65 protein-coding genes and 1 riboswitch (2 of these 66 running past the window's edge) are annotated in these 53,533 nt (G+C 64.2%); of the genes, 24 read left to right on the forward strand and 41 right to left on the reverse strand.

Annotated features, from left to right (window positions below; translation table 11 throughout):
* Positions 1-615, forward strand: partial view of an SDR family NAD(P)-dependent oxidoreductase gene (locus tag EO245_RS12845; protein WP_199798656.1) — the 3' portion only. It extends 153 nt beyond the left edge of the window; 615 of the gene's 768 nt are visible here — the last part of the coding sequence; its start codon lies off the left edge, out of view; the stop codon is at positions 613-615.
* Positions 616-634: 19 nt separating this feature from the next.
* On the opposite strand, the gene EO245_RS12850 is transcribed toward EO245_RS12845, so the two are convergent.
* Positions 635-1,168 carry a J domain-containing protein gene (locus EO245_RS12850; RefSeq protein WP_128893301.1) on the reverse strand — a complete coding sequence of 178 codons (534 nt, stop codon included), beginning with the start codon at positions 1,166-1,168 and terminating at the stop codon, positions 635-637.
* A 164-nt stretch (positions 1,169-1,332) separates the two neighbouring features.
* Between EO245_RS12850 and EO245_RS13435 the strand changes: the two genes are divergently transcribed.
* The gene (locus EO245_RS13435) at positions 1,333-1,482 is read left to right on the forward strand and encodes a hypothetical protein (protein WP_164931331.1); all 150 of its coding nucleotides are present in this window, start codon (positions 1,333-1,335) and stop codon (positions 1,480-1,482) included.
* Positions 1,483-1,521: 39 nt separating this feature from the next.
* On the opposite strand, the gene pal is transcribed toward EO245_RS13435, so the two are convergent.
* The 13 genes from pal to hisB all read right to left on the reverse strand — a co-directional run bounded on the left by pal (position 1,522) and on the right by hisB (position 9,713).
* Positions 1,522-2,040, reverse strand: coding sequence for a peptidoglycan-associated lipoprotein Pal (gene pal, locus EO245_RS12855; protein ID WP_128893302.1), 519 nt, complete (start codon positions 2,038-2,040; stop codon positions 1,522-1,524).
* Between the two features lie 61 nt (positions 2,041-2,101).
* Positions 2,102-3,475 carry a Tol-Pal system beta propeller repeat protein TolB gene (tolB, locus tag EO245_RS12860; RefSeq protein ID WP_128893582.1) on the reverse strand — a complete coding sequence of 458 codons (1,374 nt, stop codon included), beginning with the start codon at positions 3,473-3,475 and terminating at the stop codon, positions 2,102-2,104.
* A 2-nt stretch (positions 3,476-3,477) separates the two neighbouring features.
* Positions 3,478-4,278: an energy transducer TonB gene (locus tag EO245_RS12865; protein ID WP_128893303.1), complete on the reverse strand. Its 801-nt coding sequence runs from the start codon at positions 4,276-4,278 to the stop codon at positions 3,478-3,480.
* Between the two features lie 14 nt (positions 4,279-4,292).
* The gene (locus tag EO245_RS12870; protein WP_128893304.1) at positions 4,293-4,769 is read right to left on the reverse strand and encodes an ExbD/TolR family protein; all 477 of its coding nucleotides are present in this window, start codon (positions 4,767-4,769) and stop codon (positions 4,293-4,295) included.
* Positions 4,770-5,471 (reverse strand): protein TolQ, encoded by a 702-nt coding sequence (gene tolQ / locus EO245_RS12875; protein WP_128893305.1) that lies wholly within the window; start codon positions 5,469-5,471, stop codon positions 4,770-4,772.
* A complete protein-coding gene (locus tag EO245_RS12880) occupies positions 5,472-5,927 on the reverse strand; it encodes a YbgC/FadM family acyl-CoA thioesterase (protein ID WP_128893306.1) in 456 nt (151 codons plus the stop codon).
* A 92-nt stretch (positions 5,928-6,019) separates the two neighbouring features.
* Positions 6,020-6,400: a histidine triad nucleotide-binding protein gene (locus tag EO245_RS12885; RefSeq protein WP_128893307.1), complete on the reverse strand. Its 381-nt coding sequence runs from the start codon at positions 6,398-6,400 to the stop codon at positions 6,020-6,022.
* A gap of 1 nt (position 6,401) precedes the next feature.
* Positions 6,402-6,722, reverse strand: a complete 321-nt coding sequence (locus tag EO245_RS12890; protein WP_128893308.1) for a phosphoribosyl-ATP diphosphatase — start codon at positions 6,720-6,722, stop codon at positions 6,402-6,404.
* Between the two features lie 31 nt (positions 6,723-6,753).
* The gene (locus tag EO245_RS12895) at positions 6,754-6,927 is read right to left on the reverse strand and encodes a PEP-CTERM sorting domain-containing protein (protein ID WP_128893309.1); all 174 of its coding nucleotides are present in this window, start codon (positions 6,925-6,927) and stop codon (positions 6,754-6,756) included.
* An 87-nt stretch (positions 6,928-7,014) separates the two neighbouring features.
* A complete protein-coding gene (hisF, locus tag EO245_RS12900; RefSeq protein WP_128893310.1) occupies positions 7,015-7,779 on the reverse strand; it encodes an imidazole glycerol phosphate synthase subunit HisF in 765 nt (254 codons plus the stop codon).
* Positions 7,776-8,504, reverse strand: a complete 729-nt coding sequence (gene hisA, locus EO245_RS12905) for a 1-(5-phosphoribosyl)-5-[(5-phosphoribosylamino)methylideneamino]imidazole-4-carboxamide isomerase (RefSeq protein WP_128893311.1) — start codon at positions 8,502-8,504, stop codon at positions 7,776-7,778. Before hisA ends, hisF begins: the two co-directional genes overlap by 4 nt.
* Positions 8,501-9,127, reverse strand: a complete 627-nt coding sequence (hisH, locus tag EO245_RS12910) for an imidazole glycerol phosphate synthase subunit HisH (protein WP_128893312.1) — start codon at positions 9,125-9,127, stop codon at positions 8,501-8,503. The genes hisA and hisH overlap by 4 nt, the downstream gene beginning before the upstream one ends.
* Positions 9,120-9,713, reverse strand: coding sequence for an imidazoleglycerol-phosphate dehydratase HisB (gene hisB, locus EO245_RS12915; RefSeq protein WP_128893583.1), 594 nt, complete (start codon positions 9,711-9,713; stop codon positions 9,120-9,122). Before hisB ends, hisH begins: the two co-directional genes overlap by 8 nt.
* An 83-nt stretch (positions 9,714-9,796) precedes the next feature.
* On the opposite strand from hisB, the gene EO245_RS12920 reads away from it, so the two are divergent.
* From EO245_RS12920 to gmk, 3 genes are read left to right on the forward strand one after another with little or no spacing between them, the layout of a single operon-like run.
* Entirely contained in the window at positions 9,797-10,312 is a 516-nt protein-coding gene (locus EO245_RS12920) for an SspB family protein (protein ID WP_128893313.1), read from the forward strand.
* A 31-nt stretch (positions 10,313-10,343) separates the two neighbouring features.
* Positions 10,344-10,724, forward strand: coding sequence for a hypothetical protein (locus EO245_RS12925; RefSeq protein ID WP_128893314.1), 381 nt, complete (start codon positions 10,344-10,346; stop codon positions 10,722-10,724).
* Between the two features lie 48 nt (positions 10,725-10,772).
* Positions 10,773-11,414 (forward strand): guanylate kinase, encoded by a 642-nt coding sequence (gene gmk / locus EO245_RS12930; RefSeq protein ID WP_128893315.1) that lies wholly within the window; start codon positions 10,773-10,775, stop codon positions 11,412-11,414.
* 59 nt (positions 11,415-11,473) lie between these two features.
* Here gmk and EO245_RS12935 read toward each other — a convergent pair whose 3' ends face one another.
* From EO245_RS12935 to EO245_RS12945, 3 genes are all read right to left on the reverse strand, one after another.
* Positions 11,474-12,280 (reverse strand): SDR family NAD(P)-dependent oxidoreductase, encoded by an 807-nt coding sequence (locus EO245_RS12935; protein WP_128893584.1) that lies wholly within the window; start codon positions 12,278-12,280, stop codon positions 11,474-11,476.
* Positions 12,281-12,395: 115 nt separating this feature from the next.
* Complete coding sequence (locus EO245_RS12940) at positions 12,396-13,535, reverse strand: acyl-CoA dehydrogenase family protein (RefSeq protein WP_128893316.1); 1,140 nt, start codon at positions 13,533-13,535, stop codon at positions 12,396-12,398.
* A 117-nt stretch (positions 13,536-13,652) separates the two neighbouring features.
* Positions 13,653-14,831, reverse strand: coding sequence for an acyl-CoA dehydrogenase family protein (locus EO245_RS12945; protein WP_128893317.1), 1,179 nt, complete (start codon positions 14,829-14,831; stop codon positions 13,653-13,655).
* A 184-nt stretch (positions 14,832-15,015) separates the two neighbouring features.
* On the opposite strand from EO245_RS12945, the gene EO245_RS12950 reads away from it, so the two are divergent.
* Genes EO245_RS12950 through EO245_RS12970 form a run of 5 tightly spaced genes read left to right on the forward strand, consistent with a single transcriptional unit; the run spans position 15,016 to position 20,841 of the window.
* A complete protein-coding gene (locus tag EO245_RS12950) occupies positions 15,016-15,876 on the forward strand; it encodes an SDR family NAD(P)-dependent oxidoreductase (RefSeq protein ID WP_128893318.1) in 861 nt (286 codons plus the stop codon).
* Positions 15,873-17,309 carry an MFS transporter gene (locus EO245_RS12955; protein ID WP_128893319.1) on the forward strand — a complete coding sequence of 479 codons (1,437 nt, stop codon included), beginning with the start codon at positions 15,873-15,875 and terminating at the stop codon, positions 17,307-17,309. Before EO245_RS12950 ends, EO245_RS12955 begins: the two co-directional genes overlap by 4 nt.
* A gap of 30 nt (positions 17,310-17,339) precedes the next feature.
* On the forward strand, positions 17,340-18,671 hold the full coding sequence (locus tag EO245_RS12960) for an acyl-CoA dehydrogenase family protein (protein ID WP_128893320.1): 1,332 nt from the start codon (positions 17,340-17,342) through the stop codon (positions 18,669-18,671).
* On the forward strand, positions 18,671-19,759 hold the full coding sequence (locus EO245_RS12965) for a Zn-dependent alcohol dehydrogenase (protein ID WP_128893321.1): 1,089 nt from the start codon (positions 18,671-18,673) through the stop codon (positions 19,757-19,759). Before EO245_RS12960 ends, EO245_RS12965 begins: the two co-directional genes overlap by 1 nt.
* On the forward strand, positions 19,759-20,841 hold the full coding sequence (locus EO245_RS12970; RefSeq protein WP_128893322.1) for a phosphotransferase family protein: 1,083 nt from the start codon (positions 19,759-19,761) through the stop codon (positions 20,839-20,841). The genes EO245_RS12965 and EO245_RS12970 overlap by 1 nt, the downstream gene beginning before the upstream one ends.
* 10 nt (positions 20,842-20,851) lie before the next feature.
* On the opposite strand, the gene EO245_RS12975 is transcribed toward EO245_RS12970, so the two are convergent.
* On the reverse strand, positions 20,852-23,224 hold the full coding sequence (locus EO245_RS12975; RefSeq protein ID WP_128893323.1) for a S8 family peptidase: 2,373 nt from the start codon (positions 23,222-23,224) through the stop codon (positions 20,852-20,854).
* Positions 23,225-23,358: 134 nt separating this feature from the next.
* Here EO245_RS12975 and dapD point away from each other — a divergent pair, with 134 nt between their 5' ends.
* The 4 genes from dapD (at position 23,359) to EO245_RS12995 (ending at position 25,035) form a co-directional block, all read left to right on the forward strand.
* Complete coding sequence (gene dapD, locus EO245_RS12980; RefSeq protein ID WP_128893324.1) at positions 23,359-24,198, forward strand: 2,3,4,5-tetrahydropyridine-2,6-dicarboxylate N-succinyltransferase; 840 nt, start codon at positions 23,359-23,361, stop codon at positions 24,196-24,198.
* 88 nt (positions 24,199-24,286) lie between these two features.
* A complete protein-coding gene (locus EO245_RS12985) occupies positions 24,287-24,592 on the forward strand; it encodes a hypothetical protein (RefSeq protein ID WP_199798657.1) in 306 nt (101 codons plus the stop codon).
* Positions 24,593-24,619: 27 nt separating this feature from the next.
* Positions 24,620-24,847, forward strand: coding sequence for a DUF2945 domain-containing protein (locus EO245_RS12990; RefSeq protein WP_128893325.1), 228 nt, complete (start codon positions 24,620-24,622; stop codon positions 24,845-24,847).
* Complete coding sequence (locus EO245_RS12995; RefSeq protein ID WP_128893326.1) at positions 24,847-25,035, forward strand: DUF3008 family protein; 189 nt, start codon at positions 24,847-24,849, stop codon at positions 25,033-25,035. The genes EO245_RS12990 and EO245_RS12995 overlap by 1 nt, the downstream gene beginning before the upstream one ends.
* Before the next feature lie 13 nt (positions 25,036-25,048).
* On the opposite strand, the gene EO245_RS13000 is transcribed toward EO245_RS12995, so the two are convergent.
* Complete coding sequence (locus tag EO245_RS13000) at positions 25,049-26,317, reverse strand: dipeptidase (protein ID WP_128893327.1); 1,269 nt, start codon at positions 26,315-26,317, stop codon at positions 25,049-25,051.
* A gap of 52 nt (positions 26,318-26,369) precedes the next feature.
* On the opposite strand from EO245_RS13000, the gene EO245_RS13005 reads away from it, so the two are divergent.
* Positions 26,370-26,834: a cupin domain-containing protein gene (locus EO245_RS13005; protein ID WP_128893328.1), complete on the forward strand. Its 465-nt coding sequence runs from the start codon at positions 26,370-26,372 to the stop codon at positions 26,832-26,834.
* Positions 26,831-27,232 carry a DoxX family protein gene (locus EO245_RS13010; protein WP_128893329.1) on the forward strand — a complete coding sequence of 134 codons (402 nt, stop codon included), beginning with the start codon at positions 26,831-26,833 and terminating at the stop codon, positions 27,230-27,232. The genes EO245_RS13005 and EO245_RS13010 overlap by 4 nt, the downstream gene beginning before the upstream one ends.
* Positions 27,233-27,239: 7 nt before the next feature.
* Here the strand turns inward: EO245_RS13010 and EO245_RS13015 are convergent, their stop codons facing one another.
* Both EO245_RS13015 and EO245_RS13020 read right to left on the reverse strand, forming a co-directional pair.
* Positions 27,240-27,488, reverse strand: coding sequence for an SWIB/MDM2 domain-containing protein (locus EO245_RS13015; protein WP_128893330.1), 249 nt, complete (start codon positions 27,486-27,488; stop codon positions 27,240-27,242).
* A gap of 29 nt (positions 27,489-27,517) precedes the next feature.
* Positions 27,518-28,114 carry a YbhB/YbcL family Raf kinase inhibitor-like protein gene (locus EO245_RS13020; RefSeq protein ID WP_128893331.1) on the reverse strand — a complete coding sequence of 199 codons (597 nt, stop codon included), beginning with the start codon at positions 28,112-28,114 and terminating at the stop codon, positions 27,518-27,520.
* A gap of 247 nt (positions 28,115-28,361) precedes the next feature.
* On the opposite strand from EO245_RS13020, the gene EO245_RS13025 reads away from it, so the two are divergent.
* The gene (locus EO245_RS13025) at positions 28,362-29,813 is read left to right on the forward strand and encodes a S41 family peptidase (protein ID WP_128893332.1); all 1,452 of its coding nucleotides are present in this window, start codon (positions 28,362-28,364) and stop codon (positions 29,811-29,813) included.
* Between the two features lie 3 nt (positions 29,814-29,816).
* Here EO245_RS13025 and EO245_RS13030 read toward each other — a convergent pair whose 3' ends face one another.
* From EO245_RS13030 to EO245_RS13040, 3 genes are all read right to left on the reverse strand, one after another.
* A complete protein-coding gene (locus tag EO245_RS13030) occupies positions 29,817-30,218 on the reverse strand; it encodes a GFA family protein (protein WP_128893333.1) in 402 nt (133 codons plus the stop codon).
* Positions 30,219-30,348: 130 nt separating this feature from the next.
* Positions 30,349-30,921: a fasciclin domain-containing protein gene (locus EO245_RS13035; protein ID WP_234026902.1), complete on the reverse strand. Its 573-nt coding sequence runs from the start codon at positions 30,919-30,921 to the stop codon at positions 30,349-30,351.
* Positions 30,922-31,023: 102 nt separating this feature from the next.
* The gene (locus EO245_RS13040) at positions 31,024-31,437 is read right to left on the reverse strand and encodes a COG3650 family protein (protein WP_128893334.1); all 414 of its coding nucleotides are present in this window, start codon (positions 31,435-31,437) and stop codon (positions 31,024-31,026) included.
* A gap of 94 nt (positions 31,438-31,531) precedes the next feature.
* On the opposite strand from EO245_RS13040, the gene EO245_RS13045 reads away from it, so the two are divergent.
* Complete coding sequence (locus tag EO245_RS13045) at positions 31,532-32,119, forward strand: hypothetical protein (protein ID WP_128893335.1); 588 nt, start codon at positions 31,532-31,534, stop codon at positions 32,117-32,119.
* Here EO245_RS13045 and EO245_RS13050 read toward each other — a convergent pair.
* Positions 32,098-32,445, reverse strand: a complete 348-nt coding sequence (locus tag EO245_RS13050; protein WP_128893336.1) for a hypothetical protein — start codon at positions 32,443-32,445, stop codon at positions 32,098-32,100. The two genes, EO245_RS13045 and EO245_RS13050, sit on opposite strands and share 22 nt — an antisense overlap.
* A 113-nt stretch (positions 32,446-32,558) precedes the next feature.
* Between EO245_RS13050 and EO245_RS13055 the strand changes: the two genes are divergently transcribed.
* Positions 32,559-33,248, forward strand: coding sequence for a hypothetical protein (locus tag EO245_RS13055; protein WP_128893337.1), 690 nt, complete (start codon positions 32,559-32,561; stop codon positions 33,246-33,248).
* Between the two features lie 12 nt (positions 33,249-33,260).
* Here EO245_RS13055 and EO245_RS13060 read toward each other — a convergent pair whose 3' ends face one another.
* The 6 genes from EO245_RS13060 to EO245_RS13085 form a co-directional block, all read right to left on the reverse strand.
* Positions 33,261-33,704, reverse strand: coding sequence for a PaaI family thioesterase (locus EO245_RS13060; protein WP_164931332.1), 444 nt, complete (start codon positions 33,702-33,704; stop codon positions 33,261-33,263).
* Positions 33,705-33,717: 13 nt separating this feature from the next.
* Positions 33,718-34,092, reverse strand: a complete 375-nt coding sequence (locus EO245_RS13065) for an EthD domain-containing protein (protein ID WP_128893339.1) — start codon at positions 34,090-34,092, stop codon at positions 33,718-33,720.
* Positions 34,093-34,144: 52 nt separating this feature from the next.
* The gene (locus tag EO245_RS13070) at positions 34,145-34,531 is read right to left on the reverse strand and encodes a DUF6632 domain-containing protein (RefSeq protein WP_128893340.1); all 387 of its coding nucleotides are present in this window, start codon (positions 34,529-34,531) and stop codon (positions 34,145-34,147) included.
* Between the two features lie 91 nt (positions 34,532-34,622).
* Entirely contained in the window at positions 34,623-34,967 is a 345-nt protein-coding gene (locus tag EO245_RS13075; protein ID WP_128893341.1) for an HPF/RaiA family ribosome-associated protein, read from the reverse strand.
* Between the two features lie 91 nt (positions 34,968-35,058).
* Complete coding sequence (locus tag EO245_RS13080; protein ID WP_128893342.1) at positions 35,059-35,637, reverse strand: VTT domain-containing protein; 579 nt, start codon at positions 35,635-35,637, stop codon at positions 35,059-35,061.
* A gap of 22 nt (positions 35,638-35,659) precedes the next feature.
* Positions 35,660-36,064, reverse strand: coding sequence for a nuclear transport factor 2 family protein (locus EO245_RS13085; protein WP_128893343.1), 405 nt, complete (start codon positions 36,062-36,064; stop codon positions 35,660-35,662).
* Between the two features lie 104 nt (positions 36,065-36,168).
* On the opposite strand from EO245_RS13085, the gene EO245_RS13090 reads away from it, so the two are divergent.
* Positions 36,169-36,627, forward strand: coding sequence for a YaiI/YqxD family protein (locus EO245_RS13090; protein ID WP_128893344.1), 459 nt, complete (start codon positions 36,169-36,171; stop codon positions 36,625-36,627).
* A gap of 86 nt (positions 36,628-36,713) precedes the next feature.
* Here EO245_RS13090 and EO245_RS13095 read toward each other — a convergent pair whose 3' ends face one another.
* The 3 genes from EO245_RS13095 to EO245_RS13105 are packed head-to-tail and all read right to left on the reverse strand — an operon-like array spanning position 36,714 to position 40,705.
* Entirely contained in the window at positions 36,714-38,336 is a 1,623-nt protein-coding gene (locus EO245_RS13095; protein ID WP_128893345.1) for a hypothetical protein, read from the reverse strand.
* A 34-nt stretch (positions 38,337-38,370) separates the two neighbouring features.
* Positions 38,371-40,263 carry a phosphomethylpyrimidine synthase ThiC gene (thiC, locus tag EO245_RS13100; RefSeq protein ID WP_128893346.1) on the reverse strand — a complete coding sequence of 631 codons (1,893 nt, stop codon included), beginning with the start codon at positions 40,261-40,263 and terminating at the stop codon, positions 38,371-38,373.
* 34 nt (positions 40,264-40,297) lie between these two features.
* Positions 40,298-40,705, reverse strand: coding sequence for a hypothetical protein (locus EO245_RS13105; RefSeq protein ID WP_128893347.1), 408 nt, complete (start codon positions 40,703-40,705; stop codon positions 40,298-40,300).
* A gap of 41 nt (positions 40,706-40,746) precedes the next feature.
* A riboswitch (TPP riboswitch) is annotated at positions 40,747-40,857 on the reverse strand.
* Between the two features lie 42 nt (positions 40,858-40,899).
* On the opposite strand from EO245_RS13105, the gene EO245_RS13110 reads away from it, so the two are divergent.
* Positions 40,900-41,535 carry an SOS response-associated peptidase family protein gene (locus EO245_RS13110; protein WP_128893348.1) on the forward strand — a complete coding sequence of 212 codons (636 nt, stop codon included), beginning with the start codon at positions 40,900-40,902 and terminating at the stop codon, positions 41,533-41,535.
* On the opposite strand, the gene EO245_RS13115 is transcribed toward EO245_RS13110, so the two are convergent.
* Positions 41,532-43,331: an NAD(P)/FAD-dependent oxidoreductase gene (locus EO245_RS13115; protein ID WP_234026903.1), complete on the reverse strand. Its 1,800-nt coding sequence runs from the start codon at positions 43,329-43,331 to the stop codon at positions 41,532-41,534. The genes EO245_RS13110 and EO245_RS13115 overlap by 4 nt on opposite strands.
* Positions 43,332-43,416: 85 nt before the next feature.
* Here EO245_RS13115 and EO245_RS13120 point away from each other — a divergent pair, with 85 nt between their 5' ends.
* Positions 43,417-44,655 carry a cytochrome P450 gene (locus EO245_RS13120; RefSeq protein WP_128893349.1) on the forward strand — a complete coding sequence of 413 codons (1,239 nt, stop codon included), beginning with the start codon at positions 43,417-43,419 and terminating at the stop codon, positions 44,653-44,655.
* A gap of 1 nt (position 44,656) precedes the next feature.
* On the opposite strand, the gene EO245_RS13125 is transcribed toward EO245_RS13120, so the two are convergent.
* Both EO245_RS13125 and EO245_RS13130 read right to left on the reverse strand, forming a co-directional pair.
* Positions 44,657-45,058, reverse strand: a complete 402-nt coding sequence (locus EO245_RS13125) for a hypothetical protein (RefSeq protein WP_128893350.1) — start codon at positions 45,056-45,058, stop codon at positions 44,657-44,659.
* Positions 45,059-45,076: 18 nt separating this feature from the next.
* Positions 45,077-46,627, reverse strand: a complete 1,551-nt coding sequence (locus EO245_RS13130; RefSeq protein WP_164931333.1) for an NAD(P)/FAD-dependent oxidoreductase — start codon at positions 46,625-46,627, stop codon at positions 45,077-45,079.
* Positions 46,628-46,760: 133 nt separating this feature from the next.
* On the opposite strand from EO245_RS13130, the gene EO245_RS13135 reads away from it, so the two are divergent.
* Both EO245_RS13135 and EO245_RS13140 read left to right on the forward strand, forming a co-directional pair.
* Complete coding sequence (locus EO245_RS13135) at positions 46,761-47,879, forward strand: nitronate monooxygenase family protein (RefSeq protein WP_128893351.1); 1,119 nt, start codon at positions 46,761-46,763, stop codon at positions 47,877-47,879.
* Positions 47,876-49,228: an NAD(P)/FAD-dependent oxidoreductase gene (locus EO245_RS13140; protein WP_128893352.1), complete on the forward strand. Its 1,353-nt coding sequence runs from the start codon at positions 47,876-47,878 to the stop codon at positions 49,226-49,228. The genes EO245_RS13135 and EO245_RS13140 overlap by 4 nt, the downstream gene beginning before the upstream one ends.
* On the opposite strand, the gene EO245_RS13145 is transcribed toward EO245_RS13140, so the two are convergent.
* The 4 genes from EO245_RS13145 to EO245_RS13160 all read right to left on the reverse strand — a co-directional run.
* Positions 49,225-49,671 (reverse strand): hotdog fold thioesterase, encoded by a 447-nt coding sequence (locus EO245_RS13145; protein ID WP_234026904.1) that lies wholly within the window; start codon positions 49,669-49,671, stop codon positions 49,225-49,227. The two genes, EO245_RS13140 and EO245_RS13145, sit on opposite strands and share 4 nt — an antisense overlap.
* Positions 49,672-49,726: 55 nt before the next feature.
* Positions 49,727-51,544: a DUF885 family protein gene (locus tag EO245_RS13150; protein WP_128893353.1), complete on the reverse strand. Its 1,818-nt coding sequence runs from the start codon at positions 51,542-51,544 to the stop codon at positions 49,727-49,729.
* A 131-nt stretch (positions 51,545-51,675) separates the two neighbouring features.
* Entirely contained in the window at positions 51,676-52,665 is a 990-nt protein-coding gene (locus EO245_RS13155; protein ID WP_128893589.1) for an MBL fold metallo-hydrolase, read from the reverse strand.
* On the reverse strand, positions 52,665-53,533 hold the 3' portion of the coding sequence (locus EO245_RS13160; RefSeq protein ID WP_128893354.1) for an amidohydrolase family protein. 403 nt of this gene lie beyond the right edge of the window; the window shows 869 of its 1,272 coding nt (coding positions 404-1,272); its start codon lies beyond the right edge, outside the window — the gene reads right to left on this strand; its stop codon occupies positions 52,665-52,667. Before EO245_RS13160 ends, EO245_RS13155 begins: the two co-directional genes overlap by 1 nt.

The raw sequence follows: 53,533 nt of genomic DNA on the forward strand, positions 1-53,533 counted from the left end.
GATGCCGGCGGCGAGGCGAGCGGCAGGCTGATCGATGCATTGCTGCCCGATACGATCGAAGAGCTGGTCGAAGACGTCGAGCGCAGCATCGGGCCGATCGAATGCGCCCTGTTCAATCTCGGCGCGCAGATCGGCAACCGCGCCCTCGCCGATACGACCGATCGCATATTCGAGCTCGGATGGAGGCTCGCGACCTATGCGCCTTTCCGCCTCGCCCGCGCGCTGATGCCGCATATGGCGGAACGCGGGCGCGGTTCGCTCATCGTCACCAGCGCGACGGCCGCCGTGCGCGGCAATGCCGGCCAGCACAGCCACGCCGCGGCGATGGGCGGAAGACGGATGCTGTGCCAGAGCCTCAATGCGGAGTTTGCGCCGAAGGGCATCCATGTGGTCCACGCGCTGATCGACGGTCCGGTCGATGCGCCCGATACGCTCGGCAAGATGCTCGGCGACAAGTTCGAGGGCTTCAAATCGAGCAAGGGCGAAGACGGGCTGCTCGATCCCGCTGCGGTGGCGGAAACCTACTGGCACCTCGCCCACCAGCCGCGCAGCGCCTGGACGCACGAGATCGACCTCAGGCCGTGGACCGACACGCCCTGGTGGAACGACAACTAGCTAGGGAGGTCGGGGGCGCTCAGCCCTTCCACTCGCGGCGCTCTTCCGCCTGCCGCAGCACTTCGTAGGCGACCTGCAGCTTCTGGAACTCCTCGGCGGCTTCCTTGTCGCCCGGCTTCACGTCGGGATGCACCAGCTTCGCCTTGGCGCGGTATGCCTTCTTGATCGCAGCGAATTCGACATCCGGTTCCAGCTCGAGGACGTCGAGTGCGCGCATCTCGTCGGCCGAACGCGAACCATCACCGCTGCCGCCCCAGCCGTAGTGCTGCGCCTCGGCATAGCCGGCATTCTCGCTCCGCTCGCTTTTCGCGCGCGCTTCCTTCTCGGCCTTGTCCAGGCCTTCGAAATAGTCCCACTTGGAATTGTATTCCGCCGCGTGCTTCTGGCAGAAATACCAGCGCTCCTTGCTGTTCGGAGCCTTCGGCGCGGGACAGTGGCCCTTTTCCTCGCAGCCGTGCCGGTCGCACAGGCGAACGGTTGTCGCATCGCGCGACGAGCCATAGCCGCGCCAACGCGGGAAACCCCAGTCGTTCGACCGGCGATTACCGACCATGGTCGGCTCCGCATGCAGTTCGGCTGGCGCTCATTGCGGTTGATCTAGGGACGATTGCGAAATTTTGAAAGATCGGGAACAAGGTTGCAGCTTGAAATGTTGCATTGCAACAGATCGTTCACATCTCGAGGCTAGAGGGCCTTCAACCGCAACCAGAAGATATCATGAGCCAGCAGCTTAAATTCTCCGCAACCGCATCGATCCTCGCCATGGCGCTGTTTGCGCTGGTGGGCGGAATGGGTGTGTCGGTCGACGGCGCTGCGCTCGATCTGGCCCAGCCGGGCTACGAGCAGTTCGTGCAAGTCGCGCGCTGATCCGGCCCGCCGCGCCGCGACAGGCCGGACCTGTTCACATCACTCGATAACGACAGTCACCGCACGGCGGTTCTGCGCCCACGCGCTCTCGTTCGAGCCGAGGGCGACCGGGCGCTCCTTGCCGTAGCTGACGGTGCGCACGCGGCTCGCATCGATGCCGAGGCCGACGAGGTAGTTCTTCGCCGCATTGGCACGACGTTCGCCGAGCGCGAGGTTGTATTCGCGAGTACCGCGTTCGTCGGCATGGCCTTCGACCGTCACGCGGATGCTCGGATAACGCATCAGATACTGCGCCTGGCTCTGCAGGGCGGCAGCATCGGCGCTGTCGATGTTGTAGCGATCGGTATCGAAATAGATCACGTTCTGCCCGTTCACTGCGTCGACGAAGTGCCGCTGCGTGCCGAGCTCCGCCCCGGTGGGAGCGGTGGTGGTCGTCGTCTGCGTCGACGAAGTGGTCTCGACCGGCTCGGGCGGAAGCGTGTCCGGAGCCTTCGGTTTGCAAGCGCCGAGGGCAACGGTGCCGATCAGCAGCGAAGCGACGATAGTACGGTTATTCATAAGCCTCTCCTCGGGAGGGTGTTGATCCAGGTGCGACCCCGCTTGCCCCCTAGAAACGTGTTTACGGTAGAATCGGTCCCCAAGCCGGATCCGACGCGTCCACCGGCGTCGGCAACTTCCTTTCGTTGCGGCCGGTGAGATCCACCTGCCAGAGTGACGTTTTGCCCGAGCCTCGCTCGGTTCGGAAAAACTGGATGATGCGGCCATTGGGCGCCCAGGTCGGTGCCTCGTCCTGCCAGCCATTGGTCAGCGTGCGGACATTGCTGCCCGAAGGCGACATGACGGAAATGTTGAAGCTGCTCGCATTGGTGAAGGCGATCTGGTCGCCGCGCGGGCTCCATTCCGGGGTCGCGCAGCGGGCGCTGCCGAAGCTGATGCGGCGCTGGTTCGACCCGTCGGCATCCATGACGTAGCACTGCTGGCTGCCCGAGCGGTCGCTTTCGAACACGATCTTGTTGCCGTCGGGCGAATAGGAGCCGCCGATATCGATGCCGGGCGTGTTGGTCAGGCGCACGCTCGGCCCACCGGATGCGGAAACGCGGTAGATGTCCGTGTTCCCGGCAATGGCCATGGAATAGAGGATCCACTTGCCGTCCGGGCTCCAGCGCGGCGCGAAGGTCGGGTTCGCATTTTCGGTCACCAGCGTCTGCCGCCCGGCGCCGATATCGTAGACGTAGATGCGCGGGTTGCCGTCGACGTAGCTGAGATAAAGCAGCTTGCTGTAGTCGGGCGAATAACGCGGCGTCAGCGCGGTCGAGCGGCCCGTGGTGATGAAGCGCAGGTTGGCTCCGTCGCTGTCCATGATCGCAAGCCGCTTGGATCGGTTATCCTTAGGGCCGGTCTCCGCGATGAAGGCGATGCGGCTGTCGAAGAACGGGCTTTCGCCGGTCAGGCGCGAATAGACGAGGTCGGCGCATTTATGCGCAGCCCGGCGCCAGTCGCGCGGCGGGACGATCCAGCCTGAACGCGCAAGCTCGTCCTGCAGGGCGACATCGTAAAGATAGCAGCCGACCGTCAGGCGACCGTCGGGGCGCGCCTGGACATAGCCGTGAACCAGCATCTCCGCACTGCGGTTCGACCAGGTCGGCCAGTTGGGCGAGGTGATCTGGCCGAACGTCGGCTGCGGCAGGGCGTCCGGACCGACCGGCTTGAAGAGGCCGTTGTTGCGCAGGTCGTTAAACACGACGCGGCCGATTTCCTTGCCGAGCGCTGCAGTGCCGGAGGTGTTGGCCGGCGTCGAGACGTCGCGATCGGTCGCGAAGCCCGCGATGGCGATGCCGAGATCCTGCCAGTCGCTCTCGTCGGTCACGCTACCCGACAGACCCTCCTGCTCGAAAGTCTCGACCTCGCCGCCCTCGGGCAGGCGATCGCCGAGGTCCTGTGCCGCTGCCGGAGCAGCGATACCGAATGCGAGCAAAATCAGCAGGTAACGCATCATCAAAGCCTTCTGTCGAACCGCCATTCGCGGATATAGGACCACTTATCGTAAAACTCTTCGGGCAGGTCGAACGGTGCGGCGAGTTGCACCGCACGTATGGCACGCTCCGCATGAACGCCCGCCTGCGCGCGGTTCGCATCGTTGACGCCGCTCTGGCTCACCACTTCGGGCGCACCGGCAAGGCTGCCGTCCTTGTTGAGACGCCAGCGCAGGACCGTGACCAGTTGTTCGGTGTCGACCCCTTGGGGGGCGCGCCAGTGCGGGCGCAGCTGGCGCGTGATGGCAGAGCGAAGTGCCGCCTGCTCGCGCGCGCCAAATTCGCGGCCGACCGCGCGGGTCTCGCTCGTATCGGTGCTGTCGCCGCGGCCGGGCAGGAAATCCGCACCGATCCGGCTGCCACCACTACGCGTAGGCGCAGCGCTCGGACGCGGCTGCGGCACGGTGCGCTCTACCCGGTCCGGGCGGCGGCGCGGCGAGGTGTCGGCTGGCACGGCGCGGGTCGCCGGGACTGGGCGCGTTGCAGGCGCAGGCAGCGGCTCGGCGACGGTCGTTTCGCTCGGGGCGAGCGGGGTGTCGCTCAGCGTCGGGGCAATTGCCGCGCGGCTCTCCTGCACTGGGTCGGGCGCGGCATCGACCGGGCCGACTTCCTCGGCGAGGCTGACGACGACGCGTTCGGGAAGCGGTGTCGGATCGACGGGGAAGAACAGCCGCACGACGAGCGCCGCCAGCAGCATCAAATGCAGCGCGACGGCCACGATGAGGCCGATGATCTCTTCCGACGAAAGGCGGGACGCTTGCATATTAGCTAACCGGGCTATTGCTCATCGTCTGAACCGGCGATTGACGCGGGCTGCTCGGCAACCCCGGTGGTGACCATCGCGATCCGATTGAAACCGGCCCGGTTGAGTTCACCCATGACCGCCATGACGCGCCCGTAATCGAGCACCCGGTCGGCGCGCAGGGTCACTTGCGGCAACTGCCCGTCCGCTGTCCGGTCGATATTCGCCAGCCGGTCGGGCAGCTCGCCCGGTGCAAGCGGGCTTTCGTCGAGATAGATCACCCCGTCGGCCGCGATGGAGAGCGAAATCGGGTCCTGTTCCTCCGGCAGGGAGTTTGCGCGGCTGTCGGGCAGGTCGACCGGAACGCCGGTCGTCAGCAGCGGCGCGGTGACCATGAAGATGATCAGCAGCACCAGCATGACGTCGACAAAGGGCGTGACGTTGATCTCCGCCATCGGAGCGCGGCGCGAACCGCGCGTGCGCTTGCCGGGACGGGCGAGACCCATCGCCATTTACATCCGCTCCAGCTGGCGGCTGAGCGAGGAATGGAACCGGTCGGCAAAGCGCTGCATCTTCGCCTCGTAGCTGTTCACCGACTGGCTGAAGCGGTTGTAGGCGATGACCGCCGGGATCGCCGCGAACAGGCCGATGGCGGTCGCGAAGAGCGCTTCCGAAATGCCCGGGGCAACGACGGCGAGCGAGCTGTTCTGCTGCGCGCCGATCTGGAAGAAGCTGTTCATGATGCCCCAGACCGTGCCGAACAGGCCGACGAACGGGGCGACCGAGCCGACCGTCGCGAGGAAGTTGAGGCGCGAGGACAACGTATCCGCTTCTTCCGCCACCTGGCTTTCCATCGCGAGCGAAACGCGCTGGCGAACGCCTTCGCGGTCCGCAATCGCCCCCTTGGTGGAGCGACGCCATTCGGCCATGCCCGAATTGGCGACCCGCGCGATCGGCACGTCCTTCTTGGCGTGCGCTTTCATGAAGCCGTCGAAGTCGTCGGTCTGCCAGAACTCGGTTTCGAACCGCTGGCCACGGCTACGCACGCCGTTCATGCGCAGCGAGAAGCCGACGATGATCATCCAGCTCCATACGCTGGCGAGCAGCAGGCCGACCATGACTGCCTGGACCACGATATCGGCATCGAGGAACAGCTGGATCGGGTCGAGACGGCCCGTGCCGGTGGCAACTGCAAGGAAATCGAGTTGGCTCATTTAGGTGTCTTCTTCGGATAGAACGGATTGGTAGGCTTGCCGCCATTCCTCGGGCTGGCGACGCGGGCGGCCATCGGGGGCGACGAAACCGACGCGAAGGGTCGCTTCGGTTAGCAGTTCCTCGCCGCGCCAGGCGCGCTGGTGCATCCTGAGGCTGGCTGCGCGCATATCGGTGCAGCGGGTTTCGATCACGACGTCGTCGTCGAGCTTGGCCGGTCGGACATAGCGGATCTGCAAATCGGCGACGGCATAGGCCCCCTCGCCCGCCTCGATCGCGGCGCGCTGGTCGATCTCGAGCACGCGCAGCAGGTCGGAGCGCGCGCGTTCGAACCAGCGCAGGTAGTTCGCGTGATAGACGATGCCGGAAAGGTCGGTATCTTCGTAATAGGCACGCACGGCATAGAGATGCCGTTTGCCGTCGATGATGCCGCCGGGGGGATTGGGACGTGTCGTCATTGCTGACGCGGCCTTAGCGCAGCGCCGAGTCCGGCGGCAATCGAAACCTGCGAATGTACCGGGCTCATCGCCCAACCGTGCAAAATTGCCGATTATCGCCGCATTAACATCGGGCCGAGCGGGTGGCCGCCGAAGATATGGACGTGGAGGTGCGGCACTTCCTGGTGCCCGTGCCCGCCGATGTTCGCAAGCAGGCGGTAGCCGGGTTCGACCAGCCCCTTCTCCCGCGCGACATGGCCGACGGCGCGGATGAATCCGGCGATTTCCTCTGCCGGCGCCTTCGCGGAAAAATCGTCCCAGCTGACGTACTTGCCCTTGGGGATCACAAGCGTGTGGATTTCCGCCTGCGGGTTGATGTCCTCGAAGGCGAAGGCCCATTCGTCCTCGTAAACCTTGTTCGACGGGATTTCGCCGCGAAGGATCTTCGCGAAGATATTGTTGTCGTCATAGGGCTGGGTTGCGTCGATCGGCATCTCAATCCTCCGCTGGGCGGCTCGCCTTTTCCTCGATCCCCGACACGCCTTCGCGCCGGTCGAGTTCGGCGAGCACGCGTTCGAGGGCAATGTCCTTGCCCGATAGCAGGACGAGCAGGTGGAACAGAACATCTGCCGCTTCGCCGACGAGTTCGTCCTCGTCGCCGGAAAGCGCCGCGACAGCCGCCTCGACCGCTTCCTCGCCCAGCTTGCGCGCCATCACGGGCAGGCCGCGATGATGCAGCTTGGCGACATAGGAAGTCGATGGATCGGCACCGCGCCGCTGCGCGATGGTGCTTTCGAGACGGGCCAGTGTGTCCATGCGCGCTCAATGCGCGGCACGGCAGCGCGGGTCAATCCTCGTCGGTCTTGCGCTTGCCGCGGGCAATGAACCGGCCGACGATCAGCCCGGCGAGGCCGAGACCGAAAAGCGCCATGTTGCTCGGCTCGGGGATTTGCGCGCCGATGCGGGCGAAAGCCGGGTCGGCGGCGAAGATGGCGAGCAGGATGGCGGGAGTGGTCCTCATGCCATCACGCTCGCAGAACCACTCATTTTCGCAACTGCAACAAACGCGGCGTCCCGAATTGGAACCTCGTCCGGCCGTAGTATGAAGTCAGACCGCGCGGGCCGGTAGCCCGGCAGCTCGCAGCGCGTCGTGAGCCTCGGCAATCGTGTGCTCGCCGAAATGGAAGATCGAGGCGGCGAGGACGGCGCTTGCATGCCCTTCGGTCACGCCTTCGACGAGGTGCTGCAAATTGCCGACACCACCGCTTGCGATCACCGGAATACCGACCGCATCGGCAACCGTCCGCGTCAGCTCCAGATCGTAGCCCGCCTTTGTCCCATCGCCATCCATCGAGGTAACGAGCAACTCGCCCGCACCGAGGTCTGCAAGGCGCATCGCATGTTCGAGGGCATCGACCCCGGTCGGCTTGCGCCCACCGTGGGTGAAGATTTCCCACTTGCCCTCGCCCGTCCGGCGCGCGTCGACCGAGGCGACGATGCACTGGCTGCCGAATTTCTCGGCGATGTCGCGCACCAGCTCGGGCCGTGCGACTGCCGCGCTGTTGACCGCGACCTTGTCCGCCCCGGCGAGCAGGAGGGCGCGCGTATCCTCGACGCTGCGCACCCCGCCTCCGACGGTCAGCGGCATGAAGCAGACTTCCGCCGTTCGGCGAACCATGTCGAGCAGCGTCCCGCGCCCTTCGTGGCTCGCCGAGATATCGAGGAAACACAGTTCGTCCGCGCCGGCCGCATCATAGGCCTGCGCCTGCTCGACCGGATCGCCCGCATCCTTGAGATCGACGAAATTGACACCCTTCACCACGCGCCCGTCGCGCACGTCGAGACAGGGGATGACGCGGATACGGACGGTCATCCGCGATTGCCCATCGCAATCGCCGCCGCCAGGTCGAGCCGCCCTTCGTAGAGCGCGCGGCCGGTAATCACGCCTTCGATCCCCTCGTGCGCGTGCAGCGAGAGGACGTGGATGTCGTCGAGGCCCTTTACGCCGCCGCTGGCGATCACCGGCATGTCGGTCTGGCGTGCGAGTTCGACCGTCGCGTCGATGTTGCAGCCCTTGAGCAGACCATCGCGGCCGATATCGGTGAAGAGCAGGCTGGCAACGCCCGCGTCCTCGAACCGGCGGGCCATGTCGGCAACAGGAACGTCCGACACCTCAGCCCAGCCTTCGGTCGCGACCACGCCGTCGCGCGCGTCGACGGCTACGACGATGCCGTTTTCCCATTCGCGCGCCATGTCGCGGACGAATTGCGGGTCCTTGAGCGCGGCCGATCCGATGACGATGCGCGCGACGCCGAGGTTGAACCAGCCCTCGACAGCTTTCGCATCGCGGATACCGCCGCCAAGCTGCACATAGCCGGGAAATTCGGCGAGGATCGCCTCGACCGCCTCGCGATTGCGGCTCTCGCCCGCGAAGGCTCCGTCGAGATCGACCACGTGGAGATATTCCGCGCCTGCCTGGGCGAAAATCATTGCCTGCGCGGCAGGGTTGTCGCCATAGACCGTCGCGCGGTCCATGTCCCCTTCGGCGAGGCGGACGACTTCGCCGCCCTTGAGGTCGATGGCAGGAAAGACGATCACGGCATCCACTCCAGGAAACGTTGCAGGGTAGCGAGGCCGTAAGCCTGGCTTTTTTCGGGATGGAATTGCACCCCGATGATGTTGTCGCGCCCGACGGCTGCGACCAGTCCGCCGCCATGGTCGGTCATGGCAAGGATATCGCGGCCCTGTTCGGCGGCGAAGTGGTAGGAGTGGAGGAAGTAGGCCTCCCCCTCCTCGATCACGGCATGACCGCGCGCATGCGGGGTGAGCGCGACATCGTTCCAGCCCATGTGCGGCACCTTGATGGCCGGGTCGGTCCGCTCGATCAGGTGCACCTCGCCCGCGATCCAGTCGAGGCCGCGCGTGGTCCCGTGCTCGAGCCCGCGTGTCGCGAGAAGCTGCATCCCGACGCAAATGCCGAGGAACGGCGCACCGCCCACGAACACCCGCTCGTGCATCGCCTCAATCATGCCGGGAACCGCCTTCAGCCCTTCGGCGCAGGCCTTGAAGCTGCCCACGCCGGGCAGGACGATGCGATCGGCCGCGCGCACGACATCCGGGTCGTCGGTCACGCTGACATTCGCGCCCACTGCCTTCAGCGCGTTCTCGACCGAATGCAGATTGCCCGCGCCGTAGTCGACGAGAGCGAGGACTTCAGCCACCGAGCTGCCCCTTGGTACTCGGAATGGCGCCGCCCTTGCGCGGGTCAGTCTCGACCGCCTGCCGCATGGCGCGCGCGAAGCCCTTGTAGATCGCTTCGCAGATATGGTGGTTGTTGGTCCCGTAGAGCAGCTCGACATGCAGCGTCAGGCCGCAGGTCTGCGCGACCGAGTGGAACCAGTGCTCGATCAACTCGGTATCCCATTCGCCGAGCTTTTCCTGGCTGAAACCGGCACGCCACACGAGATAGGGGCGCCCCGAAATGTCGAGCGCGACGCGGGCAAGTGTTTCGTCCATCGGCGAATAGGCCGTGCCGTAGCGCCCGATACCGCCCTTGTCGCCAAGCGCCTTCGCCAGCGCCTGGCCGAGCGCGAGCGCGCTGTCTTCGGTCGTGTGATGCTGGTCGACATGCAGGTCGCCGTCGATCTTCATGGTGACGTCGATCAGCGAATGCTTCGAGAACTGCTCGACCATGTGATCGAGGAAGCCGATCCCGGTCGAAACGTCGTATTTGCCGGTGCCATCGAGGTTCACCTCGATCGCGATCTTGGTTTCCGCCGTGTCGCGGTTGATGCTGGCCGTACGCATGATGCTGGGCGCTATACGCATGGGCGGGGAAGGCGCAAGCTTAACCGCTTGACCAAGCGCGGAACCCTCGCCACCTAGAGGGCATGAGCGACGATACGCCCGATAGCCTGATCCCCTACGACGAGATCGTGCAGGAAGCGCTGCGCGCCGTGGTCGGACGCGTGCTGGGCGAAATCGAGGCGTCGGGCGGCGAATTGCCCGGAAGCCACCATTTCTACATCACTTTCAAGACCGGTGCACCGGGGGTCGATATCCCGGACAGCCTGCGCGAACGCTTCCCGGACGAGATGACCATCGTCCTGCAGAACAAGTTCTGGGATCTGAACGTTCGCGAAGACGGATTTTCGGTCGGCCTCAGCTTCAACCAGGTGCCTGCAAAGCTCAACGTGCCCTTCTCCGCGATCACGGCATTCGTCGATCCGGCAGTCGATTTCGGCCTGCAATTCCAGGCGAGTGTCGCCGACATGGCGCCCGAAGCGCATGAGGATGCCGAGAACGACGGCTCCGGCAAGTCGGGGGAACAGGGCGGCGCGACGCCCGTTGTCGAAGGCGAGGACGGCAGCAATGTCGTGACGGTCGACTTCGGCCGCAAGAAATAGGCCAGCACCTGCCGGCCTGATGGAAGGACGGATGGCGAAGCGCGCTAAAAACCTGAAAACGCCCGACAAGAGCGAGGAAGTCGCCGGACCGAGCACGGATCCTGCGACCAACCTGCTGCTCGCCGACATGGTCATGCGCGCGGGCTCCTACGTTGTGCGAGACGTCGTCGAACGAACCATGCTGCGCGGGCGCTACGGCAAGAACACCGCGCGCGAGATCGTTGCAAACAAGACCCTCGGCCAGACGGCGGTTTCCTTCGTCCTCGCCAAGGTCGCGACGCGCTCGCTGCCCGGCGCATTGCTCGTCGGCGGGGGATCGGTCGTGAAGATTCTGTTCGACCGCAGCCAGAAGCGCCGTGCGGCCAAGCGCCAGGGCGACCAGCAGCTGCTCGACCAGGCCGACGGGGAATAGGGCAACACGCCCCTTGATTCCGCGCCGCCCATGCGGGCAAAGGCGCATATGGCTCACCACAATACCGACAAGCTCGCCCGCCGCGGCCTGATGTTCATCCTTTCCTCGCCTTCGGGCGCGGGCAAGACGACGATCTCGCACATGCTGCTGACGGCCGATGAAGAGATCAAGCTGTCGGTATCCGTGACGACCCGCCCCAAGCGCCCGGGCGAGATCGACGGGGTCGACTACCACTTCGTGACCGACGCCCAGTTCGACCGGATGGTCGAAGAGGACGATTTCTACGAGTGGGCCGAGGTTTTCGGCAAAAAGTACGGCACGCCCAAAGGCTATATCCGCAAGGGCCTGAAGGAAGGGCAGGACTTCCTCTTCGACATCGACTGGCAGGGCACGCAGCAGCTCAAGCAGAAGGACGACCAGGACGTCGTCACGGTCTTCATCCTGCCGCCGAGCCTCGACGAGCTGCGCAGTCGCCTCGAAGGTCGTGCACAGGACAGCGCAGATGTCATCGACCGCCGCATGGACCGCGCGCGCGGCGAGATCAGCCACTGGGCGGAATACGACTACGTCGTCATCAACGACGACGTCGACCAGTGCTTCGTGAAGGTGCGCGAAATTCTACACGCCGAACGCATGCGCCGCACGCGCCAGACGGGGCTTATCCCCTTCGTGCGCGAACTGACCAGCTGACATAACGAAAGGCCGGAGCTTTCGCCCCGGCCTCTCGAATTCGCATAACTGCGCAGCGATCAGTGGCCCGACGGGTCCACGAAATTGCCCGCGTCGATATTGGCGTTCACCACGCCGCCGTCGATTGCGATCGTCGTCCCCACGACATAGTCGCCCGCGCGGCTGAGCAGGTAGATCGCGCCTGCCGCCATGTCCTCGGTCACGCCGACGCGGCCCGAGGGGATGCCGCGTTTCACCATGTCGGCATTGTCGCGCGCGGCGCGGTTCATCGCGCTCGGGAAAGCGCCCGGGCCGATGCCGTTGACGATGATATTGTCCTTCACCAGCTCGGCAGCCATGCGGCGCGTGAGGTGGATGAGGCCGGCCTTCGACGCCTGGTAGGGATAGGTCGGCCACGGGTTCGACTTCATCCCGTCGATCGAGGCGATCATCAGGACCTTCGCCGGACGTTCCTCGGTCGCCGCGGCCTTGAGCAGGCCGTGCAGCTTCTGGGTGAGGAAGAACGGGGTCTTCACATTGAGGTCCATCGTGCGGTCCCAGCCCGCTTCGGTGAATTCCTCGAACGGTTCGCCCCATGCAGCACCTGCATTGTTCACCAGCAGGTCGAGACGGTCTTCGCGGCTTTCGAGCTCGTCGGCGAGCTGCTGGATGCCGTCAATGTTCGACAGGTCGCCGACCAGGCCGATGACTTTGTCGCCCAGTTCTTCGGCAGTCTCGTCGACCTGCTCCTTCTTGCGCGCGACGATGTAGACTCGCTCGCAGCCCGCTTCGAGCAGGCCTTCGACGATCATCTTGCCGATGCCGCGCGAGCCGCCGGTGACGAGTGCGATCCGGCCCTCGAGACCGAAGAGTTCATTCAATTTCATCATAGGTCAGTTCCTTTTCTCTCCCGGCAAGTCGGCGGGGCCGACTGCCTCCGAGGGGCGGCCTTCCGGCCGGCGGCCGGTCGGCCTTGCTGTCCGGCGAGCCGGACCGAAACCCTCAGTAGCCGCTCAGCGTCGCGACGCGGTTGGCGTGATAATACACATCGCCCAGGAATTCCTGCAGCGCGCGGTCGCGCTTCATGTAGAGGCCGATGTCGTATTCGTCGGTCATGCCGATACCGCCGTGCATCTGCACGCCTTCGCGCACGGCAAGACCGGCGGCCTTGGCGACCTTGGCCTTGGCGGCGGAAATCATCAGTTCGGCCTTTTCGCTGTCGCCATCGAGCAGCTGCTGCGCCTTGATGACGACCGCGCGGGCGATCTCGACTTCGGAATAGAGATGCGATGCACGGTGCTGCAGCGCCTGGAATTCGCCGATCAGCTTGCCGAACTGCTTGCGCTGCTTGATGTAGTCGACCGTCATGTCCATCGCGCCGCGAGCGACGCCGACGCCCTCGGCAGCGGCACCGATACGGCCAGCATTGAGAACCTTGTTGAGGATCTCGCGCCCGCCATCGACTTCGCCGATCACTGCATCACCATCGAGCTCGACGCCGTCGAACTTGGTATGCGTCGCCATCGAGCTGTCGACGAGGCGCACCGCGTCGTGGCTCATGCCTGCCGCATCCTTGGGGACTGCGAAAAGGGTGATGCCGTCTTCGTCATCGTCCGCACCGGAAGTGCGCGCGGCGACCACCAGCATGTCCGCGCTCGCGCCGTGGATCACGAAATCCTTCTGGCCGGAAAGCTTGAAGCCGTTGCCCGACTTTTCCGCCCTGGTCTTGATGCGCGAGGGATTGTGCTTTGCGCCTTCGTCGATCGCGACGGCGTAGACCGCCTTGCCCTCGACGATGCCCGGCAGGTAGCGGCCCTTGATGTCGTCGCTGCCATTGCCGAGCGCGGTCGCGGCGAGGACCGAAGTCGTCAGGAAGGGCGACGGCGTGAGATTGCGCCCGATTTCCTCGAGCACGATGCCGGCCTCGACATGGCCCATGCCGAGCCCGCCGTTGTCTTCATCGATGAGGATGCCGGTGAAGCCGAGTTCGGCCATCTGCTCCCACAGGCCGTGGCCGAAGCCGTCCTTGCAGTCGCGATCGCGCCAGTGGCGTAGCTGTTTCTGGATGCTGCCTTCCTCGGCCATGAACTGGCTGGCAGTTTCGGCGAGCATCGCCTGATCTTCGTCGTGGTAGAGTGGCATGCCTGTCCCCATTCCCTTGTCCGGCCCGCTGTCCTGCGTTGTGCCGGAAATCTGTCTATCGCATGAGAGTATGGCGAAGACCCGGCACGGACCGGGCCGTCGCGAATTCGTGTCGGATCAAGCGCCCGGCAGGTCGAGGATGCGCTTCGAGATTACGTTGAGCATGACCTCGCTGGTGCCGCCCTCGATCGAGTTGGCCTTGGTCCGCAGCCAGTTGCGCGAGGGCTTGCCGCCGCTCGTTTCGTCGCTTTCCCATTCGAGATTGCGCGAACCGCCTGCACTCATCATCAGCTCGTGGCGGCGCTTGTTGAGCTCGGTACCGGCGTATTTCATCATGTTCGGCTGGGCGGGATGCGCCTTGCCGACCTTGATTTCGTCGAGGAACTTCTCGCCCATCGCGCCATAGGCCAGCGCATCGACGTCGAACATCGCGAGTTCTGCGCGAAGCACCGGATCGATTTCGTCCGCGCTGCGGCTCATCGCGGCGCCGATCGTGCCGGTGTTGCCGCCGTCGGCGCCCGAAATCATCTCGCGCTCGTGGCCGAGCAGGTACTTGGCCACGTCCCAGCCGCGATTGACTTCGCCGACATAGGCCGGAACGTCCTCGCCATAGCTCTTGGGCACCTTAACATCGTCGAAGAAGGTCTCGCAGAAAGGCGAGCTGCCGCTGATCAGCAGGATCGGCTTGGTCGACACGCCTTCGCTCGCCATGTCGTAGAGCATGAAGGTGATGCCCTGGTACTTGTTCTCCTTGTCCGTGCGGACGAGGCAGAAAATCCAGTCGGCCTTGTCGGCGTAGGAGGTCCAGATCTTCTGGCCGTTGACGACCCAGTGATCGCCCTTGTCCTCGCCGAAGGTCTGCAAGGACACGAGGTCCGAACCCGAACCAGGCTCCGAATAGCCCTGGCACCAGCGGATTTCGCCGCGCGCGATCTCATTGAGGAAGCGCTTCTTCTGGCCTTCCGTGCCGAAGTGCAGCAGCGCCGGACCGAGCATCCAGATACCGAAGCTCGATAGCGGCGGACGGGCACCGATGCGCGCCATTTCCTCGCGCAGCACCTTGGCTTCCGCAGGCGAGAGGCCGGCACCGCCATATTCCTTCGGCCATGCGGGCACGGTGTAGCCCTTTTCGACCGCCGCTTCGAACCACGCTTTCTGCGCGTCGTTCTTGAAGGTCGCGTTGCGGCCACCCCAGTAAACATCGTCCTCGTCACGCACCGGTTCGCGCATTTCGGCCGGGCAATTCGCCTCCAGCCATTCGCGCGTTTCCATGCGGAAGGTATCGAGATCGGACATGGGAACTCCTCTCATTTTCGAAAATGGCGTATGGTTCGCCTGTTGACGCTTACGTTAAGGGGATTCGGGGCAAGACTGCAAGCGGCTTCGCCCCTGTCCAGCATGCCGTAGCGTCATCTCGTCGCGCGTTGACGGGAGGTCTTGCGCGCCTAAGCTAAGGTCAAAACAAAGGGAGAGGCCAGGTATGCGATTCTCTGGCAAAACGGTGGTTATCACGGGTGCCGCATCGGGCATCGGAGAAGAGGCAGCGAAGCTGTTCGCAAGCGAAGGCGCGATCGTCTACGCGGCCGATATCGACGACAAGGCCGGACAGGCCCTCGCCGACGCATCGGACGGTTCGATCCGCTACCAGCATTGCGATGTCTGCTCTTGCGAGGACATCAAGGCACTGATGGACCGCGCGGGCGAGGAGACCGGCGGGATCGACGTCGTGTTCAACAATGCGGGTGCCGGCGGCACGCGCGCACCGATGCACGAAGTCGAGCCGGACGAGTGGGACCGCACGATGGACCTGCTGCTGCGCTCGGTCGCCTTCGGCATCCGCTATGCCGTCCCGCACATGAAGGGGCGCCCCGGCGCCTCGATCGTCAACACCTCGAGCGTCGCCGCAGTCGGGCCGGGCTATTCGCCGTCGGTCTACGCAGTGGCGAAGGGCGGCCTGCTCCACCTGACGAAGTCCGCTGCGGCCGACCTCGCCCAGTTCGGCATCCGTGTGAACGCAATCCAGCCGGGCTTCATCAACACCAACATCTTCACCTCGACCCTCGAGATTCCCGACGAGATGAAGGGTGCGGCGAAAGACGCGATCCGGCAGATGTCGTCCAACGCCCAGCCGGTGAAACGCCCCGGCATGCCGCGCGATATCGCCGAAGCCTGCGCCTTCCTTGCCAGCGAGGCGGGCAGCTTCGTCAACGGCACTTCGTTGATCGTCGACGGCGGGATCACCATCGGCCCGCGCCATAGCTGGGACGAGGAAGAGCCGACCATGTTCGCCGCGCTCGAAGCGATGGAAGAGGCCGCGAAGGCCGGAGACGCCTCCGCGTGAATTTCATCGAGGGCCCCATCCCCCAGCGCTTCAAGCTGGTACATGGCTTCGGGGCTGTCGCCTTCGGAGTAAAGGACAGCGGGTTCAGTTTCTTCCTGCTGATGTACTACAGCCAGGTGCTGGGCATGGATGCGGGCCTCGTCGGCACGATCCTGCTCGTCGCCTTGCTGGTCGATGCGGTGGTCGACCCGATCCTCGGATACCTGTCCGACCGGACCTACACCCGCTGGGGGCGGCGCCTGCCGTGGCTCTATGTCGCGCCGATCCCGCTCGCCTTTGCCTGGGTAATGCTGTGGTCCCCGCCCGGCGGCGAAGCGCCGAGTGCGCTCGGACTGCTCGCCATAGCGGTCGTCGTGCGGGTGCTGCTGTCGGCCTGCGAGGTGCCGTCGGTCTCGCTCGTGCCCGAGATAACATCGGACTACGACAACCGCACGACGCTGTTTCGCTATCGCTACCTGTCTGGCTGGATGGGCGGGATCCTGATGATGATCCTCGCCTATACGGTCTTCATGCCGGGGGCGGAGGGCCTGTTGCAGCAGGACGGATATCTCGCCTTCGGGACATTCGGCGCGATCCTGATGGTCATCTCGGTGCTCGGCTCGGCCATCGGACAGCATAAGGTCGTCGCCCACCTGCCTGCGACCAAGCCTGCCCCGTTCAGCCTCAAGGCGGCCTTTTCGGAGATCATCGAGGCTTTCAGCGAGAAAGCCTTCGTCATCTTCGCGCTCGGCGGGCTCGCCGCCTACGTCAGCCAGGGCATGACCTTTTCCATCTCGAACTACCTCAACATTTTCGTGTGGCAGTTCGACCGCGCGGCGCTGACCGCCTACCCGCTGATCCTCGGCGTTTCGGTGGTGATGATGTTCTTCATCGTCGGCCCGATGCACAAGCGCCTCGGCAAGCCGAAGAGCGCGGCATTGAGCGCCATCATCGCGCTCGTCATCACGCTGATCCCCTACATGCTGTTCCTCGCCGGCGCATGGCCCGAGGCCGGAACCCTTGCCTCGACCGCGCTGATCTACGGGTTCATCGTCTTTGCGAACCTGTTCGGCATCGTGGTGATGATCTCGGCATCCTCGATGATCGCGGAAATCGTCGAAGCCTTCGAGGAACGCACCGGCCGCCGCGCGGAAGGCAGCTTCTATTCCGGCAACTGGCTGGTCCAGAAATGCGCCACCGGCTTCGGCATTTTCATCACCGGCCAGATCGTGGCGATCTCGCAATTGCCGACCGATGCGCAGCCAGGGACGGTCGACAGCGGCGTTCTGGGCACGATGATCCTCGCCTATGGCGGCGCGGTCGTCGTGCTGGGACTCGTCACCGCATATTGGCTCGGCCGCTTCCCGATCGACCGGGCAGAACACGAACGCAGGCTTGCCGCCCTCGACCTCGTCGCACGCGGGGATGTCGACGGCGGGACCACCGTACCCTAAGAATTTCGCGACTCAGAAAGGACTGACACCATGAACTTCGACCTGACCGACCGGCAAACCCACTGGCGCGACCGTGTGCGTGACTTCATCGAAGAGAACATTCGCCCCAACAACGATGTCTACAAGCAGCAGGATGTCGAGGGCGATCGCTGGAAGGTGATCCCGATCATCGAAGAGATGAAAGCGAAGGCCAAGGAGCAGGGCATCTGGAACCTGTTCATGCCGCCGCAGGGCCAGCTGAGCCATGTCGACGACAGCTTCGAGTTCGAAGGCCCGGGCCTGACCAACCTCGAATATGCGCTTTGCGCCGAGGAAATGGGCCGCATCGGCTGGTCGAGCGAGGTGTTCAACTGCTCCGCCCCCGATACCGGCAACATGGAAGTGTTCCACCGCTACGGCACGCTGGAGCAGAAGGAAGAGTGGCTGCGCCCGCTGATGAACGGCGAAATCCGTTCGGCCTTCCTCATGACCGAGCCCTACACCGCTTCCTCCGACGCGACGAACATCGAGACGCGCATCGAGAAGGACGGCGACGAATACGTCATCAACGGCCGCAAATGGTGGTCCTCGGGCCTCGGCGATCCGCGCTGCAAGGTCGCGATCGTCATGGGCAAGACCGACTTCGGCGCCCAGCGCCACGCCCAGCAGTCGCAGGTCATCGTGCCGATGGACGCGCCGGGCGTGAACATCCTGCGCCACCTGCCGGTCTTCGGCTATGACGATGCGCCGCACGGCCACATGGAAGTCGAGCTGAAGGACGTGCGCGTTCCGGTCAGCAACCTGTTGCTCGGCGAAGGCCGCGGCTTCGAGATCGCGCAGGGCCGCCTCGGCCCGGGCCGTATCCACCACTGCATGCGCACCATCGGCGTTGCCGAGGAAGCACTCGCCAAGATGTGCCGCCGCCTGCAGGAGCGCGAGGCGTTCGGCAAGCCGATCTACAAGCACTCGGTCTGGGAAGAGCGCGTTGCCCGTGCCCGCATCGACATCGAGATGACCCGCCTGCTCTGCCTCAAGGCCGCCGACATGATGGACAAGGTCGGCAACAAGGTTGCCAAGCAGGAAATCGCCATGATCAAGGTGCAGGCGCCGAACATGGCCCTGCGGATCATCGACGATGCGATCCAGGCCCATGGCGGCGGCGGCGTTTCGGAAGACTACGGCCTCGCCAGCGCCTACGCACACCAGCGTACGCTGCGCCTCGCCGACGGTCCGGACGAGGTGCACGCACGCTCGATCGCGCGCATGGAATTCGCCAAGCACTCGCCCAACCAGGGCCCGACTGCGAATGCCCTGCGCGACGGCAAGGGTCCGGCGCCGATGACGCAGGACTTCACCTCCGGTGACCTGGCGGTGACGCGCTAATGGCAAAGGCAGCAATCCTCGAACAGCCCGGCCAGGGCCTCGTCATCGGCGAGGTCGAGATTGCCGATCCCGCTCCGCATGAAGTGCTGATCGACACCAAGGCCTGCGGCCTGTGTCACTCCGATCTGCACTTCATCGACGGCGCCTACCCGCACCCGCTCCCGGCGATCCCGGGCCACGAGGCGGCAGGCGTCGTGCGGGCGGTCGGCAGCGAGGTGAAGACGGTGAAGCCGGGCGACCACGTCGTATCCTGCCTCAGCGCCTTCTGCGGCCACTGCGAGTTCTGCGTGACCGGCCGCATGGCCCTGTGCCTCGGCGGCGACACCCGCCGTGCGCCCGATTCCACCCCGCGCATCCGCCGGGCGGACGGCTCGCCGGTCAACCAGATGCTGAACCTCTCGGCCTTCAGCGAGCAGATGCTGATCCACGAACATGCCTGCGTCGCGATCGACAAGGACATGCCGCTCGACCGTGCCGCCGTGATCGGCTGCGCGGTGACGACGGGTGCCGGGACGATCTTCAATGCGGCTGCCGTGGTTCCGGGCGAAACGGTTCTCGTCGTCGGTTGCGGCGGCGTCGGCCTCGCGGCGATCAACGCGGCGAAGATCGCCGGCGCCGGCAAGGTCATCGCGGCCGATCCGCTGCCGGAGAAGCGCGAGCTCGCCAAGGTGCTCGGCGCAACGCATACCGTCGACGCGCTGGCCGAAGATGCTGCCAAGCAGATCATCGAGATCTCGGGCGGCGGCGTCCATTACGGCATCGAGGCCGTCGGGCGGCAGGCTTCAGCCGACCTCGCCGTGGCTTCGCTGCGCCGTGGCGGCACCGCGATCATCCTCGGGATGATGCCGCTCGACTGCAAGGTCGGGCTGGGTGCGATGGACCTGCTTTCGGGCAAGAAGCTGCAGGGCGCGATCATGGGTGAGAACCACTTCCCGGTGGACCTCCCGCGCCTGGTCGACTTCTACATGCGCGGCCTGCTCGATCTCGACACGATCATCGCCGAGCGGATCCCGCTCGAAGACATCAACAAGGGCTTCGACAAGATGCGTGACGGTCACTCGGCCCGCAGCGTGGTGGTGTTCGACTGATGGCAAGCGAGCAACCGATGGATTTCGACAAGGAAATGGTCGGCACGATCGAAGTGCCGGAAGCCGACCAGCTGGACCTGGACAGCCTTACCGCCTGGTTCGAGGCCAATGTCGACGGCTATGAAGGCCCGATCAGCTATTCGAAGTTCAAGGGTGGCCAGTCGAACCCGACCTACCGGATCGACACGCCGGGCGCGTCCTACGTCCTGCGCCGCCAGCCCTTCGGCAAGCTGTTGCCGAGCGCGCATGCGGTGGACCGCGAATATAAGGCGATGACCGGCCTTTATCCGACCGGCTTCCCGGTCCCGCGCACCTACGGGCTGTGCGAAGATCCGGAGGTCATCGGCTCCAAGTTCTTCGTCATGAGCATGGCCGATGGACGAAGCTTGTGGAACGGCGCGCTGCCCGGCGTCTCGAAAGAGGACCGGCGCGAAATCTACAATTCGATGATCGATACCATGGCCGATCTTCACCTGAAGAAGCCGAACGAGATCGGTCTCGGCGATTTCGGCAAGCCGGACGATTATTGCGCGCGCCAGATCAGCCGCTGGACCAAGCAGTACAAACTGTCGGAAACCGAGCACCAGCCGAAGATGGAGCGCCTCATCGAATGGCTGCCGGAGACCATCCCGCCGCAGCATGAAAGCTCGGTCGTGCATGGCGACTACCGCCTCGACAACATGATCTTCCACAAGACCGAGAACCGCGTGATCGCGGTGCTCGACTGGGAGCTCTCGACGCTCGGCGATCCGATTGCCGACTTCAGCTACCTGATGCTCAACTGGAAGAACGAGAGCGATGGGCGAGCCGGTCTCGCCAGCCTCGACCTGGAAGATCTGGGTATCCCGACGATGCAGGAAGCGGTCGACCGCTATGTCGCGCGGACCGGTTATCCCGTGCCGCCGATGGACTGGTACTTCGGCTACAACCTGTTCCGGCTCGCAGGGATCATGCAGGGCATCAAGAAGCGCGTGATCGACGGCACTGCCTCGTCAGCACATGCCAAGTCGATGAGCGAGCGGGTCACGCCGCTGATCGAGCGGGCCTACGACTTCGCGAAGGCTGCGGGCATGCCGGACTGAGCCGATTGGCTCAGAACTGCGTGCTCCAGCTGATCGCGGCGCCGACATCGGTCGGATTTGCCGCGACGTGACCCGGCTCCCGGCGGACGAACAGGCTCGATGCCGCCTGTCCGCCGAGCAGCCAGCCGCGCCATGACAGCTCGCCCATGATCTCGCGTCCCTCGGGCGTGAATGGGAGGAAGCGTTCGCCGTAGATCTGGCTTTCGCTCGCGTAGTCATACGCCACAGGCAGGTTCAGCGAGAGGCCGCCGCTCTCGATCCGCAAGGGCTGCGAAATGCGCAGGCCGATGCTGTCGCCCTGCTGGAAGATGCGCGAGCGGGTGACGTCGAACGACCAGGCGAGGCTCGAAAGCCGCGAATTGCCGCCCGAGGCGTCTCGCAGCCGTGCGTCGGTCCGCCCTGCCCGCACCGCGCCGCCGAGCCGCCAGTCGTCGGCAACGGGTGCGCCGAGCCGGGCGTCGAGGAACAGGCTGCGTGCGCCCTGCACGCCCAGGCTATCGTGGAAAATGCCGCCGAGCACGGTGTCGCGCTCGTCCAGCATGGTGAGGCCGAACGCCGTCTCGAGATCGCCGAAGCGCCGATCCGCGATGAGCGAGACGCTCTGCATGGGGCGATCCTCGAGCCTGCGGCCCACCCGGTCCGATGCGATGCGCGATGCGCCGATGAAAGCGTCCCCGGTCTCCGCAGTTGCCGTAAGCCCCCAGCCTCCGAGCTGCTGGCGAAGTGCGACGGAACCGTCGGTGCTGCGCAGGAAGCCGAAATCGCCTCCCGCATCGGGCGCAACCATGAAGGCCGGGCGGGAATGGCCCTGTAGCTGCGCGGCAAGCCCGTCGCTGCTTTCCGAAAAGCCGAATGCGATCTGCGTGTCCGGCGCGATCCGGGCCGCGACCCGCGCAGCAAGCACGCGCGATTGTTCTGCATCGCGTTCCGACAGGCCGAGCGGAAGCGCTGCGGCCCGTCCATCGTCGGCGATGGTGAACGCCATCGAGACACCGCCCGCACCGCCACTCACGCGGCGGCCTGACGTCTCGATTGCACCACGAAGGCGCGGACGGACCGAGGCCGAGCGCAACCGATTGCCGAGGTCGATCGAATAGGCGCGGTCGTATTTGTCGGTAATGATCGTAGAAAGCGGGACGTCGGTGAAAGCATCGCCCATCGGCCCCGATGCGACACCCGTGTCGTCCGACAGGGCGACCGCGATGGTCGAACCGGCGAGCGTCGTCGTGCCCGAAGGCTGTAGCGCGCGTGCAATATCGAGGATCCCACGACCGTATATCGGGTCGGTCCCCGCAGCGCCCGCATCGCTGGCACTGTCGAGGAGGATCGCGACGATTTCCTCGCCCGTGAGGTTCGGGAAAGCCTGCTTGAGCAGTGCGACCGCGCCGGCGACCTGCGGGGCGGAAAAGCTCGTGCCGGAAAACAGCGTCACGAAATTGTTGCCGTTTTCGTCGGTCGTAATGCGCAGCGTGCCATTCTCGTAGACGCAGCAAATCCTCTCGCCCCGGGCCGTGATGAAAACGTTGGCGAGGCTACCGGCACGATTGGAGAAATCGGAAAACTGGCCGCTTTCGTCGATCGAGCCGACGATGATCACATTGTCCCCGGCAGCGGAGAAAATCCCTGCAGCGAAGGGGTCCGGCTGGTCCGGGTCGATCTGCGGATCGGTGGTATCGCCATCGTTCCCCGCGCTTACGACGATAACCACGCCCGCAGCCGCCGCCCGCTGGAGCGCGGAACGCAAGGTCGGGCTCGGCAGGCTGCCACCGAGGCTCAGATTGATGACGGTCGCGCCAGAGGCGACCGCCTGGTCGACCCCGCGCGCAATGTCGCTGTCGGAGAAGAGGCATCCGTCGAGCGCCGCTTCGGTCTCCGTCGCGCAGCTGCCCGGCTGGTCGGTCCTGAAGGCGAGGATCATGGCCTCGAACGCGATGCCGATGACACCGGTGTTGTCGCGCGCGGCCGCTGCGACCAGCGCTACATTCGTGCCGTGGTCGTCCTCCGCATCGACCGTCCCATTGCCCGCGACATCGCGCGAGTCCGGGTGGATACGGCCCGCGAATTCCGGGCTGTCGACATCGATACCCGTGTCGATGATCGCGATGGTCGATCCGCTGCCCGTGATGCCGTCCTGCCAGGCGCTGACCGCATTGTGGAACCTCGGCCCGTCGGAGCGGCGCACTTCTGCCGTATCGAAGGAGGATGCCGTCGGCGTGGGGGTCGGGGTAGGCGTGGGTGTCGGCGAAGGCACCGGCGCGGGAGAAGGCGTGGGCAGGGGGCGCGGACCCGAGGTCGCGCCGCCGCCTCCGCCGCCACAAGCCGTGAGGAGGGCAATCGCTGCAAGCGCGCTACCACAGCGCAACCTGCGCAAGGGATGCTTCATCGTCAGTCCTTCCATCGCCCCCGTATGCCCAATAAAGCGTAACGCGGTGTGAATGAAAACTCCGCCATTGCCGCTTGTTCCCCCCGCTCCGGCTCGCTAGCAGCGGCGCGACGAGTTTTGCGGGAGCAGCAAGAATGACCGACAGCCTTCAGACCGCCATCGACGAAGCGTGGGAACGCCGCGCCGAAGTCACCCCGGCAAGCAGCGACGTTCGCGAGCCGGTCGAGGCTGCGCTGCAACTTCTCGACAGCGGCAAGGCCCGCGTGGCCGAACCCGATGGCAATGGCGGCTGGACGGTCAACCAGTGGCTCAAGAAAGCTGTCCTCCTGTCCTTCCGCCTCAACGACAATGTCGTGATGGATGGCGGTGCGGCAGGCGCGCCCGCCTTCGACAAGGTTCCGAGCAAGTTCGACGGCTGGGGCGACAACCGCTTCCGCGATGCCGGCTTCCGCGTGGTGCCGGGCGCCGTTGCGCGTCGCGGCAGCTTCATCGGCAAGGGCGTGGTCCTGATGCCGAGCTTCGTGAATATCGGCGCCTATGTCGATGAAGGCACGATGGTCGATACCTGGGCGACGGTCGGCTCCTGCGCCCAGATCGGCAAGAATGTGCATATCTCGGGCGGCGCAGGAATCGGCGGCGTGCTCGAACCGCTGCAGGCCGATCCGGTCATCATCGGCGACGGTGCATTCATCGGGGCACGCTCGGAAGTGGCCGAAGGTGTACGCGTGGGCGAAGGCGCAGTGCTCTCGATGGGCGTCTACATCGGCGCCTCGACCAAGATCATCGACCGCGCGACCGGCGGAGTGCACCGCGGCGAAGTTCCGCCCTATGCCGTGGTCGTGCCCGGCTCGCTTCCCGGCAAGCCCCTGCCCGACGGCAGCCCGGGTCCGTCGCTCTATTGCGCGGTCATCGTGAAGACCGTCGACGCGCAGACCCGCTCGAAAACCGGGATCAACGAACTCCTGCGCGACTGATTTCCGCAACGCGCGCGAGGAACCGCGCCGGATTTGGGCCGTTTTGCTCTCGAACGGGGTCGTACCCTATTTTTCGGGAGCAAGAGACATGCACAAAGAAGGCGAAGAAGTTCACATCGACGATAACGAAGCAAGTGCCGGCACGAAAACCGGCCATGTCCGGTGGATTCTTGCCATCGGGACGCTGCTCGCAGTCGTCCTCCTCTCGGTAGTCTGGATCACCGGCGCTGCCACCCAGGGCGACGTCGAGGAAGAGGCGACCGTTTCGGGCATCATCGAATCGACCGACGAGGAAGACGGCGACGACACCGACTCGATCGTCGGCGAAAGCATGACCGAAATCGACGGCGCCGATGCCGACACCACCGACGGGATCGAAACGATCGAGAACTGATGGGCGGGAGATCCATCGGAGTATTCAATGAGCAATTCGAACAGCTACCAGACCGACCAGTACGTCCAGTGGGACTGGGGCAACGGCAAGGGCAAGGGCCAGATCAAGGAGCGCTTCGAGCGCGAGGTCACCCGCACCCTGCAAGGCAGCGAAGTCACCAAGAACGGTGACGAGGACAATCCCGCCTACCTGATCAAGCAGGAGGACGGGGACGAAGTGCTCAAGCGCGGCTCCGAACTGGAGGCGCAGGACTGATGGCCAAGGCCAAGTCGAAAGCTCAGCAGCAGGCGGCCGGCGCAGCGCTGGCCGCCAAGCGCGGCGAGCAGGACAAGTCGGACCTGCAGGGCGCCTCGAAGCAGATGTACGACAGCATGTCCGAGGACGAGCTCGAGGATATGGCCTCGACCGACCGCGAGGATTTGCCGGAAACCGTCGACGACTAGTTTCGTCGCGCGGTCAGTCGCGCGGCATCACCGTTTCGATCGGGTCCATCGATGCCATCGAAGCCTTGGTCGCCTCTGCCGCGCGCATGACCCGCATCATGTTGCGGAAGCTGATCTTCTCCAGTTCTTCCTGCGTGTAACCGCGGCGGGCAAGCTCGGTGAAAAGCAGCGGATATCCCGACACGTCCTCCATGCCGACCGGGCCGGTCGGCATACCGTCATAGTCCGCCCCGATCCCGATCGCGTCGATCCCTGCGATGGCACGCACATGGTCAATATGGTCGGCCATGTCGCCGATTGTCGCGAGCGGAAGCGGATTGGCTTCGTCCCACGCGGCAAGGCGGCTCTCGACCTCGGTGGGCTGCCCTGCCCATAGCGCCTCGAGCCGCGCCTTCTCGGCCTGGCGATTGCCGAACCACTGGCGCGCGTCTTCATTGAGGAAGCCCGGCAGCGCGACCACCATCACGATCCCGCCATTCTCGGGCAGGCGCTCGAGAACGCTGTCCGGCACGTTTCGCGCGTGCCCATTGATCGCGCGCACGCCCGAATGACTGAAGATGACCGGCGCCGTGGCGACATCGAGCGCATCGTGCATCGTCGCCTCGCTCACATGGCTCAGGTCGACCAGCATGCCGAGCCGGTTCATCTCGCGGATCACGTCCTTGCCGAAATCAGTGAGGCCGTCATGCGCCGGAGCATCGGTCGCGCTGTCGGCCCAGGGCGTGTTCTTCGAATGCGTCAGCGTCATGTAGCGCGCGCCGAGCGCATAGGTTTGGCGCAGCACGCCGAGGCTCGATCCGATCGAATGGCCGCCCTCCATCCCGAGCAGTGAAGCGATGCGTCCCTCGCCCACGGCGCGCTCGACATCGTCGGCAGTCAGGGCAAGCGCGAGATCGCCCGGGTAGCGGTCGATCAGGCGCTTGGTCACGTCGATCTGCTCGATTACCGCCTGCACCGCCTCGGGTTCGCTCAGCGCTGCCGTCACATAGACCGACCAGAATTGCGCGCCGACCTTCCCTTCGCGCAGGCGCGCTAGGTCGGTGTGCATGGTGCGGCCTTCGGAATGTTCGGGGCCGGTCTCCATCGTGTTCTCGAAGTCAAATTCGGAAATGCGGTTCTCGAAGCGTCCGCGCAGCTGGATCGGCACGTCGTTGTGCCCGTCCCACACCGGCGCGGCCTCGAGCGCGGCTTCGGCCACTTCCTCGGGCGTGTCGGCCAGCGCGGGGCCGGAATACAGTGCAATGGCGGCGGTGGCGGCGGCGAACAGCGACAGGCGTTTCATTGTGGAGCTCTCCTCGAACTTGTAGGCGGGCTTTTAGCAAGCGAGGGGAGACATGGAAGTGCCGCAGGAAACAGCGCGCGCGATCATCGACAGGCTGGGGCTCGAACCGCACCCGGAAGGCGGCTGGTATCGCGAGACATGGCGCGCACCTACTGAAGGCGGGGCGCGGGCAAGCTCGACGGCGATCCATTTCCTGCTCGAGGCAGGCCAGCGCTCGCACTGGCACCGGGTCGATGCGGCAGAGGTCTGGCTGTGGCACGCGGGCGATCCACTGCGCCTCGGCATCGCGCCCGGGGATAGCGGGCCGGTCAGCTGGCACCTGCTCGGCGGCGATGTGCTGGGCGAACAGCAGGTCCAGTGCGTCGTGCCGGAAGGCCATTGGCAGGCTGCCGAGCCATCGCCTGTCCCTGTGCACGGCTACACGCTCGCTTCCTGCGTCGTTGCGCCGGGTTTCGAGTTTTCGGGATTCGAACTGGCTGCTCCGGGCTGGGAACCGGGTGAAGGGAGCGGCTCGTGATCCGCGCCGGGCTCCGCATCCTGCTCGCCATATTCTACGCCGCGGCCGGCTATTTCCACCTCGCCGCGCCCGAGCCGTTCCTGCAGATCATGCCGGACTGGGTGCCGATGCCCGAAGCGGTCGTGTTCTGGACGGGGATCGCCGAATTGCTCGGCGCGGTCGGCCTGCTCCAGCCCTGGTCGCAGCCCTTGAGGCGCGCGGCGGGCGTGGGCCTTGCGCTTTACGCGCTGTGCGTGTGGCCGGCCAATATCAACCACTTCACGATGGACATGGCGCGAGAGGACGGCGGGCTAGGCCTCGCCTATCACGTGCCTCGCATGATGGCGCAGCCGGTCATCATCTGGCTGGCGCTGTGGGTGGGCGGAACGACCGACTGGCCGTTCCGCCACCGCAATTAGGAGCCGATCAGCTCAGGTGCTTCGAGACCGCAGCGGTCATCTTGAACATCGAGATCTGGTCCTTGCCGATGACAGCGCCGAGCTTCGCGTCGGGATTGATCTGACGCTTGTCCTTGCTGTCCTGCAGGTTGTTGGCCTTGATGTATTCCCAGACCTTCGACGTCACCTGAGCGCGGGTCATCGGACCCTTGCCGACGACGTTCTCGAGGTCCGACGAAAGATTCACCGGCTTCTGGAGAGCGTTGTTCTTAGCCATGATAATTTCCTTTCCTTCTGGCTATTCGATCACTCGAATTCTTCATCCTCGTCCCAACCGTCTTCCTCGTCCGCACGTTTGTACGTGGCGGTGAGGACGGCTGCGGCCATTACATGCCCTTCCATCGCGGCGACCACTTCAGCCCGTTCGGCGCCGGGCATCAGCGTCATGGGCAGGTCGAGCGCGAAGATCTGGAATACGTAGGTGTGCGCAGGGTCGTCATGCGGCGGCTCGGGCAGGAGCCATTCCGAATTGCGATGCGCGTTCTTGCCGACCCGCGGCGGGGCTTCGCCTTCGAGGATCATGCCCTTCTGGCCGGGCAGGCCCCAGACGAGCCAGTGAACGGGCGCTTCATCGCCATCCGCGCTCGCATCTTCGACGATGACGACGATTTCCTGCGCGCCGGGCGGCGGGGCCGTCCATTCGAGCGGCGGCGCAACGGCATCTTCCTCGTCAGCGGTAAAGCACGGGTCGAGCCCCTCGCCTGCACGGAACGCCGGGCTGGACAGCGAGAACCCGCCGCGCCCGAACGCTTTTTCGTCGGCGATCCTGGCAATTGTCAGGCGCGATCCATCGACGCCGTTACCCAGCGCGCGCGCAAGCCAATCAGGTGCATTTCCTGCCATAGACCCTTTTCTTCCCTCGATTTGTAACACTAGGCCCGTTGGCGGGGAGCGACGAGTGGTAACACCGCCTGCGAGGGGGTTTTCCACCGCTTCCATGCGTATCGGGCCGAAAAAGCGCCGATCGGTTGCTCGAAGCAATGGAAATTGGCCCGATTTCACCTTGCTCAGCCCGTATTCAGACGGCATCGTCTTGTCCGCTTGTACTGCCGTCACGTCGCATCGGCAGGCTATCGGGAGCGTTTATTTCATGAAATTGGGTCGTACCAGCGTATCGATTGCCCTTGCCATTTCCCTTGCCGCCTGCGGCGGTAGCGGGGCTCCGACAGGAGGCGGCGGCGGAGGCGCCATCGGCGGCGGTGGCGGCGGCGGCGGAACGCCTGCGCCCTCCCCCTGCTCGCTCTCGGCCCGCCAGGACTTCGTCAAGGCCGTGATCGACGAATGGTACCTGTTCCCCAACCTGGTCGACAATACGGTCAACAAGGCGAACTACAGCGACGTCCAGAGCTATATCGACGCGCTCGTTGCCCCGGCGCGCGCGCAGTCGAAGGACCGCTTCTTCACCTACATCACCTCGATCGAGGAAGAGAACGCCTTCTTCAATTCCGGCTCGAGCGCCGGCTTCGGCATCCGGCTCGGTTACGACACGGCCAACAATCGCGTTTTCGTGATCGAGGTCTTCGAGACCGGACCGGCGTTCCAGCAGGGCTTCGACCGCGGGGTCGAGCTGATTTCGGTCGGCACCTCCGCCGGCAATCTCGAGAGCATCGCCACCATCATGGCGAACGAAGGGCCGCAGGGCGTCATCAACCGCCTCGGCAGTTCCGATCCGGGCGTCACGCGCGTGTTCGTGATCAACATCCCGGGCACGGGCAATACGCAGGTCACGGTTAGCAAGGCGGACTTCTCGCTCGATCCGGTGTCGGACCGCTACGGCGCGAAGATCATCGACGATAACGGCAAGAAGGTCGGCTACATCAACCTTCGCACCTTCATCGACAGCGCCGACCCGGACCTGCGCGCCGGTTTCGACCAGTTCCGCCAGCAGGGCGTGAACGAGGTTATCATCGACTTCCGCTACAATGGCGGCGGGCTCGTTCGCATCGCCGAGCTGATGGGCGACCTGATGGGCCGCAACTACGTCGGCCAGGTGTTCAGCCGCACCACCCTGCGCGACAGCAAGTCGAGCGAGAACGAAACCGACCTGTTCGGCGCGCAGCCCGAAGCCATCACCGCGACCAAGATCGCCTTCATCGGCCGCGGCGGCACCGCTTCGGCGAGCGAGCTCGTGACCAATGCCTTCATTCCCTATGTCGGCAACAACATGGCGCTGGTGGGCACCAATACCTTCGGCAAGCCGGTCGGCCAGTTCGGCTTCGACAAGAGCGAATGCGACGATCGCCTCCGCGCGGTGACCTTCAAGACCGAGAATGCCGATGGCCAGGGCGAATATTTCACCGGCCTCGCCTCGGTCGTGCCCAACACCTGCCGCGCGGACGACGACATCTCGGCCCAGCTGGGCGATCCGAACGAGGCTTCGGTCGCACAGGCGCTCAACTTCCTGCGCAACGGCGCAGCGGTCTGTACGCCGATCTCCGGAGCTGCGCAGGGCACCCAGCGCGCAGGCGTATCGGACCGGCGCGAACTGCTGCAGCCGCGCTATCCCAGCGCCGCGCAGCGCGAGGTGCCGGGGCTGTTCTAGCCTTTAGCCGGGGTTACGCTCGACCTGCGGCGCATCGCCCAGGTCGAGCCACTCCTGCTTGCTCTTGGTCCAGATATGGACCGCCGGTGCGATACCGCTGGTGTCGTCAAGCGTGCCAGCCTTGATGAAGACCATGTTGGGGGCGCTCGGAACGAGGGTGAACAGGGGCGAGCCGCATTTGCCGCAGAACTGGCGCTGCAACGTGTTCCCGCTTTCGCCTTGGTCCTCGTAGGTCTGCACCTCGCCGGTGATCTCGATATCACTCTCTGGAACGGCGACGATTAGCGAGAACGAAGTCCCGCTCTGCTTCTGGCAATGGGTGCAATGGCACGCCATCGACATCGCCGGTTCGCTCGCCAGCGTGTAGCGCACCGCGCCGCACAGGCATCCGCCTTCTCTCGCCATCTTCTCCTCCCTCGAATAGCTGGCGGCAGGATAGCACCCCATCCAGGGACTCGCCAAAGGGAAAGCCGGAATGGAAAGGGCGCCGCCTGCCGTAGCAAGCGACGCCCCCGGGTCGACTGGTTGTCGCCTATCAGGACGGCATGACGACCGTATCGATGACGTGGATCACGCCGTTCGATGCGTCGATGTCCGTCGCGGTGACGGTTGCCTTGTTGCCTGCAGCATCGGTCAGGACGACGTTCTCGCCTTCGAGCGCGGCCGTCAGCTTGGTGCCGTTGACGGTGGTCAGCTCGGTCGAGCCGCCCGCTTCGTTGATCGCGGCGATCAGCGCTTCGGCATTCGTTTCGCCTGCCACCACGTGGTAGGTGAGGACGCCGGTCAGCTGCGCGCGATTTTCTTCCTTCAGCAGGTCTTCGACAGCGCCTTCCGGCAGCTTGGCGAACGCGTCATTGGTCGGCGCGAAAACGGTGAACGGACCTTCGCCCGACAGCGTGTCTGCCAGCTGTGCAGTGGTCACGGCGGTGACGAGGGTCGAGAAATCTTCGTTGCCCTGCGCGACTTCGACGACGGTGCCCGGGCCTTCGGCGACGGTTTCGGTCGTGGTGTCGGTCGGCTCGGCCGTTTCGGTGGTGTCACCGCAAGCGGCAAGGGCCAGCGAGGATGCAAGCATCGGAATGGCGAGCATCTTGATCGGGGTCTTCATTGGGGGGGGGGATCCTTCTCTCTGCTTCATAGAAAAGGCTGCCAAAGCGGCAGCCGGTTCAGCAGGGGGAACGGGCTTCCCAAAAGAAGGTTCCGGCGATTATCAGGGGTTTTGCGGGCCAGTGAAAGGACGCGCATCGGTCCACGCGCAGCCGATGCGCATTTCCTCGCCCAGCTGCAACGTCGCATTGAACGGATAGGTCCGGTCGGACATCGCATCGCTGCATTCGCCCTCGGTGATCGTCAGGTCGAAAGTCGCGCCATCCATCGTGCCGCTGAGCCCGATACCGCTGTTGCCGGTGAAGCGCTCGACCGGGAAGGTCTCGCCCTCGATGTTTTCCGGCGTGGTGTAGGTCAGCTGGCCGCCGGCCGCCTGTCCGCCCCAGAACGGCTCGGTGCCTGTGAAATGGACCGTCTCGCCATCCGAGATGCCGTCATAGGTCGCGACGCGTTCGGGGGCATTACCGCCACAGGATGCGAGGAGGAGGACGGCGATCGGAAGGGCTGAGCGGATCATGTTCCCTCGCTAGGCCAGCATGGCATTCGCGGCAAGCGAGGAACCAAGAACCCGTCTTTCCCGTTGGAAGGAAAACGAATTCTCAGAGGTCGATATGAAAACCCGCTATGCAATCGGCGCAGCCGCGGTCGTCGCCATCTTCGCCGGAGCCGCAACCGGAACCGCGATCAGCACCGAGCCGGTCAGCCGCTATTCCGACACGCTCGACGACGTTGTCGAGCGCAAGGCCCAGGCCTCGCACCAGCTCGCCGATTTCGACCGGTCCCGCTACACGCCGCCGGCAGGGGAACGCCCCGAGATGCTGGTGGACGGCAAGCCCTATTCGCAGTGGCAGCAGGAGCGTTACGAAGCCAGGCTCGCCGCCGCCTATCCGGCCTATTCCGATGCCGCCTACGAGGAGGCACCGGTCGAACTGGAAGTGCATCCGATGACCGGCGAACCGATCCGCGAAAGCGCGATCAATGGCATCCCGGTGCGCGGCCAGCCGCTCGAACCGCAGAAAGTATCCGTTCGCGAAATCCCGCGCCTGTCGCGATCGGCGGAGCGCCTGATCGCCTCGTCATCCGAGGTATCGAGTTCACGCGATACCGCGAAAGCGCAGGCCAGGGCGCAGGGCGAACCCGTCGCCGATGCGCAGCCCCAGCCGGTAGTGCGTGTGGGCTATTCCGACGCGGGTCGCTGAGCGGGCCAGACGAGGATCGCCAGGAAGGCGACCATGAACAGGATGTCGCCCAGCAGCACCAGGCCGACATAGCCCGGCAGCAGACCAGCCTGCACCTGCGACCAGACGAGTAGAACCACTCCGGCCTTTCCGACGACGCCGGCCCAGAGGATCGGCTTGAATCTCTCCGCATCGGTAGCGACGATCGCGTAGACCATGCCGAAGCAGGCGACGAGCAGGCCGACGATGCGCCCCTCGTTGGTCGAATGCGATCCGACCAGAGCAGTCCCCCCGATCAGCAGGTTGTAGAGCGCCGCTGCGGCGAGAATGAATTTCGCACCCTTCATCTGGTCCTCCCCTTGCGCCGCATGGCGACGCCGATGCGACTATATGGCCCGACAGGTGGCCATTCGCCAAATTCATCCATATCATCCTTCGCACAACCAGAGGGAGACTCGCCATGCGTACCGTGATCCTGCCGACCCTGCTCCTTTGTGCAGCATGCAGTGGAGCCGACGAAGGCGCCGCCGCTCCGGACGACGCGGCGACAGGGACTCCCGGTGTCGAATTTCCCGAAACGCTCGCTGCATTCGGCGACGGCTATCCCAATGCAGGCGATCCGTGCCGCAGGCTCGGTGAAAGCGCGGCGACTTCCAACTGGCTCGACGACAGCGCAGATCTCGTCGGTTGCCCCAGTGCCAGCGATGCCGCGGCGCTCGGCGGCACGGTCGTCGATACGGTCGATGGGATCACCATCGTCTCTGTCCCGCGCGGGGACGCGAATGCCGGCATGGGCGAGAACGGCCCGATGGCTGGGGGAGATGTCGACGTCAAAGTCGCCGGTACGGACTACAACGCGACCTCGATTATCGATTGCGGGACGAGCGGCTCGTTCTCCGGCTCATGCGATGTCGGTGTGAAGCGCAAATGGGACGATGAAGGCGGCCATTTGGTCGAGGTCACCAAGCCCAACGGCACGAAGCGCGCGATCTTCTTCGATGCCAATGGCAAGGCTTTCGGCGCGGACAGCGCGCAGGCCGATGGCTCCGCCGGCTGGACCTTCAAAGCGACGCGCGAGGACGACTGGACGATCATCAGCTACGGCCCGGAACGCTATCGCATTCCCGACGCGCTGATTTTCGGCGGCTAGGCAGCCCTCTGGTCAGCTCTTCGGGGTCCAGTTGTGGCTCAGCAACTTGACCGTCACGCGTCCGGTAGCGGCTAGCTGCCCGTCTGCGTCATACATCGGCACATCGGCGGTGTAGCCCGCGCTACCCTTGCGCTCGAGATCGGCGAGCAGCGCGTCGATCTCCTCGTCGCTCAGTCCGTATTCGGCCGTCACGTCGCTCGCCACCATGCGGTGGAAGTCGACCGCGATATCCTTGATGATCGGGAAGTACTTCTCCGTGTCGAGGATCGAGATGCCCGGACCCGCCGCAACCGCTTCGGCAAGCACGCAGAAAGCGCCGAGGTACATGACGTCGACATGGTTCGCATTGGGCTCGAGCGGCATCAGCAGCTTCGAATACCCGCGCCGTTCCTCGATGCGCGTCATCCCCGTGCGCTCGACGAAGGGGACGCGGTATTTCTTCTTGGGTTCGGACATATCCTGCCTGCTCCTAGCCAATGACGACATTTTCGCGCGTGATGAACATGCGCGAGCGGGTGAAATCGATGAACTTCGCCTCGTCCTCTAGAAGGATGCGGGCGTGCTCCGCGGCTTCCGCCGTCGGCTCGCCCGAGACATCGTCTTCGGCGAGCCAGATTTCCGCCACGCCGTCGAATTCCTCGCCCTCGCCGTGCGGCATCCCGCGCCCTTCGGCCGTCGGCGCGAGGATCGGGTGATCCTCCGTGTGGCACTGGATGTAACGCACGATGCCGAGATGCGGTGCAGCCGCCTTGACCAGCGGCGCATGCGTCTCGCGCCAGTAGCGCTGGAATTCCTCGCGGGTGAGCGAGGGGAGGCGGTGAAGGCAATAGGTCAGTTTCATCATCGCCTCTTGGACCATATCCGCGGGCGCAAGGGAAGCGTCCGGAAACTCCTCCTCAGCCGGTGGCAGGTTCGGCCTTGCGCACCAGCACTCCCAGCACCACCGCGACCAGCAGCAATGCAGGCACATCGCCGAGCAGGTGACCGCCGTGCATCGGCTGCTGGACAGCCTGCACAGCCATGACCAGTGCGTGGATGACGCTCGACCACACGGTGAACCAGATCAGCGAGACATGCGCCGACGGGTTGCTCGCCGCGCGGATCAGGAAAATGCCGAGCGTCGCGTAAACGCCCAGGATCATCGCGTAGTAATTGTTCGAAAGCGGCGCACCTTCATGCCACACCCAGCCCGCCGGCCACACCAGTGCGAGCGGATAGACGAGGCAGAATATCACCCCGAACACGAACAGCGCGACCTGCAGGTATGTGTATTTGCCAATCATGGTCAGCCCCTCCTTTCCCAAGAGGGCGACCCGTGTCTCGAATATGTCCCGGATGGCCTAAAGGCGCAATTTCCGGCCGCCGCCTGGCGGATTACATCACCTTGTCGGGCCGCTGGTCGTGCGAGTGGCGCGACTGCTTGCCGAAGTGCCGGTCGAGCCGCTGGGCGAGCGTCATCGCCGCCTTGCGCGCGGCATCGTCGACGGTGGAGCCGGTCTCCGTCACCCCGATCGGCTTGCCCGAACGCGGCCGCGCCTCGATGGTGCAGGCCTTGTCGTCATGTCCGTGGGTGTGGCGATGCTCGTCATGCACATGGATCTCGAGGCGGGTCAGCCGATCCTCGAACCGCCCGAGCTTCTCGCGCACCTTGCCCTCGATCCGCTCCGCGACGTTTTCCGTACCCATGACGGTGTGATCGGAATTGAACTGGACCTGCATGATGCGCTCTCCTCTTTTGTTGTCTCACCTACCGACATGGGGAGTGTCGGGCCGGATGGAAGGGTAATTCTGTATGCCCTTGAAGCGATGCTCAAGCTCCGCCCCGCTCACGTCCGAACCGCTTGGCCCAATCCACCCGTGCCAGCAGCACCAGCCCGACCAGCATCGCCACTTGCAGCGCGATGCCGAGCGGGCTGCTGAACTGTTCGCGGAACGCTTCGCCAAGGCTCGTCGAGGCGAGGCCCGCAGCGGTCAGGCCGTAGATCGTGTAGCTGACGATGCGCCCTGCGAAGAAGGCGGCGGTGAAGGGCAGCAGCGGTAGCCGCGCCAGCCCCGCGGCCTCGAACAGCTGGGCCGAGGGAACCGGCGAGAGCGCGAACAGGCCGAGCGCGAGCACCGTATTGCGCCTGCGTTGCTCCAGCGCCTCGCGCGCAGCCTCGAGGTTCGCCTGTATCCGCTCGGTCAGGAAGCGCTCGCCGAACAGCCGCGTCGCATGGCCGAGCAGGAACCTCCCCAGCGCCGCCGCCAGCGCTCCGACGATTACCAGCAACGCCAGCTTGAGATCGCCATTCAGCGCATAGAGCGCGATGATCGACCACGTCGGCGGTCCGAATGCCGGCATCAGGTTGATACCCAGCACGAGCGCAAAGAAGATCAGGTAGTCTGCCATCTCGCCCCTGCCGTCGGCCCCCTCACCCGGTGCCGAGCGCCTTGTCGGCGAGGATCGTGTCCATGTACTCGCGCACTTCGACGATCTTGCCGTCCTTCATCCGGAACACGAAGCAATAGTCGTTGTCGTAGCGCTCGCCCTCGACCGTCTCGGCATCGCCTTTCGCCAGCACGACGACATGGTCGCCATCGGCAAGGATTAGCTCGGGAATATTGAGGTATGGCCCCGCAAAGCGGGCAAACAGCGGCCCGACGAGATCGCGCTCGACATTGGCGAGGCCCTTCGCGTGCTTCGACCAGGCGGACGAGCCCATCACCCACCATTCGATATCCTCGTCGAACAGCGGCATGAAATGCGAGGGATCGCCATGGCGCAGCCCCTCGAAGGCCTTGGTGATGAGCGAGCGGTTGGTCTCGGTCCGGGTCACGGGGCGCAATTCCTCCTGTCCGTTGGGACAGTGAAGCTGAGCCGCAATTTGCGCAAGGGCGAGCACGGTGGTGCGAGACAGCCGGGCGCGCTAGGCCCGGGTCCATGAAGGAACCCGTCACCATCCTCGTCGACGCCGATGCCTGCCCGGTGAAGGAGGAAATCTACCGCGTGGCCGACCGCCACAAGGCGCATGTCCGCGTGGTCAGCAACAGCCCCTTCCGCGTGCCGGTGAGCGAGCGGGTAAAGCGCGTGGTGGTCTCGGACGGCTTCGACGCGGCGGACGACTGGATTGCGGAGAACGCGGGGCCGCGCAGCGTAGTCATCACCGCCGACATCCTGCTGGCCGAACGCTGCCTCAAGGCGGGCGCGACGGTACTGCGCCACGACGGCAAGCCCTTCGATGCCGCCAGCATCGGCAGCGCCATAGCCACCCGCGCGATCATGGAAGACCTGCGCGCCGGGATGGACGGGCTCGGTGGAGGCCCGCCGCCGTTCAGCAAGGCGGACCGGTCGAACTTCCTGCAGGCGCTGGACCGGGTGCTTGTTGGGTTCACCAGATGATAGTCGTTTTGGAGCAATGTGCTTTGCTTTGACTTCGCCCAAATTTGCCAACGTAGCCTGACGAATGTCCCAACCCTTAGGTCCGGCTAGGCGTATCGTTCTTCGAGTATTTGTCCTAAATCTCGATGCTCATATTGAGCAACGTGATCCATTTCGTGAAAGCAAACCAAGAGGCGATGTCCTTGCATATCGCCGAACCCCATCGGTCCACCCTCAACAATAGAATTTGTCAAAGCTTCAGCGACAAGCGCACCATTATCATGTTGCTGCGCATCGCGCCGAGCTCGGAGGACAATCTCCAGAACATACGCGATGAATCGATCACTAATCTTGTCGGAACTCAATAGCTCACGAATGCAAATGCCAACGGAGAGGATTGCCGATTTGATGATGTGGCCATTCTCATGTGTGGCTGCTGGACTATCAATGATAAGCGCGGGACTGTCCGCCTGTAGGCATTCGAAAAGCCGGATCCAATCCCTAAGATTACTAACAATTTTATATATCAGGAAATGCGCGAAATTAGGGAATTCTGAATTTTCATCATAGTCTGGGTGATCAGTGTCGATAATTTCGACCAGCCTTCGAGTTAGAATATTCATGTAGTAAAGCCACATGTGCCATTCTATTCCATCTCTAGCCGAAGATCTGATCATTATGTCAAAGAATTGTATAACAAGGAATAGGTCGTCGGACCTTTTCATTTTGTCGAAATCTCTCGGCTTGGAATTCAGCAGCCTAAGGTATTTTTCGTCTTCGAGACTGTCGAAAGCAAACTCGCCAATCGGCCGATAAACTTCTCGCTCCTCCGCTTTCTTCGAGTCTGTAAAAAGGTATGCGATTATCTGATTGTCTGAATCGATGTCGTAAAAACACAGCCCTAGACTGTCGTTCTCCCAAATCTCTTGGCGGAGTGGAGCATCGATTCCACTGATGAAGAAAGTGAATGCTCTATCGGAGAACTCATAGGAATCGGACAAATCCGATTCCAGAATTCTCAGGGCGAACCTCGTTCTCTCCTGCGCGACAAAACGCACAAACTCATCATTCGACATCAATCGCCTTATGATCTGACGTGCATTCTTCTGCTTAATATCCTCGTCTGGAAATGCAGTTATGAACGGCTGTGCGCATGACAGCATCGCTCCCTTTATCGCCTCCCACACCCTGCCTCGCAGCTTGGCACTCGTGACCGAACTCTCATGCTGTGCGAAGAGGTATTCGAGCTCCGGACTGCGCTTTCCGTGGTGACGAACCGCATCGATGGTTCGCTGCATCCAATGCCCGCGGTTCGCGCGAAGTGCGATTGCGTCGAAATGAGGCTCAATTAGCTCGACAACTTCCCCATATTTTCTGTCACTGATCAACCGTTCAACCAAGTCGCGGAATAGGCGATAGTTGCGGATAGAAATTTTTCTAGAACTATAGAGTGCGCCGAGAAACGATAGCCAAAGCATTGTGAGCCCGAAGGCAATTTCGTTGGACAACCGAGAGCTTGGTTTGATCTCAAAGCCTGAGCAAACGCTGCTGTTGCAATTCGGCGCCACCCTATCGAACAGGAGAAAGTACGTAATTGCGCCCAAGAACACTGCTGATGGAGCCCACAGCTTCCATCCCAGCAATCGGAACCGCAGCTTCGCTACAGGCGAAGCGATCGTATAAAGTCCAACCAAAAGGGTAAGGCAGGTGATGAAGCCATCTATACTCATAGACCAGAGGCTTTAGCGCCGGTGATTCATTAAGTCATTCCGGCAAATACAGTTTCTCGCCCTTCTCGCGGTAAACCTCGCTCATCTCCTCCATCCCCTTCTCCGCTTCCTCGGCCTCTTCGGCTGAGGTCTCGCGCTTGATGTTTTCGCTCGCAAGATAGCTGTCCGAGTTCTGCTTCGCGGCAAAATCGCGCACTTCCTGCGTGATCTTCATCGAGCAGAATTTCGGGCCGCACATGGAGCAGAAGTGGGCGGTCTTGGCGCCTTCCGCCGGGAGGGTCTGGTCGTGATATTGCTCGGCCGTGTCGGGGTCGAGGCTGAGGTTGAACTGGTCGCGCCAGCGGAATTCGAAGCGGGCCTTGCTCAATGCGTCGTCGCGGACCTTGGCGGCCGGGTGGCCCTTGGCGAGGTCGGCGGCGTGGGCGGCGAGCTTGTAGGTCACCACGCCCACTTTCACATCGTCCCGGTCGGGCAGGCCGAGGTGTTCCTTGGGCGTGACGTAACAGAGCATGGCGGTGCCGTACCAGCCGATCTGCGCCGCGCCGATGCCGCTGGTGATGTGGTCGTATCCCGGCGCGATATCGGTGACGAGCGGGCCGAGCGTGTAGAAGGGCGCTTCGCCGCAAGCCTCCAGCTGCTTGTCCATGTTCTCCTTGATCTTGTGCATCGGCACGTGGCCGGGGCCTTCGATCATCACCTGCACGTCCTGCTCCCAGGCGCGCTTGGTCAGTTCGCCCAGCGTGTAGAGCTCGGCGAACTGGGCTTCGTCGTTTGCGTCGGCGATAGAGCCGGGGCGCAGGCCGTCGCCCAGCGAATAGGCGATGTCGTATGCCTTCATGATCTCGGTGATCTCGTCGAAGCGCTCGTAGAGGAAGCTCTCCTTGTGATGCGCGAGGCACCATTTCGCCATGATCGAGCCGCCGCGGCTGACGATGCCGGTAACGCGCTTGGCGGTCATCGGGACGTAGGGCAGGCGCACGCCGGCGTGAATGGTGAAATAGTCGACGCCCTGTTCGGCCTGCTCGATCAGCGTGTCGCGGAAGATTTCCCAGGTCAGGTCCTCGGCAATGCCGCCGACCTTCTCCAGCGCCTGGTAGATCGGCACGGTGCCGATGGGGACGGGCGAGTTGCGGATGATCCATTCGCGCGTGTCGTGGATGTTGCGGCCCGTGGAGAGGTCCATGACGGTGTCCGCGCCCCAGCGGATCGACCAGACCATCTTGTCTACCTCGCTCGCCACGTCCGATGCCACGGCGGAGTTGCCGATATTGGCGTTGATCTTGACGAGGAAGTTGCGCCCGATCGCCATCGGCTCGCTTTCCGGGTGGTTGATGTTGTTCGGGATGATCGCGCGGCCGCGAGCGACCTCGTCGCGCACGAATTCCGGCGTGATGATGTCGGGGATGGCAGCGCCCCAGTCCTGCGCGCCCTCGCGGTTGGCGGCAATCAGCTCGGCGGCCATTTCGCGGCCGAGGTTCTCGCGCTCGGCGACATATTCCATCTCGCACGTAATGATGCCGCGGCGGGCATAGTGCATCTGGGTGACGTTCTGCCCGGCATTCGCGCGCAGCGGGCGCTTGACGACATTGGGGAACGCCGGGACGCCGCCCGAACGGTCCGGGCCGAGCTGGCCGTTGTCTTCCGGCTTCACTTCGCGCGCGTCGTATTCCTCGACATCGCCGCGCGCCATGATCCATTCGCGGCGCAGCGGGGCGAGTCCCTTGTCGATGTCGATCGCCACGTCCGGGTCGGTGTAGGGGCCGGAGGTGTCGTAGACCCGCACGCTCGGCTCGTCGCCTTCCAGGTCGATCTCGCGCATGGCGACACGGATGCCGCTGCCGGTGCGCGCGCCGACGTGGATCTTGCGGCTGCCGCGAATGGGGCCGGTGGTCACGCCGATTTCGATGGGCGAATTGATGTCTGCCATGGGGAGGTTTGTCCTTCGTGCTGGGAAGTCGATGTCAGATGGTCTGGAGGCGCGAGAGCGCGACGAAAAGCAGGGCTGCGCCGAGTACGGCGTCGATGCCCGCGATCGCCCGCGTCCGGCCCTTGAACATTCGGTTGTAGATGGAAAGGAACCTGTCGCCCGCCGCGATGATCAGCAGGCCCTTGGCAACCGCGAGGCCACCGATGACGGAGACGAGGATGCTCAGCCAGTCGCCCGGTCGCCACGGAGAGACGAGATAGATCGCCGCGCCGAGGGTCAGCGCGATCACGCCTGCCATCAGGCGCAGGAGGAAAGACCGCTCGAGCTCCTCGACCATGCTATCCCACCCGCCGGGCGAGCGCAGTTCGGCCACGCATGCCGCAAGCACGTAGAGCCCGAGGAACAGGGCGATCCAGGCAGGTATATCGGCTGCAGTGGCCACGGCTTCGTCCTCTCCTCGCATCGGAAAAGGCGGAGCGGTTCTCGCATTGGCCGCCCACTCCCTCCGCCGATGCTAGTCGGTTCAGGTTCAACGGGTCGGGCGGCGCTTATCCCGCCCCTCTCAGCCACAAGCTGGCTCCCCGGGGATGGCCCAAGCGATAGACCCTCGCCGCTCGCGCGTCTAGGCCGCACGGCGTGACGCTGCTCTATCGCCTCGATGCCAATGCCGCCGATGTGGCGCGGCGCTTCGGCGCGCGGGTCGGGGACGATCCATGGGCCGGGGGTTATTGCACGCCGGCAAAGTTCGCGCCGGTCATTACTGCGGGCCGCGAATTCGTTGCAGGGCCGCGGCCAGCGGGAAAGCCGCTTGCGCCGCGCATGGTGCCGCGCCTGTGGGGCGTGATGCCTCCGCCGTCCGCAGGCGACCAGACACGCTTGGTCGCGACAGTGCGGAACCCCGACAGCCCGTTCTGGATCGGCAATTTGCGCAACAGCGAGTTTCGCTGCCTCGTCCCTGCGACCGCCTTCATGGAATGGGGCGACGGGACCGATTACGAGGGGCGGAGGCTGAAGCATCGGTTCGCGCCGGAAGGCGTCGGTGTTTTCGCCATGGCCGGCGTGTGGAAGGACGACGAGGTGCCGGGCTTCGCCCTGCTCACCGTCGAGGCGCGCGGGTTGGCGAGACAGCTGGGCTGCAAGTCGATGCCGGTGGTGCTGCCCGACAGCGAAGATGCACGGCAAGCATGGTTGCACGGCGACTGGGCACGCGCCCGGCAGATCATCGAGAAACCAGCGGCCCTTTCACAGTGCGAAGAGCCGCAGGCGCGTTAGGCGAATTCCAGCCCCTCGAACTTGCCCGATTTGCGCCACGCGTCGATGTGGCTGAAGAACGCCAGCGCGCCGCCCGGGTGGCCGAGGTTGTACTTGTCCCGCTCGCGCAGGCCCTTGCCTTCGTTGTTGTAATAGCCGGGCGTGCACTCGGTATTGCTCAAGGCATTGCCGCGACCGGTGAGCAGGAAGTCGAGCCATTTCTGCTCGGCTTCGGCGCTCGGTTCGGCCGTGCTCAGTCCTTCGCTTTCCATGTGCGAGACGATCGCCGCGATGGTGTCGGCGTGGTCGACGAGGTTGTGCGGATAGTTTGCAATGAACGCCGCTCCCTGCGTCGCCTGGACGAGGAAGAGGTTCGGGAAACCGTGCATCTGGAGCCCGTGCAGCGTGCGCATCGCCTCGCCCCAGTGATCGGACAGCTTCTTGCCGCCGCGTCCGACCGGGTCGAAGCCGGTGCGGCTTTCGAAGTCGGTCCACACCTCGAAGCCCGAAGCGTAGATGATGCAGTCGACCTCGTATTCCTTGCCGTTTGCGACCACGCCCTTTTCGGTGATGCGTTCGACGCCCTGCCCGTCGGTATGGACCAGCTTCACGCCGGGGCGGTTGAAGGCCTGCAAATATTCGTCGTGGAAGCACGGGCGCTTGCACAGCTGGCGATACCACGCCTTGAGTGCCTCGCCCGTTTCAGGATCGTCGACCAGGGCGGCGGCCCGCTGGCGGATTTCCTCCATCTTTTCGAAGTCCGCATCCTCGAAGGCGGCCATCATCTTTTCCGGCGTCCACTGGTCCATCGGGACCTTGGTCATGTTCTTGCGGATGCGCTTGGCGAGATCGGTCCAGCCGTCGTTGACGAGGTCTTCCGCTGGCATGCCCATGCCGAAATGGGCAGTGAAGTTTTCCTGCCACTTCTTCTGCCAGCCTTCTTCGGCGACACCGGCGAACCAGTCCTCGTCGATCGGCTCGTTGGCGCGCACATCGACCGATGACGGGGTGCGCTGGAAGACGGTCAGTTCCTTGGCGTATTTCGCCGTCTCGGGCACGCACTGGACGGCGGTTGCGCCGGTGCCGATGATGGCGACGCGCTTGTCGGCCAGTCTGTCCATCGGGGCGCCTTCGGGCGTGCCGCCGGTGTAGGCGTAGTCCCATCGGCTGGTGTGGAAGCTCTTGCCCTTGAAGCGCTCGATCCCTTCGAGGCCCGGCAGCTTGGCGACGTGCAGTGGTCCGGTGCCCATGCCGACATATTTCGCGGTGAAGCGATCGCCGCGATCGGTCTCGATCACCCATAGCTTGGCGTCCTCGTCCCATTCGAGGCCGGTGACCTGCGTGTGGAACAGCGCGTGTTCGTAGAGCCCGAACTGCTTGCCGATGCGCGCGCAATGTTCGCGGATTTCGGGCGCGTGGGCGTATTTCTCGCTCGGCATGTGGCCGGTTTCTTCGAGCAGCGGCATGTAGATCATGCTCGCCGTGTCGCACTGCGCACCGGGATAGCGGTTCCAGTACCAGGTTCCGCCGAAGTCGCCGCCCTTGTCGATCAATCGCACGCTGTCGTAGCCCGCCTGCTTCAGCCGCGCACCGACGCACAGGCCTGCAAAGCCGCCGCCGACGAAGGCGAAGGTGACATGGTCGGTGACCGGGTCGCGCTGCTGGACCGGCAGGTAGGGGTCGGTGGCGAGGTCGGAGAATTCGCTTTCGAGCCGGATGTACTGCTCCGACGCATCGTCGCGCAGGCGCTTGTCGCGTTCTTCCGCGTATTTCCTTTTCAGCGCATCTTTGTCGATCACGAGTGCTTCGCTCGCCACATCATCTCTCCCTACGACTGGCCCGATTCAACGTGACAGATTCGTCCTCCTATGCAACCTTTCTTGTCGGAGAGAGGAGAAGGCGATGGCCACAGCCGCAAAGGAAGGGCGCGCGATCGCGCCGGTCGATGTCAGCCGCGAAGCGCTATACGTGGAGGACAGCTGGCGAGAGCCATTCAAGCTCCTGCGCCGCGAGATGCCGGTCAGCTATTGCCCGGAAAGCCCCTATGGCCCCTACTGGTCGGTCGTCACGCATGACCTGGTGAGTGCAGTCGAGCTCGATCACGAGACTTTCTCCTCGAGCTGGAAGAACGGCAACATCACCATCACCGACCCGCCGCCCGAGAGCAATCTGCCCAATTTCATCGCCTCGGACCCGCCGGTTCACACGGCACAGCGCAAGGTCATCCAGCCGGCCTTCGCGCCGAGCCAGATGAAGATGCGCGAGCTGCAGGTGCGCGAACGCTGCTCCTACTTGCTCGACAAGCTGCCGCTGGGCGAAACTTTCGATTGGGTCTCGCAGGTCTCGATTCCGCAGACCATGGGCATGCTCTGCATCCTGTTCGGGATGGACCCGGACGAGGAAGCTGCCGACCTCAAACGCTGGTCGGACTATGCCGGGGGCGTGAGCGAGAGCAGCAATACCGACGAATTCCGCGCCGAGTGGATGGTCCAGATGCAGGCCATGCTCGCCCGCTTCGACGAGCTTCTGGAAGAACGCCGCCAGGCACCGCCGACCGACGACCTGCTGAGCCGCATGGTCCATTCCGATGCCATGGGGAACCTCACCCCGATGGAACGGCTCGCCAATATCGCCCTGCTGATCGTCGGCGGAAACGACACGACGCGCAATTCGATCAGCGGGCTGGTCGAGGCGCTCGACACCTATCCCGACCAGCTCGATGCGCTGCACGGCGATGCCGCGCTCATTCCCAATGCCGCGCAGGAAATCATTCGCTGGCAGTCGCCCGTACTCCACATGCGCCGCACGACGACGCGCGACACCGAACTAGGCGGCCAGCACATCCCGGCGGGCGAGAAGGTCGTCATGTGGTACATCTCCGCCAATCGCGACGAGAGCGTTTTCCCGGACGCGGAGAAGTTCGATGTCGCGCGCAGCAATGCGCGCCGCCATCTCGCCTTCGGCCATGGCATCCACCGCTGCGTCGGTGCGCGGCTCGCGGAAATCCAGATCGCCACGATCATCGAGGAGATCGTGGCGCGCGGCTGGAGGATCGTGCCGCAGGGCAAGCCGACCCGCCTAGCGAGCCCGTTCCTCAGGGCCTTCACCGAAATGCCGGTGAAGCTGGAGAAGCGCGGCTAGCTCAGGCGATCCGCAGCATGGCAGCGCCCGCGAGCGCGAGGCCGCACAGGAACGTCACGCCGGTCCAGAAACGATGGATCGCGGCGAGGTTCTTGAGCCAGACCTGCATGTAGAGATCGCAGATCGCCATCACGACGAGCGCCTCGGCCATCATCAGCGCGCCGATCACCTTCATCACCTGCGCCAGCAGGTCGCCGCTGGTCCATGGGGCCGCGAGGTAGATCGCGGCACCGACGAACAGCTCCATGAAGCCGCTGAGCAATTGCAGCGCGGGCGAGCGGTCGACCTCGTCGATCATCTTGCGCCACAGGCCCGGCTGGCGGAATGCGCCGATGGACACGGATATCGCGAACAGGCCGAGCAGCAGCGCGCTCCAGCCGACGAGATCGAGCGGTTCGGTCATTTTGGTCCTCCGGCGCGGTCAGTCGGCATGCGCCATGTCGGCTTCGGCGGATTGCGGAGTCGCCGTGTAGGCGAATTCTGGACCGTCGAGGTCGATCGCGGGAATCTCGACCCGCTCGGTCCAGTAGTCCTGGTTGTGCCGCCACTCGGGCTTGTCCCCGCGGCGCGGCATCTTGTCGAGCCCGCGCATCAGGTAGCCCGGATTGAAGTTGTCCGCCTCGATCCAGGGCAAGAGCTCCATGTCCTTGTCCTCCGGCCGGAACTGCACTTCGACGCGGCGCGCGCCCTGCTCGTCCATGTGGTTGAGCAGCGAGCACACGAAATCGCCGAGCATGTCGACGCGCAGCGTCCAGCTGGCGCGGAAATAACCCATGACCCACACCATGTTCGGCACGCCGGTGAACATCATCCCGCGATAGGTCACGGTGTCGTGCCAATCGACCTGCTTTTCATCGACGAAGAAGGGGATGTCACCCATCACGGACAGCTGGAAACCGGTCGCCGCAACGATCAGGTCGGCCTCGATCTCCTCGCCCGAGGAGGTCATGACACCCTTCTCGGTGAAGCGGTCGATGGTGTCGGTTACGACTGTAAGCTTGCCCTCGACCGCGCACCGAAACACGTCGCCCTCCGGACAGAAGGCGAGGCGCTGCTGCCACACGCGATATTTCGGGGTGAAGTGCGGTTCGAACTCGAAGTCCGGCTTGCCGGTGAAGGCGCGCACGAGTTCCTTCAGCTCCTCGAAGACCGCCTCGGGCTCCTCGAGGCAGCGCTTGGTCAGCATGTCCTGGTCGTACATGATCTGCTGGCGCACCACGCGGTGCACGGTCGGTTCGTCGACGCCGACCTCGCGCAGTCGGTCGGCCAGCTCGTTCTTGTTCTCGCTGCAGAAGAAATAGGTCGGCGAGCGCTGGAGCATGGTGACGTGCTCCGCCTTCTCGGCAAAGGCCGGGACGACCGTCGCCGCCGTTGCGCCCGATCCGATGACCAGCACGCGCTTGCCGGCATAGTCGTAATCGGGGTCCCACTTCTGTGCATGGACGAAGTCGCCCTTGAAATCCGACAGGCCCTTATCCTGCCATTCCGGCGGGATGTAGGGCGTCTTGTGGTCGTAATAGCCCTGGCACATCCACAGGAAGTTGCAGGTGAAGACCATCCGCTCCCCGTCCGACAGGCGGGTCGCCTCGACGGTCCACAGGTCGGTCTCGCGCGAGAAGCTGCAGCGATCGATCCGGTGGCCGTAGCGGATGTGATCGCCGATGCCGTTCTCGTCGATCACCTCGCCCATGTATTTGAGAATTTCCTCCGCGCTCGCGATCGGCGCGCCGACCCACGGCTTGAAGCGGTATCCGAAAGTGTAGAGGTCGCTGTCCGAGCGCACGCCGGGATATTTGTGCGTCTCCCACGTGCCGCCGAAAGTGTCCTTCATCTCGAGGATCACATAGCTCTTGTCCGGGCACTGGTCCTGCAGGTGGTAGGCCGAGCCGATGCCGGAAATACCCGCCCCGACGATCAGCACGTCGACATGGCCGCCGGACTGCTTGCCGATAATCTCTTCCATCGCGTTCATTGCGCGCTCCTCTCTCACTTTCGCAATCATGCGCGCCCCCGCGCCACTATACATTGATCGAGGTCAAACTTCGCATGGCCTGTTGCTCGTCCCGGCGCGTTCGTTAAACCCTTGGTCCAAAGGGAGAGAAATTATGCCGTTCCGGATGACCGAGATGGTGGGATGCGAATTCCCGCTGTTCGCCTTTTCGCATTGCCGCGACGTGGTCGCCGCCGTGAGTCGCGCAGGCGGCTTCGGAGTGCTGGGCGCGGTGAGCTTCACGCCCGAACAGCTCGAACAGGAACTTGCCTGGATCGACGATCACGTGGATGGCAAGCCCTACGGCGTCGACGTGCTCATCCCCGAAGTGCAGGCGGTCGAAAAGCAGGTCACCTCCGACGAGATCGTCGCCCTGATCCCGAGCGAATATCGCGACTTCACGCGCCAGATCCTGAGCGAAGCGGGGATCAGCGACGACGGAACTTCGCCGCTCGGCGGATCGCAGCGCCCCAATACCTCGCTCGGGCAGGAATTGCTCGAAGTCAGCTTCAACCACCCGGTCCGGCTGATCGCCAATGCACTCGGGACCGCACCGCCGGAAATGATCGCTGCAGGCAAGAAGCACGGCATCCCCGTCGCGGCGCTCGTCGGTGCGAAGGAGCATGCGATGAAGCAGATCGAGGCCGGGGTCGACATCATCGTCGCACAAGGCGGCGAAGGCGGCGGGCACTGCGGCGAGGTCTCGACCATCGTGCTGATCCCCGAAGTACTCGAAGCGATCGAGGAAGCGGGCAAGGACATTCCCGTCCTCGCGGCAGGCGGCATCATGAATGGCCGGCAGATGGCCGGGATGATGGCGATGGGCGCGGCGGGCGCATGGTGCGGAAGCGTGTGGCTCGCCACCAGCGAATCCGAGACCAACGAAGTCTTCCGCGAGAAGATGGTCGAGGCGACCAGCCGCGACACCATCCGCTCCAAGCACCGTACCGGCAAGTACAGCCGCCAGCTGCGTTCCGGCTGGCATGCGCGGTGGGAGGAACAGGGCATGCCCGCCCTCCCCATGCCGCTGATGATGCTGCTGTCCGAACCGGTGCTGCGCGCGATCGACAAGGCAGCGGTCAACGGGAACCCGCAGGCGCAGGCGCTGTGCACCTATTTCGTCGGCCAGGGCGTCGGCCTCGTGCGCGAAGTGCGCGGCGCGGGCGCGGTCGTGCAGGACTTCAAGGAAGACTTCCTGCGCGGCTTCGAGAACCTGTCCGAGGCGCTGGCATGAGCGCCCTTCCGCGCGTCTGCATAATCGGCGCGGGCTGTTCGGGCTTTACCACGGCCAAGCGGCTGCAGGACTTCGGCATCCCCTTCGACATTTTCGAAGCCTCGGACGACATCGGCGGCAACTGGTATTTCGACAATCCGAACGGCATGTCCGCCTGCTACAAGAGCCTGCATATCGACACCTCGAAATGGCGCTTCGCGTTCGAGGACTATCCGGTTCCCGACGACTGGCCCGACTACCCGCATCATTCGCAGCTGCTGCAGTATTTTCACGACTACGTGGATCACTTCGGCCTGCGCGAACACATCACCTTCAACACGCGGGTCGAGAAAGCGAAACGGCGCGAAGGCGGCGGGTGGGACATCACCCTCTCGAGCGGCGAGACGCGCAGCTACGATGCGCTCGCGGTCGCCAACGGGCACCACTGGGCCGCGCGCATCCCGGATTACCCGGGCGAGTTCACCGGCGAACAGCTGCATTCCCACAGCTACCGCAGCCCGTTCGAGCCTGTCGATTGCGTTGGCAAGCGCGTACTGGTCGTCGGCATGGGCAATTCTGCGATGGATATCGCAAGCGAGCTTTCGCAGCGGCCCATGGCGGACAAGCTGTTCGTATCGACTCGGCGCGGCGTGTGGATCTTCCCGAAATACTTTCGCGGCCAGCCGCTCGACAAGAACCCGGCGCCTGCATGGATGCCCAAGAAGGTGCGCCAGTGGCTCGGCGCGCGCATGGTCAAGAACCTCGTCGGCAAGATGAGCGATTACGGCCTGCCCGAACCGGAAATCGGCCCGTTCGAAAGCCACGGCACCGTGTCGGGCGAGTTCCTGCTTCGGGCCGGATCGGGCGACCTGACGGTCAAGCCCGCGATCGAGAAGCTCGACGGCGACGGGGTCGTCTTCACCGACGGCACGCGCGAGCAGATCGATGTGATCGTCTGGGCGACAGGCTACGACATCAGCTTCCCCTTCTTCGACGAACCTTCGTTCAAGGCGGATGCCGACAACCGCCCGCCGCCGCTGTTCAAGCGGATCATGAAGCCGGAGGTGCCGGACCTGTTCTACATGGGGTTAGCCCAGCCTCTGCCGACGCTGGTCAATTTCGCCGAGCAGCAGTCCAAGCTGGTCGCGGCCTATCTCGCAGGGGAATATGCCCCGCCACCGCCTGAGACGATGCACGCGATCATCGCGGCGGACGAGGAATATCACACCGGCCAGTACTACAAGGCGCGCCGGCACACGATCCAGCTCGACTTCGACGACTACGTCCGCGACCTGAAGAAAGAGATCGAGCGCGGCCGGAAGCGGGCGGAGAAACAGGGCAAGGCAATGCCCGTCCCGGCTGCCGCCTAGCGGCGCTCCTGCGGGATGACCGCCATGGTCAGGCGCGAAATGCAAACAAGCTTTCCGGTATCGTCGGTGATGCGGATCGACCAGATCTGCGTCGTGCGACCGATGTTCACCGCCTCCGCCTTCGCGGTGACGTAGCCCGAATAGGCCGGGCGCACGTGGTTGGCGTTGATCTCCATGCCGACCGCTACGAATTTTTCGCGGTCGATGCAGAAACTCGCCGCGACCGAGCCGATGGTTTCGGCAAGCACGACCGAGGCTCCGCCATGCAGGCGCTTGAACGGCTGCTGCGTGCGCTCGTTCACCGGCATGCGGGCGGTAACCCAGTCATTGCCGGCTTCGAGGAATTCGATGCCGAGGAAACCCGGCATGCAGCCCTCGCCCAGCGAGGTCATCGGTTCGAGGGGCGGGAGCTTGCCGCCCCACCAGATCATGTCGTCGCTCATCGGCGCAGCTTGTGGCGGGAGGCAGGCACGCTGTCCATGCCTCCCGCCTAAAGCTTTACTTCGAGGCCTCAATCCAGCGGTTGATCTTCTGTTCGAGCACCGCGAGCGGAAGCGCACCGGTGCCGAGCACCTGGTTGTGGAATTCCTTGATATCGAAATCCTCGCCCAGTTCGGCTTCGGCCTTCTGGCGCAGTTCCTGGATCTTGAGCGCGCCGACCTTGTAGGCGAGCGCCTGGCTCGGGATCGCAATGTAGCGCTCGACTTCCGAGACCACTTCGGTCCGGGTCATGCCCGAATTTTCGAGCATGAATTCGATTGCCTGGTCGCGGCTCCAGCCCTTGGAATGCAGGCCCGTGTCGACGACGAGGCGCATGGCGCGAAGCTGCTCGTCCTGCAGCGTGCCATAGCGGTTCCACGGATCATCGAAGAAGCCCATTTCGTAGCCGAGCGTCTCGGAATAGAGCGCCCAGCCCTCGATGAAGGCGGTGGTGCCACCGAAGCGCATGAAAGCAGGCAGCGCCTCGTTTTCCTGCGCGAGGCTGATCTGGAAGTGGTGGCCCGGCGCGCCTTCGTGCAGGTAGAGCGTGACGTTGCCGGTCGTAAGGCGGCTCGGCAGGTCGTAGGCGTTGAAGTAGAAAGTGCCGGGGCGCGAACCGTCGGGGGCGCCCTGCTGGTAGGAACCGCCCGCGCTGAACTGCTCGATCGCCGGATCGTAGGGCTTGATCTCGAGCGGGGTGACCGGGAGCACGGAGAAGTACTCGCCGATCTTCTCGTCGACTTCGCGCCCGATGCGATAATAGTCCTCGGTCAGCCACTCGCGGCTTTCCGGCTTGAACTGCTCGTCGGTGCGGACGTAGTCGAAGAACTCGTTGAGCGTGCCCTCGAAGCCGACTTCCGCTTTCACCTTCTCGATCTCGCCCTTGATGCGGGCGACTTCGCTGAGGCCAAGGTCGTGGAGGTAATCGGCAGTCAGCGGCAGCGTGGTCGTCTGCTCGATCAGCTGGGCATAGAGCTTGTCGCCGCCCTTCATCTGGCTGAGGCCGACTTCCTCGCGTGCGACCGCGAGATATTCGTCGCGCAGGAAGTCGCGCATGCGCTCGTGCGCGGCGTAGATTTCCGCCGTCTTGGCTTCATAGGCTGCGGTCAGGCGCGCCTTGTCTTCCTCGGAGAAGTCTTCCGGGAACATGGTGGTCGGCTTCATGAACTGCGATTCCGCGATCGGGATCGCGAGCTGCGTGTCGAACTGCTTGATGACATTGCCGATGGTCAGCTTGGTCTCGACCACGCCGCTGTCCATGCCTTCGCGGAATTTCGCAATCGCGCGGTCGTTGATGGCGATGTAGTCGTCGTGACGGCTGAGGTTGTCCTCGTAATTCTCGACGGTCTTGAACGGCGCCGCGCTCTGCCCGCTGGCGAAGGTCGGGTAGAAGGTGTGGAAGCCGGAGAAGTGGTTCACCGGGCGCACTTCGGTCAGTGCGCGGATTTCATCCGTGCTGGCTTGGAGCGCCTGTTCCTGGTCGTATTTGAAAACGTCGTAGGCGAGCTGGCCGGTCGCATCGAGCTTGGAGCGGTCGATCTGTGCGAGCAGCGCGAGGTTGAGCTGCGTGTCGAGCTTGCCCGCGATCCACATCGCATCGGTCAGGTAATCGCCCAGACGGTCGGCATTGGTGGTGTCGCCGCGGAACAGGCGGCCGATGGGGTTCAGCTCGAGGCTGCGCTTGTCGGCATCCTCGAACAGCATGAAGAGCGCTTCGCTTTCGGCCTCGGGCGAGGCTTCGACGAACTCGGTCTCGGCATGGTCGTCGGCAAGCGCAGGGGCTGCCGGAAGGGCGAACGCAGCGGTTGCGAGAAGGGCAAGGCGGATAGTCTTCATGATGGTCCCCGAGGATTGATGTGTGTTGCCCAGTTAATACACCGAGCTAACCGATGCAAGCGGGCTACGAACGGACCTCGGGACGGGCGAGCGGGGGTCGACCAACGGCATCGCCGCCTCGACCGACCGTTTCAGTCGAGGCAGAAGCGCATGCCTTCGCGCGCGACCCTGAAGCCGCGTTCGCGCACCTCAGCGCTTTCCGCACTGTCGGGATCGCGGATCGGATTGGTGTGGTTGTAATGGATAAAATGCACCTTCGCGCGCTCGTGAGGCGGCAGGTGCTGGAGCCGGTCCATCGTCTCGGTTACGCGCGGATGCGGGATCTCCGACATGTCGCGCCCCACCCCGTTTTCGTCGAGCAGTTCGTTGTCGTCCCAGAAGGTCGCATCGATGAAGGCATATTGCACTCTCGCGATCTGGGTTTCGAGCGAATATAAGGCCGACTTCTCCTCCCATTCCTCCCAGCTATCGATGTCGGGCAGGTAGAGGAAACTGAAGGTGTCGGGATTGAACGCGACCCAGCCGACCGTTTCCGAATATTCATCCCGGTGCGGAACAGGAAATGCCGTGGCTGCGATGCCGGTGGACAGGAACTGCGGTTCGGCGGGCCTCCACGCTTCTTCTGCGGGCAAAAACCAACGCGACTTCCGCGTCTCCCTGATCTCGATATTGCCGAGTTCGACCAGCTGGCTCCACGGCCCGTTGCTGCGCAGGAACTCGGCCATGCGCGGCATGGCATGCACCGGCACGGCCTTCGCGCCAGCCGCCTCGCGCCCGAGATAGGCGAGGCCGAGGTAATGGCCGATATGCGCATGGGTCAGGAAGACACCGTCGATCCCCAGCCCTTCGCTTGGCGGCTCGATCCGGTCGAGCGCGGCCAGCTGCTCGGTGATCGCGGGCGTCGCGTCAAACAGGTATCGCTTGCCTTCCGCCCGGTCGATCAGCGCGAGCGACGAGGGAAGCAGGCGCGGCCCATCGTCATCCGCGTTGCCGATCTGCGGCGCGCCGGCATCCTGCCCGGCTCCAAGGACGACGAGCTCGCTGGAGCATGTCGGCACCCGGTCGGCGAGGGCGGGCGAGGAAACGAGCGCAGCTGCAAGCGCCACGCCGGCGAGACGCATCACTCGATGACCCGGCCGCGCACCATCACCCAGTCGACTTCCTCGAGCACGGTGACATCGGTCAGCGGATTGCCTTTCACCGCGATGATATCCGCCGAATAGCCCGGAGCGAGCTTGCCGATCTCGTTCTCCATCCCGATCACCTCGGCAGCGACGCTCGTCGCACTGGCGAGCACCTGCCGGTCGCTCATCCCGCCGGCCTTCATAAGCGCAAGCTCGCCTGCGTTCTCGCCGTGCGGGAAGACCCCGGCGTCGGTCCCGAAGGCGACTTTTACGCCGAACTCGTTGGCGCGCTGGACAATGCTTTCGGCATATGGGCCGACTGCGCGCACCTTCTCTTCCACCACCGGGGTGTAGAAACCGGTCCCGAGGTTTTCCTTGATCCCCTGGAAGGCCATCAAAGTAGGCACCAGGATCGTACCGTTCTCGCGCATGACCTTGCCCGCCTGCGCGTCGATATAGGTGCCGTGCTCGATCGTGTGGACGCCCGCGCGCGCCGCGGCTTCGATCCCGCGTGCGCCATGTGCGTGCGCAGCGACCTTGAGGCCGAGCGAATTGGCGGTGTCGACAATCGCCTTCATCTCCGCATCGGAGAAATGCGCTTCGAGCCCGCGGCCCTGCTGGCTGAGCACGCCGCCGGTGGCCGTGATCTTGATCAGGTCGGCACCGTATTTCGAAGCGGTCCGCACCATTTCCGCGCATTGCACCGTCCCGGTGCAGGCGAAGCTCGTGCCGAGCGCGTCGTTGACTTCGCGGCGGAACCCGTTGGTGTCCCCGTGCCCGCCGACGATCGCGATAGTGCGGCCGGAGGTCACAATCCTCGGCCCCGGCAACATCCCGTCGGCTGTCGCAGCGCGCAGCGATTGCG

The organism is Erythrobacter sp. HKB08 (genome assembly GCF_004114695.1).
Classification (GTDB): Bacteria; Pseudomonadota; Alphaproteobacteria; order Sphingomonadales; family Sphingomonadaceae; genus Parerythrobacter_A.

Coding starts and splice junctions, on each gene's coding strand:
- EO245_RS13045 (WP_128893335.1), top strand. CDS start 31,532: ATGAAAACCCGCTATGCAATCGGCGCAGCCGCGGTCGTCGCCATCTTC.
- EO245_RS12995 (WP_128893326.1), top strand. CDS start 24,847: ATGGCCAAGGCCAAGTCGAAAGCTCAGCAGCAGGCGGCCGGCGCAGCG.
- EO245_RS12890 (WP_128893308.1), bottom strand. CDS start 6,722: ATGGACACACTGGCCCGTCTCGAAAGCACCATCGCGCAGCGGCGCGGT.
- EO245_RS12870 (WP_128893304.1), bottom strand. CDS start 4,769: ATGGCGATGGGTCTCGCCCGTCCCGGCAAGCGCACGCGCGGTTCGCGC.
- EO245_RS13015 (WP_128893330.1), bottom strand. CDS start 27,488: ATGGCTAAGAACAACGCTCTCCAGAAGCCGGTGAATCTTTCGTCGGAC.
- EO245_RS12965 (WP_128893321.1), top strand. CDS start 18,671: ATGGCAAAGGCAGCAATCCTCGAACAGCCCGGCCAGGGCCTCGTCATC.
- EO245_RS12985 (WP_199798657.1), top strand. CDS start 24,287: ATGCACAAAGAAGGCGAAGAAGTTCACATCGACGATAACGAAGCAAGT.
- EO245_RS12940 (WP_128893316.1), bottom strand. CDS start 13,535: ATGCCACTCTACCACGACGAAGATCAGGCGATGCTCGCCGAAACTGCC.
- EO245_RS12935 (WP_128893584.1), bottom strand. CDS start 12,280: ATGAAATTGAATGAACTCTTCGGTCTCGAGGGCCGGATCGCACTCGTC.
- EO245_RS13080 (WP_128893342.1), bottom strand. CDS start 35,637: ATGGCAGACTACCTGATCTTCTTTGCGCTCGTGCTGGGTATCAACCTG.
- pal (WP_128893302.1), bottom strand. CDS start 2,040: ATGAATAACCGTACTATCGTCGCTTCGCTGCTGATCGGCACCGTTGCC.
- EO245_RS13075 (WP_128893341.1), bottom strand. CDS start 34,967: ATGCAGGTCCAGTTCAATTCCGATCACACCGTCATGGGTACGGAAAAC.
- EO245_RS13140 (WP_128893352.1), top strand. CDS start 47,876: ATGAGCGCCCTTCCGCGCGTCTGCATAATCGGCGCGGGCTGTTCGGGC.
- EO245_RS13120 (WP_128893349.1), top strand. CDS start 43,417: ATGGCCACAGCCGCAAAGGAAGGGCGCGCGATCGCGCCGGTCGATGTC.
- EO245_RS12920 (WP_128893313.1), top strand. CDS start 9,797: ATGAGCGACGATACGCCCGATAGCCTGATCCCCTACGACGAGATCGTG.
- EO245_RS13070 (WP_128893340.1), bottom strand. CDS start 34,531: ATGATTGGCAAATACACATACCTGCAGGTCGCGCTGTTCGTGTTCGGG.
- EO245_RS13065 (WP_128893339.1), bottom strand. CDS start 34,092: ATGATGAAACTGACCTATTGCCTTCACCGCCTCCCCTCGCTCACCCGC.
- EO245_RS13055 (WP_128893337.1), top strand. CDS start 32,559: ATGCGTACCGTGATCCTGCCGACCCTGCTCCTTTGTGCAGCATGCAGT.
- EO245_RS13125 (WP_128893350.1), bottom strand. CDS start 45,058: ATGACCGAACCGCTCGATCTCGTCGGCTGGAGCGCGCTGCTGCTCGGC.
- EO245_RS13060 (WP_164931332.1), bottom strand. CDS start 33,704: ATGTCCGAACCCAAGAAGAAATACCGCGTCCCCTTCGTCGAGCGCACG.
- EO245_RS13095 (WP_128893345.1), bottom strand. CDS start 38,336: ATGAGTATAGATGGCTTCATCACCTGCCTTACCCTTTTGGTTGGACTT.
- EO245_RS12925 (WP_128893314.1), top strand. CDS start 10,344: ATGGCGAAGCGCGCTAAAAACCTGAAAACGCCCGACAAGAGCGAGGAA.
- thiC (WP_128893346.1), bottom strand. CDS start 40,263: ATGGCAGACATCAATTCGCCCATCGAAATCGGCGTGACCACCGGCCCC.
- hisF (WP_128893310.1), bottom strand. CDS start 7,779: ATGACCGTCCGTATCCGCGTCATCCCCTGTCTCGACGTGCGCGACGGG.
- EO245_RS12990 (WP_128893325.1), top strand. CDS start 24,620: ATGAGCAATTCGAACAGCTACCAGACCGACCAGTACGTCCAGTGGGAC.
- EO245_RS13005 (WP_128893328.1), top strand. CDS start 26,370: ATGGAAGTGCCGCAGGAAACAGCGCGCGCGATCATCGACAGGCTGGGG.
- dapD (WP_128893324.1), top strand. CDS start 23,359: ATGACCGACAGCCTTCAGACCGCCATCGACGAAGCGTGGGAACGCCGC.
- EO245_RS12945 (WP_128893317.1), bottom strand. CDS start 14,831: ATGTCCGATCTCGATACCTTCCGCATGGAAACGCGCGAATGGCTGGAG.
- EO245_RS13035 (WP_234026902.1), bottom strand. CDS start 30,921: ATGAAGACCCCGATCAAGATGCTCGCCATTCCGATGCTTGCATCCTCG.
- EO245_RS13030 (WP_128893333.1), bottom strand. CDS start 30,218: ATGGCGAGAGAAGGCGGATGCCTGTGCGGCGCGGTGCGCTACACGCTG.
- EO245_RS13090 (WP_128893344.1), top strand. CDS start 36,169: ATGAAGGAACCCGTCACCATCCTCGTCGACGCCGATGCCTGCCCGGTG.
- EO245_RS13020 (WP_128893331.1), bottom strand. CDS start 28,114: ATGGCAGGAAATGCACCTGATTGGCTTGCGCGCGCGCTGGGTAACGGC.
- EO245_RS12885 (WP_128893307.1), bottom strand. CDS start 6,400: ATGCCGATCGACGCAACCCAGCCCTATGACGACAACAATATCTTCGCG.
- EO245_RS13025 (WP_128893332.1), top strand. CDS start 28,362: ATGAAATTGGGTCGTACCAGCGTATCGATTGCCCTTGCCATTTCCCTT.
- EO245_RS12960 (WP_128893320.1), top strand. CDS start 17,340: ATGAACTTCGACCTGACCGACCGGCAAACCCACTGGCGCGACCGTGTG.
- gmk (WP_128893315.1), top strand. CDS start 10,773: ATGGCTCACCACAATACCGACAAGCTCGCCCGCCGCGGCCTGATGTTC.
- tolB (WP_128893582.1), bottom strand. CDS start 3,475: ATGCGTTACCTGCTGATTTTGCTCGCATTCGGTATCGCTGCTCCGGCA.
- EO245_RS12970 (WP_128893322.1), top strand. CDS start 19,759: ATGGCAAGCGAGCAACCGATGGATTTCGACAAGGAAATGGTCGGCACG.
- EO245_RS13150 (WP_128893353.1), bottom strand. CDS start 51,544: ATGAAGACTATCCGCCTTGCCCTTCTCGCAACCGCTGCGTTCGCCCTT.
- EO245_RS13135 (WP_128893351.1), top strand. CDS start 46,761: ATGCCGTTCCGGATGACCGAGATGGTGGGATGCGAATTCCCGCTGTTC.
- tolQ (WP_128893305.1), bottom strand. CDS start 5,471: ATGAGCCAACTCGATTTCCTTGCAGTTGCCACCGGCACGGGCCGTCTC.
- EO245_RS13155 (WP_128893589.1), bottom strand. CDS start 52,665: ATGCGTCTCGCCGGCGTGGCGCTTGCAGCTGCGCTCGTTTCCTCGCCC.
- EO245_RS12880 (WP_128893306.1), bottom strand. CDS start 5,927: ATGACGACACGTCCCAATCCCCCCGGCGGCATCATCGACGGCAAACGG.
- hisB (WP_128893583.1), bottom strand. CDS start 9,713: ATGCGTACGGCCAGCATCAACCGCGACACGGCGGAAACCAAGATCGCG.
- EO245_RS12865 (WP_128893303.1), bottom strand. CDS start 4,278: ATGCAAGCGTCCCGCCTTTCGTCGGAAGAGATCATCGGCCTCATCGTG.
- EO245_RS13130 (WP_164931333.1), bottom strand. CDS start 46,627: ATGAACGCGATGGAAGAGATTATCGGCAAGCAGTCCGGCGGCCATGTC.
- EO245_RS13145 (WP_234026904.1), bottom strand. CDS start 49,671: ATGAGCGACGACATGATCTGGTGGGGCGGCAAGCTCCCGCCCCTCGAA.
- EO245_RS12975 (WP_128893323.1), bottom strand. CDS start 23,224: ATGAAGCATCCCTTGCGCAGGTTGCGCTGTGGTAGCGCGCTTGCAGCG.
- EO245_RS13040 (WP_128893334.1), bottom strand. CDS start 31,437: ATGATCCGCTCAGCCCTTCCGATCGCCGTCCTCCTCCTCGCATCCTGT.
- EO245_RS13050 (WP_128893336.1), bottom strand. CDS start 32,445: ATGAAGGGTGCGAAATTCATTCTCGCCGCAGCGGCGCTCTACAACCTG.
- EO245_RS13435 (WP_164931331.1), top strand. CDS start 1,333: ATGAGCCAGCAGCTTAAATTCTCCGCAACCGCATCGATCCTCGCCATG.
- EO245_RS12950 (WP_128893318.1), top strand. CDS start 15,016: ATGCGATTCTCTGGCAAAACGGTGGTTATCACGGGTGCCGCATCGGGC.
- EO245_RS12895 (WP_128893309.1), bottom strand. CDS start 6,927: ATGAGGACCACTCCCGCCATCCTGCTCGCCATCTTCGCCGCCGACCCG.
- EO245_RS13000 (WP_128893327.1), bottom strand. CDS start 26,317: ATGAAACGCCTGTCGCTGTTCGCCGCCGCCACCGCCGCCATTGCACTG.
- EO245_RS12850 (WP_128893301.1), bottom strand. CDS start 1,168: ATGGTCGGTAATCGCCGGTCGAACGACTGGGGTTTCCCGCGTTGGCGC.